This window comes from Leifsonia poae (assembly GCF_050632195.1).
GTDB lineage: Bacteria > Actinomycetota > Actinomycetes > Actinomycetales > Microbacteriaceae > Leifsonia > Leifsonia poae_C.
Map to the genome: position 1 here is coordinate 839,937 of NZ_CP192580.1, position 57,123 is coordinate 897,059.

General features: G+C 66.9%; 50 protein-coding genes and 4 pseudogenes (2 of these 54 running past the window's edge). 37 read left to right on the plus strand and 17 right to left on the minus strand.

Annotated elements, in window-relative coordinates:
- Nucleotides 1-43: the 5' end (the start) of a zinc-dependent alcohol dehydrogenase family protein gene (locus ACQ86A_RS04375; RefSeq protein WP_431280362.1), read on the minus strand. The gene continues 977 nt to the left of window position 1, outside the view; 43 of the gene's 1,020 nt are visible here — the first part of the coding sequence; its start codon is at nucleotides 41-43; its stop codon lies beyond the left edge, outside the window.
- A gap of 351 nt (nucleotides 44-394) precedes the next feature.
- Nucleotides 395-1,317 (minus strand): annotated as a pseudogene (locus ACQ86A_RS04380) (Bcr/CflA family efflux MFS transporter); the annotation flags it as partial.
- A 99-nt stretch (nucleotides 1,318-1,416) separates the two neighbouring features.
- Between ACQ86A_RS04380 and ACQ86A_RS04385 the strand changes: the two are divergent.
- On the plus strand, nucleotides 1,417-2,322 hold the full coding sequence (locus ACQ86A_RS04385) for a helix-turn-helix transcriptional regulator (RefSeq protein WP_431279398.1): 906 nt from the start codon (nucleotides 1,417-1,419) through the stop codon (nucleotides 2,320-2,322).
- Here ACQ86A_RS04385 and ACQ86A_RS04390 read toward each other — a convergent pair whose 3' ends face one another.
- The gene (locus ACQ86A_RS04390) at nucleotides 2,323-2,880 is read right to left on the minus strand and encodes a uridine kinase family protein (protein ID WP_431279399.1); all 558 of its coding nucleotides are present in this window, start codon (nucleotides 2,878-2,880) and stop codon (nucleotides 2,323-2,325) included.
- A 148-nt stretch (nucleotides 2,881-3,028) separates the two neighbouring features.
- On the opposite strand from ACQ86A_RS04390, the gene ACQ86A_RS04395 reads away from it, so the two are divergent.
- Nucleotides 3,029-3,922 carry a formylglycine-generating enzyme family protein gene (locus ACQ86A_RS04395; RefSeq protein ID WP_431280363.1) on the plus strand — a complete coding sequence of 298 codons (894 nt, stop codon included), beginning with the start codon at nucleotides 3,029-3,031 and terminating at the stop codon, nucleotides 3,920-3,922.
- An 8-nt stretch (nucleotides 3,923-3,930) separates the two neighbouring features.
- Here the strand turns inward: ACQ86A_RS04395 and ACQ86A_RS04400 are convergent, their stop codons facing one another.
- On the minus strand, nucleotides 3,931-4,863 hold the full coding sequence (locus ACQ86A_RS04400) for an HAD family hydrolase (protein WP_431279400.1): 933 nt from the start codon (nucleotides 4,861-4,863) through the stop codon (nucleotides 3,931-3,933).
- A 157-nt stretch (nucleotides 4,864-5,020) separates the two neighbouring features.
- Between ACQ86A_RS04400 and ACQ86A_RS04405 the strand changes: the two are divergent.
- Nucleotides 5,021-5,161, plus strand: a pseudogene (locus ACQ86A_RS04405) (sulfatase-like hydrolase/transferase); the annotation flags it as partial.
- A gap of 110 nt (nucleotides 5,162-5,271) precedes the next feature.
- Nucleotides 5,272-6,471, plus strand: a complete 1,200-nt coding sequence (locus ACQ86A_RS04410) for a sulfatase-like hydrolase/transferase (RefSeq protein ID WP_431279401.1) — start codon at nucleotides 5,272-5,274, stop codon at nucleotides 6,469-6,471.
- A 43-nt stretch (nucleotides 6,472-6,514) separates the two neighbouring features.
- Here the strand turns inward: ACQ86A_RS04410 and ACQ86A_RS04415 are convergent, their stop codons facing one another.
- Nucleotides 6,515-8,131 (minus strand): response regulator transcription factor, encoded by a 1,617-nt coding sequence (locus ACQ86A_RS04415; RefSeq protein ID WP_431279402.1) that lies wholly within the window; start codon nucleotides 8,129-8,131, stop codon nucleotides 6,515-6,517.
- Between the two features lie 307 nt (nucleotides 8,132-8,438).
- Between ACQ86A_RS04415 and ACQ86A_RS04420 the strand changes: the two genes are divergently transcribed.
- From ACQ86A_RS04420 to ACQ86A_RS04435, 4 genes are all read left to right on the plus strand, one after another.
- Complete coding sequence (locus ACQ86A_RS04420; protein WP_431279403.1) at nucleotides 8,439-9,275, plus strand: hypothetical protein; 837 nt, start codon at nucleotides 8,439-8,441, stop codon at nucleotides 9,273-9,275.
- A gap of 26 nt (nucleotides 9,276-9,301) precedes the next feature.
- Nucleotides 9,302-14,203 (plus strand): beta strand repeat-containing protein, encoded by a 4,902-nt coding sequence (locus ACQ86A_RS04425; RefSeq protein WP_431279404.1) that lies wholly within the window; start codon nucleotides 9,302-9,304, stop codon nucleotides 14,201-14,203.
- A gap of 145 nt (nucleotides 14,204-14,348) precedes the next feature.
- A complete protein-coding gene (locus tag ACQ86A_RS04430; RefSeq protein ID WP_431279405.1) occupies nucleotides 14,349-15,074 on the plus strand; it encodes an alpha/beta hydrolase in 726 nt (241 codons plus the stop codon).
- Entirely contained in the window at nucleotides 15,074-15,463 is a 390-nt protein-coding gene (locus ACQ86A_RS04435) for a cupin domain-containing protein (RefSeq protein WP_431279406.1), read from the plus strand. Before ACQ86A_RS04430 ends, ACQ86A_RS04435 begins: the two co-directional genes overlap by 1 nt.
- A 22-nt stretch (nucleotides 15,464-15,485) precedes the next feature.
- On the opposite strand, the gene ACQ86A_RS04440 is transcribed toward ACQ86A_RS04435, so the two are convergent.
- Nucleotides 15,486-16,514, minus strand: a complete 1,029-nt coding sequence (locus tag ACQ86A_RS04440) for a LacI family DNA-binding transcriptional regulator (RefSeq protein WP_431279407.1) — start codon at nucleotides 16,512-16,514, stop codon at nucleotides 15,486-15,488.
- 346 nt (nucleotides 16,515-16,860) lie between these two features.
- Here ACQ86A_RS04440 and chvE point away from each other — a divergent pair, with 346 nt between their 5' ends.
- The 5 genes from chvE to ACQ86A_RS04465 all read left to right on the plus strand — a co-directional run bounded on the left by chvE (nucleotide 16,861) and on the right by ACQ86A_RS04465 (nucleotide 23,344).
- Entirely contained in the window at nucleotides 16,861-17,988 is a 1,128-nt protein-coding gene (gene chvE, locus ACQ86A_RS04445; RefSeq protein WP_431279408.1) for a multiple monosaccharide ABC transporter substrate-binding protein, read from the plus strand.
- Nucleotides 17,989-18,063: 75 nt separating this feature from the next.
- Entirely contained in the window at nucleotides 18,064-19,608 is a 1,545-nt protein-coding gene (mmsA, locus tag ACQ86A_RS04450) for a multiple monosaccharide ABC transporter ATP-binding protein (protein ID WP_431279409.1), read from the plus strand.
- Nucleotides 19,605-20,780 carry a multiple monosaccharide ABC transporter permease gene (mmsB, locus tag ACQ86A_RS04455; protein WP_431279410.1) on the plus strand — a complete coding sequence of 392 codons (1,176 nt, stop codon included), beginning with the start codon at nucleotides 19,605-19,607 and terminating at the stop codon, nucleotides 20,778-20,780. Before mmsA ends, mmsB begins: the two co-directional genes overlap by 4 nt.
- Before the next feature lie 153 nt (nucleotides 20,781-20,933).
- Nucleotides 20,934-22,343, plus strand: coding sequence for a DUF1254 domain-containing protein (locus tag ACQ86A_RS04460; protein WP_431279411.1), 1,410 nt, complete (start codon nucleotides 20,934-20,936; stop codon nucleotides 22,341-22,343).
- 104 nt (nucleotides 22,344-22,447) lie between these two features.
- Nucleotides 22,448-23,344 (plus strand): hypothetical protein, encoded by an 897-nt coding sequence (locus ACQ86A_RS04465; protein ID WP_431279412.1) that lies wholly within the window; start codon nucleotides 22,448-22,450, stop codon nucleotides 23,342-23,344.
- Between the two features lie 17 nt (nucleotides 23,345-23,361).
- On the opposite strand, the gene ACQ86A_RS04470 is transcribed toward ACQ86A_RS04465, so the two are convergent.
- Complete coding sequence (locus tag ACQ86A_RS04470) at nucleotides 23,362-25,689, minus strand: arylsulfatase (RefSeq protein WP_431279413.1); 2,328 nt, start codon at nucleotides 25,687-25,689, stop codon at nucleotides 23,362-23,364.
- Nucleotides 25,690-25,853: 164 nt separating this feature from the next.
- Between ACQ86A_RS04470 and ACQ86A_RS04475 the strand changes: the two genes are divergently transcribed.
- The 5 genes and pseudogenes from ACQ86A_RS04475 to ACQ86A_RS04495 all read left to right on the plus strand — a co-directional run bounded on the left by ACQ86A_RS04475 (nucleotide 25,854) and on the right by ACQ86A_RS04495 (nucleotide 30,124).
- Nucleotides 25,854-26,216, plus strand: a complete 363-nt coding sequence (locus ACQ86A_RS04475) for a hypothetical protein (RefSeq protein WP_431279414.1) — start codon at nucleotides 25,854-25,856, stop codon at nucleotides 26,214-26,216.
- Nucleotides 26,213-26,569 carry a hypothetical protein gene (locus ACQ86A_RS04480; protein ID WP_431279415.1) on the plus strand — a complete coding sequence of 119 codons (357 nt, stop codon included), beginning with the start codon at nucleotides 26,213-26,215 and terminating at the stop codon, nucleotides 26,567-26,569. Before ACQ86A_RS04475 ends, ACQ86A_RS04480 begins: the two co-directional genes overlap by 4 nt.
- 245 nt (nucleotides 26,570-26,814) lie before the next feature.
- A pseudogene (locus ACQ86A_RS04485) lies at nucleotides 26,815-27,404 on the plus strand (DUF7507 domain-containing protein); the annotation flags it as partial.
- A gap of 132 nt (nucleotides 27,405-27,536) precedes the next feature.
- Nucleotides 27,537-29,423, plus strand: coding sequence for a DUF7507 domain-containing protein (locus tag ACQ86A_RS04490; protein ID WP_431280364.1), 1,887 nt, complete (start codon nucleotides 27,537-27,539; stop codon nucleotides 29,421-29,423).
- Nucleotides 29,420-30,124 (plus strand): VOC family protein, encoded by a 705-nt coding sequence (locus ACQ86A_RS04495; protein ID WP_431279416.1) that lies wholly within the window; start codon nucleotides 29,420-29,422, stop codon nucleotides 30,122-30,124. Before ACQ86A_RS04490 ends, ACQ86A_RS04495 begins: the two co-directional genes overlap by 4 nt.
- 17 nt (nucleotides 30,125-30,141) lie before the next feature.
- Here ACQ86A_RS04495 and ACQ86A_RS04500 read toward each other — a convergent pair whose 3' ends face one another.
- Complete coding sequence (locus tag ACQ86A_RS04500) at nucleotides 30,142-32,070, minus strand: potassium transporter Kup (RefSeq protein ID WP_431279417.1); 1,929 nt, start codon at nucleotides 32,068-32,070, stop codon at nucleotides 30,142-30,144.
- Between the two features lie 49 nt (nucleotides 32,071-32,119).
- Nucleotides 32,120-33,145 carry an aldo/keto reductase gene (locus ACQ86A_RS04505; protein ID WP_431279418.1) on the minus strand — a complete coding sequence of 342 codons (1,026 nt, stop codon included), beginning with the start codon at nucleotides 33,143-33,145 and terminating at the stop codon, nucleotides 32,120-32,122.
- Nucleotides 33,146-33,313: 168 nt separating this feature from the next.
- Here ACQ86A_RS04505 and ACQ86A_RS04510 point away from each other — a divergent pair, with 168 nt between their 5' ends.
- From ACQ86A_RS04510 to ACQ86A_RS04520, 3 genes are read left to right on the plus strand one after another with little or no spacing between them, the layout of a single operon-like run.
- The gene (locus ACQ86A_RS04510; protein WP_431279419.1) at nucleotides 33,314-33,925 is read left to right on the plus strand and encodes a TetR/AcrR family transcriptional regulator; all 612 of its coding nucleotides are present in this window, start codon (nucleotides 33,314-33,316) and stop codon (nucleotides 33,923-33,925) included.
- A gap of 1 nt (nucleotide 33,926) precedes the next feature.
- Nucleotides 33,927-34,508, plus strand: a complete 582-nt coding sequence (locus tag ACQ86A_RS04515) for a hypothetical protein (protein ID WP_431279420.1) — start codon at nucleotides 33,927-33,929, stop codon at nucleotides 34,506-34,508.
- Nucleotides 34,505-34,660: an ion channel gene (locus tag ACQ86A_RS04520; RefSeq protein ID WP_431279421.1), complete on the plus strand. Its 156-nt coding sequence runs from the start codon at nucleotides 34,505-34,507 to the stop codon at nucleotides 34,658-34,660. Before ACQ86A_RS04515 ends, ACQ86A_RS04520 begins: the two co-directional genes overlap by 4 nt.
- Before the next feature lie 14 nt (nucleotides 34,661-34,674).
- On the opposite strand, the gene ACQ86A_RS04525 is transcribed toward ACQ86A_RS04520, so the two are convergent.
- Nucleotides 34,675-36,030: a M20/M25/M40 family metallo-hydrolase gene (locus ACQ86A_RS04525; protein ID WP_431279422.1), complete on the minus strand. Its 1,356-nt coding sequence runs from the start codon at nucleotides 36,028-36,030 to the stop codon at nucleotides 34,675-34,677.
- A 28-nt stretch (nucleotides 36,031-36,058) separates the two neighbouring features.
- Entirely contained in the window at nucleotides 36,059-37,519 is a 1,461-nt protein-coding gene (locus ACQ86A_RS04530; RefSeq protein ID WP_431279423.1) for an anaerobic C4-dicarboxylate transporter family protein, read from the minus strand.
- Between the two features lie 143 nt (nucleotides 37,520-37,662).
- On the opposite strand from ACQ86A_RS04530, the gene ACQ86A_RS04535 reads away from it, so the two are divergent.
- Nucleotides 37,663-38,955 carry an APC family permease gene (locus ACQ86A_RS04535; RefSeq protein ID WP_431279424.1) on the plus strand — a complete coding sequence of 431 codons (1,293 nt, stop codon included), beginning with the start codon at nucleotides 37,663-37,665 and terminating at the stop codon, nucleotides 38,953-38,955.
- A 52-nt stretch (nucleotides 38,956-39,007) separates the two neighbouring features.
- Nucleotides 39,008-39,622: a hypothetical protein gene (locus ACQ86A_RS04540; RefSeq protein WP_431279425.1), complete on the plus strand. Its 615-nt coding sequence runs from the start codon at nucleotides 39,008-39,010 to the stop codon at nucleotides 39,620-39,622.
- 42 nt (nucleotides 39,623-39,664) lie between these two features.
- Here the strand turns inward: ACQ86A_RS04540 and ACQ86A_RS04545 are convergent, their stop codons facing one another.
- Nucleotides 39,665-40,060: an SHOCT domain-containing protein gene (locus ACQ86A_RS04545; protein WP_431279426.1), complete on the minus strand. Its 396-nt coding sequence runs from the start codon at nucleotides 40,058-40,060 to the stop codon at nucleotides 39,665-39,667.
- 139 nt (nucleotides 40,061-40,199) lie between these two features.
- On the opposite strand from ACQ86A_RS04545, the gene ACQ86A_RS04550 reads away from it, so the two are divergent.
- Nucleotides 40,200-41,561, plus strand: a complete 1,362-nt coding sequence (locus tag ACQ86A_RS04550) for a flavin monoamine oxidase family protein (RefSeq protein WP_431279427.1) — start codon at nucleotides 40,200-40,202, stop codon at nucleotides 41,559-41,561.
- A gap of 126 nt (nucleotides 41,562-41,687) precedes the next feature.
- Here the strand turns inward: ACQ86A_RS04550 and ACQ86A_RS04555 are convergent, their stop codons facing one another.
- Entirely contained in the window at nucleotides 41,688-42,713 is a 1,026-nt protein-coding gene (locus tag ACQ86A_RS04555; protein ID WP_431279428.1) for an agmatine deiminase family protein, read from the minus strand.
- Complete coding sequence (locus ACQ86A_RS04560) at nucleotides 42,710-43,675, minus strand: nitrilase-related carbon-nitrogen hydrolase (RefSeq protein WP_431279429.1); 966 nt, start codon at nucleotides 43,673-43,675, stop codon at nucleotides 42,710-42,712. Before ACQ86A_RS04560 ends, ACQ86A_RS04555 begins: the two co-directional genes overlap by 4 nt.
- Before the next feature lie 76 nt (nucleotides 43,676-43,751).
- On the opposite strand from ACQ86A_RS04560, the gene ACQ86A_RS04565 reads away from it, so the two are divergent.
- The gene (locus ACQ86A_RS04565; protein ID WP_431279430.1) at nucleotides 43,752-44,390 is read left to right on the plus strand and encodes a TetR/AcrR family transcriptional regulator C-terminal domain-containing protein; all 639 of its coding nucleotides are present in this window, start codon (nucleotides 43,752-43,754) and stop codon (nucleotides 44,388-44,390) included.
- A gap of 3 nt (nucleotides 44,391-44,393) precedes the next feature.
- Here the strand turns inward: ACQ86A_RS04565 and ACQ86A_RS04570 are convergent, their stop codons facing one another.
- Nucleotides 44,394-45,317, minus strand: coding sequence for an aldose 1-epimerase family protein (locus tag ACQ86A_RS04570; protein ID WP_431279431.1), 924 nt, complete (start codon nucleotides 45,315-45,317; stop codon nucleotides 44,394-44,396).
- Nucleotides 45,318-45,360: 43 nt separating this feature from the next.
- On the opposite strand from ACQ86A_RS04570, the gene ACQ86A_RS04575 reads away from it, so the two are divergent.
- The 5 genes from ACQ86A_RS04575 to ACQ86A_RS04595 all read left to right on the plus strand — a co-directional run bounded on the left by ACQ86A_RS04575 (nucleotide 45,361) and on the right by ACQ86A_RS04595 (nucleotide 49,535).
- Nucleotides 45,361-45,873: a pyridoxamine 5'-phosphate oxidase family protein gene (locus tag ACQ86A_RS04575; protein ID WP_431279432.1), complete on the plus strand. Its 513-nt coding sequence runs from the start codon at nucleotides 45,361-45,363 to the stop codon at nucleotides 45,871-45,873.
- Between the two features lie 71 nt (nucleotides 45,874-45,944).
- Complete coding sequence (locus ACQ86A_RS04580) at nucleotides 45,945-46,016, plus strand: hypothetical protein (protein ID WP_431280365.1); 72 nt, start codon at nucleotides 45,945-45,947, stop codon at nucleotides 46,014-46,016.
- Nucleotides 46,017-46,096: 80 nt separating this feature from the next.
- On the plus strand, nucleotides 46,097-47,770 hold the full coding sequence (locus ACQ86A_RS04585; protein ID WP_431279433.1) for a circularly permuted type 2 ATP-grasp protein: 1,674 nt from the start codon (nucleotides 46,097-46,099) through the stop codon (nucleotides 47,768-47,770).
- Nucleotides 47,764-48,690 (plus strand): alpha-E domain-containing protein, encoded by a 927-nt coding sequence (locus ACQ86A_RS04590; RefSeq protein WP_431279434.1) that lies wholly within the window; start codon nucleotides 47,764-47,766, stop codon nucleotides 48,688-48,690. The genes ACQ86A_RS04585 and ACQ86A_RS04590 overlap by 7 nt, the downstream gene beginning before the upstream one ends.
- Nucleotides 48,687-49,535 (plus strand): transglutaminase family protein, encoded by an 849-nt coding sequence (locus tag ACQ86A_RS04595; RefSeq protein ID WP_431279435.1) that lies wholly within the window; start codon nucleotides 48,687-48,689, stop codon nucleotides 49,533-49,535. The genes ACQ86A_RS04590 and ACQ86A_RS04595 overlap by 4 nt, the downstream gene beginning before the upstream one ends.
- 1 nt (nucleotide 49,536) lies before the next feature.
- Here the strand turns inward: ACQ86A_RS04595 and ACQ86A_RS04600 are convergent, their stop codons facing one another.
- Nucleotides 49,537-51,012 (minus strand): PucR family transcriptional regulator, encoded by a 1,476-nt coding sequence (locus ACQ86A_RS04600; RefSeq protein WP_431279436.1) that lies wholly within the window; start codon nucleotides 51,010-51,012, stop codon nucleotides 49,537-49,539.
- 90 nt (nucleotides 51,013-51,102) lie between these two features.
- Between ACQ86A_RS04600 and gabT the strand changes: the two genes are divergently transcribed.
- The 7 genes from gabT (at nucleotide 51,103) to ACQ86A_RS04635 (ending at nucleotide 56,926) form a co-directional block, all read left to right on the plus strand.
- A complete protein-coding gene (gabT, locus tag ACQ86A_RS04605) occupies nucleotides 51,103-52,467 on the plus strand; it encodes a 4-aminobutyrate--2-oxoglutarate transaminase (RefSeq protein WP_431279437.1) in 1,365 nt (454 codons plus the stop codon).
- Nucleotides 52,464-53,963: an NAD-dependent succinate-semialdehyde dehydrogenase gene (locus ACQ86A_RS04610; protein WP_431279438.1), complete on the plus strand. Its 1,500-nt coding sequence runs from the start codon at nucleotides 52,464-52,466 to the stop codon at nucleotides 53,961-53,963. Before gabT ends, ACQ86A_RS04610 begins: the two co-directional genes overlap by 4 nt.
- 169 nt (nucleotides 53,964-54,132) lie before the next feature.
- Complete coding sequence (locus ACQ86A_RS04615) at nucleotides 54,133-54,843, plus strand: PhzF family phenazine biosynthesis protein (protein ID WP_431279439.1); 711 nt, start codon at nucleotides 54,133-54,135, stop codon at nucleotides 54,841-54,843.
- Nucleotides 54,840-55,739, plus strand: coding sequence for a virginiamycin B lyase family protein (locus tag ACQ86A_RS04620; protein ID WP_431279440.1), 900 nt, complete (start codon nucleotides 54,840-54,842; stop codon nucleotides 55,737-55,739). The genes ACQ86A_RS04615 and ACQ86A_RS04620 overlap by 4 nt, the downstream gene beginning before the upstream one ends.
- 23 nt (nucleotides 55,740-55,762) lie before the next feature.
- On the plus strand, nucleotides 55,763-56,122 hold the full coding sequence (locus ACQ86A_RS04625; RefSeq protein ID WP_431279441.1) for a hypothetical protein: 360 nt from the start codon (nucleotides 55,763-55,765) through the stop codon (nucleotides 56,120-56,122).
- A 2-nt stretch (nucleotides 56,123-56,124) separates the two neighbouring features.
- Nucleotides 56,125-56,526: a VOC family protein gene (locus ACQ86A_RS04630; RefSeq protein ID WP_431279442.1), complete on the plus strand. Its 402-nt coding sequence runs from the start codon at nucleotides 56,125-56,127 to the stop codon at nucleotides 56,524-56,526.
- A 10-nt stretch (nucleotides 56,527-56,536) separates the two neighbouring features.
- Entirely contained in the window at nucleotides 56,537-56,926 is a 390-nt protein-coding gene (locus ACQ86A_RS04635; protein WP_431279443.1) for a PLDc N-terminal domain-containing protein, read from the plus strand.
- 69 nt (nucleotides 56,927-56,995) lie between these two features.
- On the opposite strand, the pseudogene ACQ86A_RS04640 reads toward ACQ86A_RS04635, so the two are convergent.
- A pseudogene (locus ACQ86A_RS04640) lies at nucleotides 56,996-57,123 on the minus strand (catalase); it runs 1,365 nt beyond the window's last position.

A 57,123-nucleotide genomic window follows, 5' to 3' on the forward strand; every position in this document is an offset into this window, starting at 1 on the left:
CGACGCGGACGTCGCCGGGGGCGTACATGATGACTCCACGCATGAGGTGGTTCTCCTTCAGTTGTTGACGGTCGAGCGGATGGCGGTCTCGGTTCGGTCGGTGTGATGGGTGGCAGGGGACGAGCGGCGGCGCAACACGATCAGCGCGCACGCTGCGAGAAGCACGGCGACCACAGTGACGATGCCGAGGGGAAGATGCTCGTCGCGCCGGCGACGCCGACCAAGGGCGCGGCGATGCCGCCGAACCCGAAGCGGACCATGCCGAGCAGGGATGACGCGGTTCCAGCGATGCGGGGATACTCAGCGAGCGCCAGCGTCGTGGCCGGGGAGAGGAGATCGCCACTCCGCTCGCCAATGCGAAGAGGGCGACGATCACCACCCACAGGGGCATCGCGGCCAGACCGGAGACGAGAAGTCCCGCCGCGCCGGCCCCCGCGACGCCGACGCCGACGATGAGCGTCCCGCGGATGCTCCACCTTTCGGCGCTGCGCCCCGCCAGGTAGCCGAACACCATGAAGCCCGCGGAGTTGAGGCCGAAGGCGAGCGCGTACGCCTGGGGAGAGAGGCCGTAGATGTCCTGGAGGACGAAAGTCGCTCCGGACAGGTAGGCGAACAGTGCCGCGTAGAGGAACCCCTGGTTGAGGACAGCGCCGAGGAAGATGCGATCGGCGATCAAGGTGCGGAAGTCGTGGAGGCTGTGCGACCATCCGCCCGTTATCCGATCCTGTGGGGCCAACGTCTCTCGGAACACCGACAACGTCGCGATCAGGATGGCGGCGCCGATCAGGGAGAGGAAGAGGAACAGCCCTCGCCAGTCGAACACGGTGTTGAGCAGCCCGCCGAGGAGGGGCCGACGACGGCGGCCAGCCCGCCGACGACCGTCAACCGCCCGTAGAACCGGATCAACTGGCGTCCCGAGTAGATGTCGCGGCCCGCTGCCTGCGCGACCACGATGCCGACACCGCCCGCGAGTCCTTGCACGAGCCGGGCGACGATCAGGATCCCCACGGTCGGGGCTGCCGCGCAGAGTGCGGAGACGACGATGTACGCGGCGATCCCGATCAACAGCACCCCGCGACGGCCGAACCGATCGGACAGCGGACCGGCGATGAGTTGACCGGCGGCGAGTCCGATCAGGCACGCCGTCACTGTCAGCTGTGCGACGGAGGTCGCCGCGCCGAGTTCCCCGGTGAGTGCGGGCAGCGCAGGCAAATAGAGGTCCATCGAGATCGGCCCGAAGACGGTCAGCAGCAGCAAGAGGGTCGGCAACAGGCGACTGGGCCTCGGGATGTTCGTGTGGGTGCTCGCATCGGACATACCAACAGCCTGATCGGCCCGTCACGCGAGAGGAGTCCCTGACGAGAGGTGTACCGTCAGGGCCTCCCTCCGGCCACGGCGTCGGCCTACCCTTCCTCTATGGACAATCGGGCCGAGATCCGGGACTTCCTCATGAGTCGCCGCGCACACGTGACGCCGGAGGCGGCTGGCATCAGCACGGTCGGCAATCGTCGAGTCGCCGGTCTGCGGCGCAGCGAGGTGGCCGATCTGGCCGGGGTCAGTGTCGAGTACTACGCGAAACTGGAGCGTGGTGCGATCGCCGGCGCATCCGCATCCGTGCTGCACTCCCTCGCGAACGCGCTGCAACTGGATGAGACCGAACGCGCGCACCTGCTCGATCTCGCGCGCGCAGCCGACGGCGTCCCCGCTGGCGGCCGCTCGCGGCGTCGTAGCACCAAGGTCGCTGTTCCGCGCCCGAGCCTGCAGTGGGCGCTCGACTCGATCATCGACGCCGTCGCGTTCGTGCGCGATCCGCGGCAGAACATGCTCGCTACGAACGAGCTCGGACGCGCCTTCTACTCGCCGGTGATCGGCGACGGGGGTCGCACGCCGAACCTGGCCCGATTCCAGTTCCTCGATCCTGTCTCCCGCGACTTCTATCCGGACTGGGACCGTATGGCGGAGATGTGCGTCAACATCATCCGCGCGGAGGCCGGGCGGGACCCGCACGACAAGGCGATCCAGGATCTCGTCGGCGAGCTCTCGACGCGCAGCGACACTTTCCGTCGACTCTGGGCGGCGCACAACGTCCGCACGCACGGGGCCGGAACGAAACGGTTCGTGCATCCGATCGTCGGCGAGCTCGTGCTGTCGTATGAGGAGTTCGCCGTCACCGCGGAAGCGGGCAACGTAATGCTGATCTACTCAGCGGAGCCCGGATCGGAGTCGGCAAAGCGACTGCGGCTGCTGGGCTCCTGGGCCGCGGAGCAGACCGCCGCCCCCGGAAGCAGTGAAGTGAGCCCAACGCGGTCAACGCCCTCTTAACTAGGCGGATCCGTCTATGTGCAAAGTGGCACGTTCGCGGGTTCGGTCAGCAGCGAAGAAGGCCTCTTCCTCGACCATCCACCGCTCCCACAGGGCACGGTGGGACTCACCATCGCGCTCGATCCCTCGCGCAAGACGTTGGCCGGGTGACGCTTCAATCCACACGCTGCACGCGAGCTCATCCGCGATCGCTCGTCGGCTACACGTCACTCCCTCGAGCACGATGACAGGATTCCACGGCACGGTACGCCATTCGCCCAACGCATCCCCGAACTCGTCTCCCTCCCAGTCGCGAGCCTGATACACCGCATCGCGCCCTTCGAGAAGCGGCCCGAGCACCTGCTCTTCGAACCGAGGCCACCACGCCCCGAAATGCTCCCAGGTCACGAAGTCGTCGATAGGAACCAGCGGAGCTTTCAGGCGCGCGGCGAGCAGGGAGGCGAAGGTGCTCTTGCCCGAGCCGGATGGGCCATCGACCGCAACCAGCCGGGTGCGAGCTGTCGAGACGGAAAGGCGCTTCTCGATTTCAGCGATTGCGGAAGGAAGATCAGGGCGCATGGTGGGCCTCCTCCCCGTCCGAGATAGAACCTACCCCGTGAAAGAGCCCGCATCCCGAACCCAGGGATGAGTGCGGTCGACGATGTCGGGCAGTCCGCAGATTGCGTCATGCGGTTAGGGTGGGGGCGTGCAGCCGGAATCACGAGACATGGTCTTCCTCAACGGTGGTTCGTTCACGATGGGATCGGACGACTTCTATCCCGATGAGCGACCGGTTCACGAGCGTGCGGTGAGCGCCTTCTGGATCGATCGCTACGAAGTCACCAACGCGCTCTTCGCAGAGTTCGTGGACGACACCGGTTACGTCACTGTTGCCGAGCGGGACCTCGATCCGGCCGAGTTCCCCGGTGCGGACCCCGCCGATCTCGTTCCCGGGGCCATGGTCTTCGCGCCGACCTCGGGCCCCGTTGATCTGCGCAACTGGCGCAACTGGTGGAGGTGGACGCCGGGAGCGTTCTGGCGCAAGCCGTTCGGACCAGGCTCGTCGATCGACGACCGCTTGGAGCATCCGGTCGTGCATGTCGCCTATGAGGACGCGACCGCTTATACGGAGTGGGCCGGTCTGCGGTTGCCGACCGAGGCCGAACACGAGTATGCGGCTCGCGGAGGTATCGAGGGTGCGAGATTCGCCTGGGGCGACGAGGTCTACCCGGGCGGGGTCGCGCAGGCGAACTCCTGGCTTGGCCGCTTCCCCTACGACAACCAGGGCGTCGGCGGCACCGCTCCTGTGGGTTCGTACCCCGCCAACGGATTCGATCTCTTCGACATGACCGGCAACGTCTGGGAGTGGACGAGCGACTACTACACGCCGCGCCACCTGCGCCTGTCGGACAAGCCGGTGGATGCCGGCAAACGATCGAATCTGCTCGCGACAGCGAGCGCCCAGCCCGAGTTTCCCGCCATACCGCGCCGTGTGCTCAAGGGTGGATCGCACCTGTGCTCGCCGGACTACTGCCTGCGTTTCCGACCGGCCGCGCGCTCACCTCAGGCCGAAGACACGGGCATGTCGCATATCGGGTTCCGCTGCGTTCGGGATGCGTGAACTGAGCTTCAGGATGCGCTCGGGAACACCTCTGACCAGTCGTCTTTCACACTGACAGCCGTGTAGCCCCGCGCATCCGCCTCTGCCAGCGCTCGCTCGGCACCCTTGTCGTACGGGACGTCCCCTCGGCCGGTGTCGTCGTCATGGTGCACGAGCAGCGCGAATCCGGCACCGTGGTTGCGGGTGAAGTCGAGCATGGGCATATCGCCGTTGGCGTTACCGGCTGCGAACAGGGGTCGTCGTCCGATGCGGCTCCAGATGCGGGCAGGCTTCTCCGGCCCGTCGTCGAAGAAGTCCAGTGACCCGCCGTACCGCACCTCACCGGATGCCTCGTCGTAGGTCAACCCGTATGCCGACCCCACGACGCGTTCGGGCGGGACGCCGTAGTAGTCCTCCGCGATGGGTCGCATGAAGTCGCGTTCTGCAGCGGAGACGATGTAGCAGGTGAATCCGTTCGCCTCCAAGTAGCGCAGGAGTTCGACCATCGGCCGGTAGACGGTCTGGGCGAACGGTCGATCGAGTAATGGGTGATGCCCTTTGCGATAGAACTCCGCCGCAGAGGCCGCGTAGCCGTCGACGCTGGTATTCTCGGTCACCCCGACGAGCGCACCGATGAGTGTCCGGAGATCACTGTCGTCTCCCGCGTAGTGCTTGTCGACGGATGCGGCGATCCAGGACATGTCACCGCTGGCAACTGCGGTGTACGGCTGTTCTTGCGCGAGTGACGGATCGGCGCGCAGACGCGCACGCCACTGCTCCACGACGTAGAGCAACTGCGTGGGCATCGGCTTCTCGATCCAGAGCGTGCCGTCGTTGTCGAAAACGGCGACGCGCTCCTCGACCGGCACGGGATGCGCACCCGTCGTGACGGACGCGACGAAGGACTCGATCGCCGAGCGGGTGTCGGTATCGCGCCACGAAGGCAGCAGGTCATCGGGCATCGGGAGTCTCCTCAGTGGCGGCGACGGCGACGGGCTTTCGGTCAGAGTCAACACCAGATGGGTCTATCCGCATAGCTTTTCGGTTGCTACGTTGACCGCATCGCTGCTCGATACGAGGGAGTTGGTTATGGCCGAGAAACCGAACATCATTCTCTTCATGTCCGATGATGTCGGATGGGGTGACCTGGGCTGCTACGGCGGCGGGGAGAACCGCGGAGCGCCGACTCCGAACCTTGATCGACTAGCTGCCGAGGGCCTTCAGTTCATGTCCTTCTATGGGCAGCCGAGCTGCACGCCGGGCCGCGCAGCGGCGCTGACGGGGCGGCTGCCGATCCGCAGCGGCATGACGACCGTGGCGTTCCCCGGCGACGGCGGGGTCTCCCCGCTGGCGAATGGACACTCGCCAGCGTGCTCAAGAAGGCGGATTACGACACGTGCCACATCGGCAAGTGGCACCTGGGGGAGTCGGACTACTCGATGCCCACGGCGCAGGGCTTCGACGAGATGTACAACACGTCGCTCTATCACCTGAACGCTTACACGTACACGTCAAAGGTCTACAACCCCGACTTCCCGTTCGACGACGAAGCAACCATGAAGATGTGGGGCAACGTGATCGGGGCGCTCGAGGGGAAAGTGGGCGAGGAGCCGCACGAGGTCGAGAAGATCGATCCATCGAACATCCCGTTCATCGACGAGAAGTCGACGAACATCGCCCTCGACTACCTCGATTCCCATGCGAACGGTGACAACCCGTTCTTCCTTTACTTGAACACTGCCAAGCTGCACCAGCCGAACCTGCCGCATCCCGACTTCGAGGGCGCATCCCTCGGCAAGTCCAAGTACCTCGACTCTCTCGTCGAGCTCGACCATCGGGTGGGACAGGTCATCGACAAGGTTCGCGAGCTCGGCATCGCCGAGAACACACTCATCGTCTGGACGACCGACAACGGCGCCTGGCAGGACGTCTATCCCGACTGCGGATATACGCCGTACCGAGGGACGAAGGGCACCGACTACGAGGGTGGCAGTCGCGTACCCGCGATCGCCTGGTGGCCGGGGACCATCGAAGCGGGACGTCGCAACTCCGACATCGTCGGATCCCTCGACTTCATGGCCACCTTCGCCAGCATCGCCGGCGTCGAGCTGCCCACCGAGGATCGCGACGGAGAGCCGACGATCTTCGACAGCTTCGACCAGACCGCCCTGTTGAAGGGCGAGGCTCCTTCGGCACGCGATCACTGGCTCTACATGACCGAGACGGAGATGATCCCCGGCGCGGTGCGGATCGGCAAATGGAAGGCGATCTGGAACGTTCGCGACCACTGGCGTGGGCCGTCCTCGTACACCGCCATCGTTCCGGAGCTGTTCGACCTGTGGCAGGACCCTCAGGAGCGCTACGACATCTTCATGACGAGTTTCGCCGAGAAGACCTGGCAGGCTCCCCAGATGGCGGCTCGACTGCTGAGCATCTTGCCCACATACAAGCAGTATCCGAACCGACCTCTGCAGACAGCCGGAATCAGTTATGCGATGTTCGAAGTGGACGACGCACAGGTGCAACAGCAGGTCAGCAGGATGGTGCACGGTCTGTCGTCGTCGAATTAGAGGGCATTCGCCGGGGCCACGTGCCACAAGGCTCGGCCTCAAGCTACTCGCGTTCGACCAGGAGGTGGCGTTCCAGGGCGACCGCGATCGCATCCTCCCGACCCGAGACGCCGAGCTTTCGATAGGTGCTGCGGAGCTGCGTCTTGACCGTATTGGTGGAGACGACGAGGGCGGCAGCGATCTCCGAGATGGAACCGGTTTCCATGAGTTGCTCCAGCACGGCGAGTTCGCGACCGCTGAGCAGGAGGTCTGGTTCCACATCCTGAAGCAGCGGCCGCACAGGGAGGTCGGCCGTCACGTGGCCGAAGCCGGCGGAGTCGAGCGCTTCGACGACACGGGCGAGGTCACGAGGCGGGAGAAGAGCGATGGCCAGTCGCTGCTCCGACTGATCGAGAAGAGCGCCGAGACGTTGCACCAAGCGCTCCCGGCGCGGCGTCGGTGAGATTCGCAGCAGAACGGCCGTCTCGATCGCCGCGGATTCCGCCGCCTGGCGGGTGGTCGGGTATTTGTCGGCGAGCGACCGGAGCTCGTTGAGGGCGGTTCCCGTCTGCCCGAGAGCGAGCGCGACGCGGGCAGCCTCGACGCTCGCGGTGACCCCGACAGGAAGGTCGCGTTTGATGATCGCGGCTGCAGCGGCCGGATTGCCCAGGGCGAGTTGGAGGATTGCGCGGAACCGCGCGAGCTCAGTGCGTGTGGGGTTGGTGCGCCCGTGCGGGCCGCGGAGCGCGGCGAACGCGTCGAGCCCCGCGAGTCCTGCCCCGGGCGTTCCATTCACCAGTTCGGTCAGCGCCTCCATCTGGGCGATGGTCGCCCACCGCTCGTTGCCATTACGACCGGTGGGCGTGTCCAGGAGGAGTCGTGCGAGTTGTGTGCGTGCCGTGTCGGCATCGAACCGCTCGAGCGCCAAAATCGCCTCGGCGACGCGGTAGAAGGTGCCGGAATACCCGTCCCGCTGCTGATCGGTCCACGGTCCGGTGCGCGCGTAGTCGATGTGTTCACGGGCCTGCGGGAGGTCGCCGCGGATCGCGTTGATGCCGGCGAGCAGCGAGAGGGCGCCCATCCCGTTCGACGGTGGCGTCGTCGGTGCCTCAGCCAGCCCACGCTCGGCCGCATCCAACGCTTCCGCGAGCAGACCGCTGTAGTACAGGGCTGTGCCGATCACCGAATACACCCGGGGAAGGTCCGTGACCGTCGCTCGATCATCCTCGCTGAGATCCTCGAGTATCCGAAGCGCTGCACGCGCCGCGGCGACGGAGCTGTCGGTGCGTCCGAGCAGTCGGAGCGCTCCGGCCTCAGCGGTCCGGATGTACAGCCGATCCACCGGGTTCAAATCAGAGTTACGGCTGGAGCGGGCGGCACGGATCGCCATCACGAAATACCGCAGGGCGCGAATCCGATGAAAGCGGAGGTTGTTGTAGACGATGCCGAGTTCCATCGCGAGCACCGGCTGGGTGCGCAGGATGTTCGCCGGAACACGCTCGAGCAGCTGACTGGTGCGCTCGCTGCCCTCGGCGGCAAGTACGAACCAGCCCGCGCGCACCGCGACGCACGCGGCGACCCAGTCTCCCCTGTCGACTGCGCTCTCCAAGGCCGCGAAATGATGCGCGCCGCTTCCGGTCGAACTGCCGGTCGTTACCGCCGGATCCGTGCCATCGTTCACTGGGGCCTCCACTTGCCATTATCGGGGAATCGTCAGCGGACTTGCACACACTGTGCAGGTTCGGGGTTCGATATGCGCACGCCGACCGCCGGTCCGCGATCAACTCCACAGCCTCCAGCGCTCGCCTCCGGCCCATCCCGGCCTCATCCGGCTTCATCCGCCCCGAATAAAGCTGTCCCCCGAAATGGGGTCGACAAGCCCGGGGTGAACGCGGGGTGAAAACCGGCGAACGGACACCGTCGCGCCGATAGCTTTTCGCTGGCAGGGGAGAAGTCTGACTACTCGCCCCATCACCAGAGAGAAGGGCGTGGCAGTGGCCGAAGGCGTGGACGGAACGAAGAGACGGCATCGTGGCGAGCGGAGCGGGTTCTCCCTGCGCACGCTGGGACGGCGTCTCGGAGCGGTCGGTTTCGTCGCTGCGCTGGCGGTCGCGCTGGTCGCAGTCGCGTCGCCGACGCCTGCGCTCGCCGCGGACATGACGCTTTCGATCAGCCCCGCGGCCACGACCGTTGCGAGCAACACGGCCACCACATATACCCTCACCTACTCGTGCAGCAACGGCGCGGGCAGCTGTCTGAACTCCGTCGTCACGATTCCGACCGGGACGGTCACCGGCAACGGTGGCAACACGGACTTCGCAGCCTGGGTCACCTCAGGCACCTGCCCGGCCGTGAACAAGACTGTCGCGGGCCAGGTGTCGTTCAACCTCGGCACGCTCGGCACCAGCACGAACACCTGCACGTTCACGGTGCGGCCCCCGGAGTACACGACCCTGAACAACGCGACGGCGACGATCACGCCGACGCTGTCGAGCAGCAACTCCACCTCGGCCGCCGCGGCCGCGGCTACGCTCACGGTGACGGCGGGGCACAACAACAGCCTGGGCAATTCGATCCCGGCCAAGTCGATCTCCGGCAACACAGTCAACTACGTGATCACGTACAACTGCGGGCTGAACGTCAAGAGTTACACCGGCGACATCGGCATCTCCGGCATCACGATCACGAGCACGCTACCGGCGAACTTCGACTACCAGTCGGCCAGCCTCAGTGCCGGGATCCCAGGAACTGTCTCTTACAACGCGGCGACCCGCGTGCTCACATACTCGGACCCGACCGGCAAGTCCTGCGGCAACCCCCGCTGAACGTCTCCAACTACTTCGCCATCACCGTGACGGGCAAGGCGTCCACGGGCGGGGTCCCGGATGCGGTCGGCACGCAGATCTGCGGGTCGGCTTCGGCGACCTGGACCTACATCGACGGCGTGGCGGGTTCGGGATCCACGGCGACGGTCTGCTCGACCGTGATCACTCTGGCGACAACGGTCTCCAAGACCACCACATCAACCTCGACCCTCAGCAACATCGGTCAGTTCACCGCGGCGGACGGCGGAGCGAACGCCCCGTACACCTACCCGGGCGACTGGGATACCTCGGCCGCGACGGCCTACTACGACATCACGACGGCGACCGTGCCGCCCGCCGTCAACGCGGGCGTTGCCTACGACCTCAAGGACGCGATGCCGTGTCTGACGAACGTCTCGAACAACAACTACTCGTCGAACGCGCCCGGCACTGTCTGCGCGAGCCCTGCGTTCGTCCCCACGCTCGTTCAAGCGTTCGGATACACGGCCTCCGCCGCGGACACGATCACCCTCGTCTACACGGACGGGACCACGGGAACCGTCGCGTACTCGGCGGCCAAGACGGGCTGGGTCATCCCGGCGTCGCCCGCGGTCGCCGAGGTCGACATCCCGGCCTTCGCAGCCGAGGGCACGAACACGGCAGCCACGATGCGGTTCCGGATGTTCGGCTACGCGGCGAGCACTGTGCCGACCCCGGCCGTCCTGACCAACAAGGTCGTCTCGACCCCGTACGCGGCAGGTGACACGACCTCTCCGCTGCTCTCCGCTCAGACCGCGTCGTCGCGCCTGCTCGTGGTCGCCCCGCCGGCAAACAGTGCCGCGTTCGTGTACCCCGGTATCACCACTGCCCAGGTGGGCACGACGTGCGCCGCGAACGCAGTCTTGAACAGCAGCAACAATGGCGCGTACAGCAACCGGATCGAGATCCCGACCGCGCCGTCGGCCGCTATCTACATCGACTACCTCGCTCCCGCCGGCGCGACGGCGGTGAACCCGGTTGCGACGCCGTTCCAGCTCGCCACTTTCAACAACAACGGCGCCGGTGCCAAGTCGTTCACCACGGCAGCCGTTACGCCCACTGTCACGCCGAACTACAACGGCACCGGACGCATCCTGGTGCGTTACGTCATCCCCGCCGGCGCCGCGACGACGCCGGGCTACTACAAGATCCAGTCCACGACGTTCGTGCCCATGACCCTCGAGGCAGGCTGCGCCGGGACGTACACGAGCGACATCACCGTTGGCTACGGCGCACCGATCCAACAGTGCTACTTCAACAACTACTCGAGCGCGCACATCGAGCCGGCACCGATGTACCCTACCGGCACCACGGATCTCCGCGCCAACGCCACACCGCTTACGAACAATTACTGCGGATTCTCGTCGAGCTTCGTGGTCGCCCCGATCAAGCCCGGCTTCAGCGTCGACAAGACGGTGCAAGGCAATCTCGATCCATCACCCATCGGGAGCGGTGGAACCGGACATGTGAGCGTCGACGGTGGCACCGCGACCTACACCGTCACCTTCACGAACAGCGGATCGTCGAACCTGACGAACCCGGTCATGTACGACGTGCTGCCGCGCGTCGGGGACACCCGGGCCTCGTCGACCGCAGCACGAAACTCGCAGTTCCCGGTCTCCCTCACCGGCATCGGGACACTGCAGGCGGGTCTGGCCGTGGCGTATTCGCAGGCGACCAATCCGTGCCGCACCGAGGTTCTCGCGACCAATCCGGGCTGCATCGACGACTGGTCGACCACTCCGCCGTCGCCGCTGTCGAAGACCACGGCGCTGCGCTTCACATACACCGGCAAGGTGCTTGTGACCACCGGCTTCTCGGCGACATACACGGTCACGACCCCGCCGGCTGCCGCGGGCAATACGGCGTGGAACAGCGTCGGCACGAATGTCTACGCGGGCGACGCGCTCGTCGGTGCGGCGGAGTCGTCGCTGACGGGCCTGCAGGCGCAGAGCGCTCAGCCGGCGATCACGAAGACGGCGGACCGGACCACGGTCGACGCCGTCGGGCAGCCCGTGACCTACACGTTCACCGTGACCAACAACACCGCGGTGACGCTCGGCAACGTCCGTGTGACCGATGCGCTGGTGGCATCGGCGGCCTCGAGCATCGCGCCCAGCGCGACCTGCACCACGCTGACGAGCCCGACCGCCCCCTGCTCCGGCGCGGTCACATCATTGGCCTCAGGACAGTCCGCCACCTTCACGGCGACGTACATCACCACTCAAGCAGACCTGGACCACGGACTGATCTCCGACCAGGCGACCGCGACCGCCGACCCGCCCACGGGTCCGGGCCTGAGCAACAGCAGCGACGTCGTCACCGTGACAGCGGTGCAGAACGGCGCACTGTCGCTGACCAAGGCGGCCTCACCGGGCAGCGTGAGTGCCGTCGGCGACACCGTGGCATACACGTTCGCGGTCACCAATACGGGCAATGTCACGCTGAACACAGTCGGAATCACTGAGAAGTCGTTCTCAGGATCCGGCAGTCTCTCGGCCATCGCCTGCCCACCGAGCGCACTGGCTCCCGGGGCGTCGGTGGACTGCACCGCCAGCTATCCGGTGACCCAGACGGATCTGACGGCCGGCTCGGTGGTGAACACCGCGGCGGCAACCGCCAAGACACCCAGTGGCACCATCGCGACGTCCGCCGACTCCACCGCCGCCGTCACGGTCGACCAGGTCGCGAACCTCGTGACCGTGAAGTCGGCGACCCCTTCGGCGGCCGCGGCGTACAACGCCGGACAGCTGATCACCTACACCTACGTCGTATCGAACACCGGGAACATCCCTGTTACCGGCATCACGGTGAACGAGCAGCTCTTCACCGGCTCCGACGTCCTCTCGGCGATCAGCTGCCCGGCTACGACCCTCGATCCGGCCACCCAGTTCAGCTGCACGGCGACATACACGCTGACCCAGGCCGACGTGGATGCGGGCTCGCTGACCAACACGGCGAACGCGACCGGCACCTCGGCCACCGGTCCGGTCACCGCGGGCGACTCGACCGTCACCACCCCGCAGGAGCAGGTCTCGAAGCTCACGCTGACGAAGACCGCCGACACGGCCTACGTGAATGCGACCGGTGACACGATCACCTACACGTTCCACATCCGGAACACGGGCAACGTGTCGCTGCACGACGTGACGGCGACGGAGACCGCGTTCTCCGGCACGGGCGGCACTCCGGTGGTCGACTGCCCGACGACGGATCTCGTCCCCGGTCAGCAGGTCGATTGCACCGCGACACACGCGGTGACGCAGGCAGACATGAACGCGGGATCCATCGTCAACACGGCGAAGGCGACCGGCGTCGACCCGGGCGATGATGACGTCGCGTCCGCCCTCTCTACCGCGACCGTCGCTGTGAACGCCGCCCCGGCGATCTCCTTGGTGAAGTCGGCCGATGTCGCCTCGTACGCCTCCGTCGGCACGGCGATCACGTTCTCGTTCTTGATCACGAACACCGGCAACGTGGCGCTCACGGGCGTAGACGTGTCGGAGGACACGTTCACGGGTAGCGGGACCCTCGCCGACGTCGACTGCCCGGCAACCGAGCTAGCGCCGGGGGAGAGCGTGACGTGCGACGCCGGGTATGAGACGACCCAGGCCGACCTCGACCGCGGCAGCGTCGACAACACGGCCACGGCGTTCGCCGCCACAGGATCAGGGGTTCCGGTCGTCTCCGATCCGTCGACGGTGAGCGTGGCTGCAGTGCAGTCGCCGAGTCTGCTGCTCGAGAAGACGGTGAATCCGGATGCGGTGCACACCGCGGGCGACTCGGTGACGTACACGTTCCATGTGACGAACACCGGCAATGTGACGCTGACCGGCCTCGCGATCGCGGAGTCCGCGTTCTCCGGCACTGGTGCGATCGCCGTCCCGGACTGCGGGGCGACGGCTCTGGCCCCCGGCGGGGACCGGTCGTGCGAGGTGAGCTATCAGGTGACTCAGCCAGACGTGGACGCGGGGACCGTGACGAACACGGCAGTCGCGACGGCAGCGCTGGGCACGTCAGCGGTGTCCTCCGACCCCTCCACCGCGACGGTGTCGATCGATCGCAAGCCCGCCCTCTCGCTGGTGAAGTCGGCGTCGCCGGCTGCTCCGGCGGACTTCAAGGCGGGTGAGCAGATCACGTATTCGTTCGTGGTCACCAACACCGGCAACGTGACGATCACCGATCCCGGTGTGCAGGAGGGTGCCTTCACCGGCACCGGAACCCTGGATGCTCCGACGTGTCCCTCGGCCGATCCGCTGGCCCCCGGTGCCCAGCTGATCTGCACCACCGTCTACACAGTGACTCAGGAGGACATCGACAATGCGTCGGTGACGAACACGGCCACCGCGGTCGGCAACGGCCCGGCCGGCGCCGCCCCGCTGACACCGGCCAGCTCGTCCGTGACCGTGCCGGAGCCGTCGAAGCCGAGTCTGGCGCTGCTGAAGACGACCGACGCGAAGAAGGTCGCTGCGGCCGGCCAGATCGTGACATACACATTCACGGTGACCAACACGGGTAACACCACGGCGACGAAGGTCGGCATCAAGGAAGGCACCTTCTCCGGTCACGGCACCGCCCCAGCGGTCGACTGCCCGGCGGGCACCCTGTTGCCGGGACAGAAGGCATCCTGCACGGCCGCCTATACGGTGGTCGCGGCCGACCTCAACGGCAAGCCGCTCACCAACACCGCCAGGGCGTTCAGTGGATCCCCGTCGGGTACGGACGTGATCTCGGACCCGTCGACGGCGACCATCGCCAACGTCGTGACCGCCGACCCCGTCGATCCGGCCGGTGACCTCGCCCGCACCGGCTCCACCATCGCCTGGGGCGTCGGGATGCTCGGCCTGGCGCTGTTGGCGGCCGGAACCATCCTGTTGGGCCTGCGTCGACGCCGCCGGACACAGCACTGATCGCGCGCGCCCGGCCGCATCCCCGCGGGGACCGCGGCCGGGCGGGGGCGACCGGCTGGTGGTGATCGGCGAATCGAGACTGCGCGAAAATGAGCGACGCTCTACTATTGGCGCATGTGCTGATCTGACCCGAGAGGAATCCGCCATGACCGATCAAACCTCCACCCCCACCGTTGTGCTCGTTCATGGAGCGTTCGCCGATGCCGGAAGCTGGAACGGGGTGACCGAGAGACTGCTCGCAGCAGGTGTGAAGGTCCTTGCCCCGGCCAACCCCCTGCGCGGCCTGATCAGCGACTCCGACTACATCACCAGCGTCCTGTCGCAGGTCGAAGGTCCCGTTCTCGCGGTCGGTCACTCCTACGGAGGCGCCGTGATTACGAACGCAGCGCTCGAGGCTGGCAACGTGGTCGGGCTCGTCTATGTGGCGGCTTTCGCGCCCGATGAGGGCGAGACCCTGGGGGAGCGCGAGGGCGACTCGCGTGACAGCGTGCTGTCCGCGGCCCTGCTGCCGCGCATGTATCCCACAGGCGGTGGTGAGTCGGCGGCGGAACTGTATGTCGATCCGGCCAAATTCCACGAGGTGTTCGCGGCCGATGTTCCCGAGGTGCAGTCTGGGGTGCTCGCGGCGGCTCAGCGTCCGGTGGCAGCGGCCGCCTTCGATGAGAAGACGCGTTCTGCCGCGTGGAAGACGTTGCCGTCCTGGGCGGTCGTCGCAACGGGTGACAAAGCGGCCGGAGCGGACGTCATCCTGTCGATGGCGCAACGAGCCAAGGCCGACATCCTGGAGCTCGAGGGGTCGCACGTCATCATGATCTCCCAGCCGCACGCCGTCACCGAGGTCGTGCTGAAAGCGCTGAAAGCCGTCTCCTGATGTCCGACAACGACGGCGACAACGAGACCGGCACTGCGGGCCCGGTCGACGATCTCGCGCGAACCCTCAAACGAACCGAGTTGCAGCGAAAGCCCTCCTCGATTCCGGATCGCATCATCGTCCAGGTGCTCACCGAGATCCCGGTGGGTGTCGAATCCGGATGGCACACGCATCCGGGCGAAGAGGTCGGCTACATCCTGACCGGAACGGTGGAGATGCGGATCCAGGATCAGCCCACGCTCACTCTCAACACGGGCGACCCGTTCCTCATCCCGCCTGGCACACCGCACAATGCGCTGGACCTCGGACCGGACGTCGGCCACATGCTCTCGACCTACATCGTCGACCCCGGCCAGCAGCTCGCCACGTTCGTCGAACCCGCTCCGTAGCGGCTGTCTACGTCATGCCCGCCTAGTCCTTCGCGCGCGCCGTGCTCGACCGCACGATGAGCTCCGGAACGGCGAACTCCGGCGTCTCCGGCGACGGCGATCCCTCGATCTCCGCCAGGAGCAGCCCGATGGCGCTCGCGCCGAGTTGCGCGAAATCCTGCCGAACGGTGGTGAGCGGTGGCGCTAGATGCTTGGCCTCGGGGATGTCATCGAAGCCGACGACACTGAGGTCTCCCGGCACCGACAGCCCGAGGTCGGCGGCGGCGTGCATCGCGCCCAAGGCCATCTGGTCATTGGATGCGAACACCGCCGTGAACTCCTTGTGGGGCAGCAGTCTGAGCCCGATCTCGTAGCCGCGGTCGACCGTCCAGTCGCCCAGAGCCGGAGCAGTCGGGGCGATGTCCCATTCCGACATCTCCTCGAGGAACCCGCGCATCCTCTCCTCGGCCTCGTTCCAATCCTGAGGGCCGGCGATGTGCAGGATGCGCGTGTGCCCGAGCTTGAGCAGGTGCCGCGTCGCGAGGCGCGCACCACCGCGCTGGTCGAACGCGACGGAGCGGTCGCCCGGCGTATCCGGCCACTGGAGGCTCACGAACGGCACGCCGATCGAGACGCGGTGCAGCGCCTCGTGTGCGCGCTGTTGCGGAGCGATGATCACGACGCCGTCGATGCCCTGGGCGAGGAACGCATCGAGGGCGTCGATGAGGCTCGCTTCGTCCTCGCGCGCCAATGTCGCCGACACGATCGTGTAGCCACGGGCACGAGCGGCACTGTCAACGGCCGCTGCTGCGCTGAACGGTCCGTAGTGAGAGCGTGCGCTCACGAGCAGACCGATCGCTTTGAACCGCGAGCTCGCGAGTGCGCGGGCGGCGCTGTTCGGCCGCCAGCCCAGCTCGTCGATGACCTTGCGCACCTGCGCCTCGGTCGACGGCTTGATGTAGCGCTCGCCGTTCAGCACGCGGGACACCGTCTGTCGAGAGACACCGGCGATGCGGGCGACATCGCGGATCGACGGCCGGCGCGGCGGCGTGTCTCCGATCTTGTCCGTCATGTGCTCTCCGAGTGGGCTTCGTGCGGGTTCGGCGCCGGCGCTCGCCGTCTTCTGCCGATCATAGGGGTCGCGAGCGGTGGGATGTTTCGAGCGATTTTCGCTCGGCGGCTTGACGTGCCGCGTTGTTGAGGCATAGCGTTCTACCGTTCTGGGACCGGTCTCATATTCGGGATACAACCTAGCGGATGACGAGGGAGTCGCACATGAAGGACGACGAATCGCGAGGATGCGTTTCGCTCCACGACTCCGCTGTTGCCACTCCCGAGCACCGAGCGACCGTTCCCGGCCGGCTGGAAACCACGCGCATTCGCCGCGCGGACCACCCCACCTCTCGAAAGGAATCACAGTGAAGTTGAAGAGAATCGCGATCGGGGCCGTCGCCATCGGAGTGGCCGTTCTGCTTGCGGCATGCTCCGGGGGACGACCGGGCACGGATTCGTCCGCAGGCTCGTCCGACAACAAGGGCGCCCTCGTCGGCGTCGCGATGCCCACCAAGGTGTCGGAGCGCTGGATCGCCGACGGCAACGCGGTCAAGGCCGACCTGGAGAAGAACGGCTACAAGGTCGACCTCGAGTACGCCAACAACGACATCCCGACCCAGGTGCAGCAGATCAACACGATGATCACCAAGGGCGCCAAGGTGCTGATCATCGCCTCGATCGACGGCGGCTCGCTGACCGACCAGCTCGACGCCGCCGCGAAGGCGGGCATCAAGGTCGTCTCGTACGACCGCCTGCTCACGGGCGACAAGAACGTCGACTACTACGTGTCGTTCGACAACTACAAGGTCGGCGTATTCCAGGCGAACTCGCTGCTGACCGGTCTGGGTGTTCTGGATGCGGACGGCAAGAAGACCGGAACGAAGGGCCCGTTCAACATCGAGCTGTTCGCCGGTAGCCCCGACGACAACAACGCGACGTTCTTCTTCAACGGTGCGATGGACACCCTGAAGCCGTACATCGCCGACGGAACCGTCGTGGTGAAGAGCGGCCAGACGGCGTTCAACCAGGTCGCGATCCTCCGCTGGGACCCGGCGACCGCCAAGGCCCGCATGCAGGACCTCGTGGCCAAGTCGTACTCGGGCGGTGAGGCCGTTCAGGGTGTGCTCTCGCCGTACGACGGACTGTCCGACGGCATCCTGAGCGCGCTCGAGGGTGCGGGCTACGGCTCGGGCGGCAAGCAGCTGCCGATCATCACGGGTCAGGATGCCGAGGTCGCGAGCGTCAAGCAGATCATCGCGGGAACCCAGTACTCGACGATCTACAAGGACACGCGCCAGCTCGCCAACGAGGCGGCCAAGATGGCCAACGACATCCTCACCGGCAAGAAGCCCGAGGTGAACGACACGAAGAGCTACGACAACAAGACGAAGGTCGTTCCGAGCTTCCTCTTCCAGCCCGTCGTCGTCACCAAGGACAACTACCAAGAGGTGCTCGTCGACAGCGGTTACTACAAGGAATCGGACCTGAAGTAGCCCCACCGGCAATCAGAGGGGATGGGCGCGGTCGCCCGACCGCGCCCATCCCCTCGCCACGAAACAAGGAAGAGCATGGCCAAAACGATTCTCGAGATGCGAAACATCTCGAAGGAGTTCCCCGGCGTGAAAGCCCTGCAGGACGTCTCCATCGCGATCGAGGAAGGCTCCGTCCACGCGATCTGCGGTGAGAACGGGGCCGGCAAGTCGACGCTGATGAAGGTTCTCTCCGGCGTCTACCCGCACGGCACCTTCGAAGGCGAGATCAGGCTGGAGGGCGAGCCCGTCGAGTTCCGGTCGATCAACGACTCGGAGTCCGCCGGCATCGTGATCATCCACCAGGAGCTCGCCCTCTCGCCCTATCTGTCGATCGCCGAGAACATCTACCTCGGCAACGAGCGGCAGCGCGGCGGGTTCATCGACTGGAACGAGACCAACCTCGAAGCGGCGAAGCTGCTGAAGCGCGTCGGCCTCAAAGACAACCCGATCACCAAGATCAAGGACATCGGGGTCGGAAAGCAGCAGCTCGTCGAGATCGCGAAGGCGCTCTCGAAGGAGGTGCGCATCCTGATCCTGGATGAGCCGACCGCTGCGCTGAACGACGACGACTCCGCACACCTGCTCGAGCTCATCCGTCAGCTGCAGAAGCACGGGATCACCTCGATCATCATCAGCCACAAGCTCAACGAGATCAAAGCGATCGCCGACCGGGTCACGATCATCCGTGACGGCAAGACGATCGAAACCATCGAGATGAGCGGCGAGGGCGCAAGCGAGGACCGCATCATCAAGGGCATGGTCGGCCGGGATGTGGCGAGCCGCTTCCCCGACCATGTCCCGCACATCGGCGAGGAGCTTCTGCGCGTCGAGGACTGGACGGTGCACCACCCGCTCGACCGCAGCCGCAAGGTGGTCGACGGCGCCAACCTCTCGGTGAGGGCCGGCGAGATCGTCGGCATCGCGGGCCTGATGGGCGCCGGTCGCACAGAGCTCGCAATGAGCATCTTCGGCCGCAGCTACGGCGTCAACATCAGCGGTCAGGTGTACAAGCGGGGCGAGCCGATCTCGGTCAATACGGTGTCGAAGGCGATCGCCCATGGCATTGCGTACTCGACCGAGGACCGCAAGCGCTACGGGCTGAACCTGATCGACAACATCCAGCGGAACATCTCGATCGCCGCGCTCGACAAGCTCACCGACTGGTTCAAGATGGTCAACGCCTTCAAAGAGCGCGCCGTCGCCGAGGACTACCGCAAGAGCATGAACATCAAGACGCCGAGCGTCCTGGCCGTCGCGGGCAAGCTCTCGGGCGGCAACCAGCAGAAGGTCGTGCTCTCCAAATGGATGTACGCCGACCCGGAGGTGCTCATCCTCGATGAGCCGACCCGCGGCATCGACGTGGGCGCGAAGTACGAGATCTACACGATCATCCAGCGCCTCGCCGACGCGGGTAAGGGCATCATCGTGATCTCCTCCGAGCTGCCGGAACTGCTCGGCATCTGCGATCGCATCTACACCCTGAGCGAGGGCCGCATCACTGCGGATGTGCCCCGCGAGAAGGCAACCGCCGAATACCTCATGCAATTCATGACCCAGGAACGTGAGAAGACCACAGCATGAAAGCCCTGTCCAACGCCCTTGCCTATCTGACCGGTCAGCTTCGGCAGATCGGCCTGTTCATCGCGCTCATCGTGATCGTGGTCTTCTTCCAGATCACGACGAACGGCATCACGCTGGCGCCGATCAACGTCTCCAACTTGATCGTGCAGAACAGCTACATCCTGATCCTCGCGGTCGGCATGGTCATGGTGATCATCGCCGGGCACATCGACCTCTCGGTCGGCAGTGTCGTCGCGTTCATCGGCGCGATGGCCGGCGTCATGATCTCGTCGTGGCACATCCCGTGGCCGCTCGCCGTGATCCTGTGTCTCGTGCTCGGCGCTCTCGTCGGGGCCTGGCAGGGATTCTGGATCGCGTACTTCGGCATCCCCGCGTTCATCGTGACGCTCGCCGGCATGCTCGTCTTCCGCGGTGCCGCGCAGATCGCGCTCGGCAACCAGCAGATCTCGTTCTTCCCGAAGGAGTTCCGCGCGATCGGTTCTGGCTTCCTTCCCACGTTCGGGACGTCGGGTTATGAGCCGCTCACGATGATCCTCGGTCTCCTGGCCGCGATCGCGATCATCGCGTCGTCTGTGCGGCAGCGCCTGGTTCGGCGACGTTACGAGCTGGAGGACGAGCCGTTCTGGTGGTTCCTGGTGAAGGTGATCTTCCTCGTCCTGCTCGTGCTGATCGTGACCGTGCTGCTCGCCAGCTACAACGGCACGCCGATCGTGCTGCTCATCCTGGGCGTTCTCGTCGTCGGCTACACGGCGGTGATGAACCGGTCGGTGTTCGGACGGCACATCTACGCCATCGGCGGCAACCTCGCGGCGGCGCAGCTCTCCGGTGTGAAGACCAAGCGCGTCACGTTCCTGCTGTTCGTCAACATGGGTGTGATCTCGGCGATCGCAGGTCTCGTGTTCACCGCCGGGCTTAACCTGGCGAGCCCGAGCGCGGGCAACGGGTTCGAGCTGGATGCGATCTCGGCCGTGTTCATCGGTGGTGCGGCGGTGACCGGCGGTATCGGAACGGTTCCGGGTGCGATCATCGGTGGTCTGATCATCGGCGTGCTGAACAACGGCATGTCCATCCTCGGTGTCGACAGCGACTATCAGCTGCTCATCAAGGGCCTGGTGCTGCTCGCAGCCGTCGCGTTCGACGTCTACAACAAGCGCCGTTCGGTCTCGGCCTGACGCCAGCGGGCCCGCACACGGCAGACGTTGTGTGGGCCCGAGGCCCGGAGGGGTCCCACCCGACCGATCTACCCCCTTGCGGGCGGCGACAGGATGCGGCGAAGCTGACCCTGACGTCTGCCACCGACGGCGGGCCCGACGGGAAGGCACGCGATGAGCGACGAGCACGCATCCCCACTGCTTCGGCAGATCAACGACGGCAACTGGCTGCCTCAGGATGAGGCCGAGTCTCTGCGCTCGGAGTTGTTCTACCAGCGAGCGATCCACGCGTACTTCACGATGCAGCCGGCCTTGAATGTGATCGGGATGCGCGACGGCTCCGAGGCCGCGTTCGGTCGCGGGTACAACGTGCTGCCGATCTGGAAAGACCGGATGGACAGCCGCACCTGGGTGCCGACGCCGAACGCCGATGTCATCTACTCGATGAACTACCTCGACCTCAAAGAGACCGGGCCGCTGGTGGTCAACGCGCCGGCAAATGTGATCGGGATGTTCACCGACTTCTTCCAGCGCACCCTCACCGACGTCGGCGCAATCGGCCCCGACCGTGCTCGAGGCGGCCTCTACCTCTTGCTGCCGCCGGACTACGACGGCCACGTCCCGGGCGGGTATTTCACCTTCCGCTCGCCGACATACAACGTGTTCCTGTTCTTCCGCACGATCATGGGGAAGGGCGACGGCGTGCCTGACCCTTCGGTTGGAGTGGCGGTCGCCGAGCGCACCAGGATCTTCCCGCTGTGGACCGAAGAGAAGAACGCTCCTGCGATGGAGTTCCCGAACGCCAGCGGGATCCGCTTGAACATGATGTACCCGACCGACGCGTCGTACTGGACCAAGCTCAAGGACTTCATCGACTACGAACCCGTTAGCGCGATCGACCCCGAGCTGCGCGGTGTGCTCGCCTCGATCGGAATCATCAAAGGGCAGCCCTTCGATCCGTCCGACTGGCAGCAGGAGCAACTGCAACGTGCGGTCGAGACCGCGCCGAAGATGATCCTCGCCCTCGCGCAGCTTGGCCGTGACGATCAGCGAAACCGTTACTACGACGACCGCCAATGGGAGCAGGCGTGGGCGGGTGGCACGGCGGAGTGGATGCAGGAGAGCTATCTTGACGTGAACACGCGCGCGCGGTTCTTCCAGTACGCGTACTCGTCGGCTCCGGCGATGAACATCCACAGCACGGGCGCCGGGTCGAAGTACCCCTTCACCTACCGCGATGCCGACGGCGACTTCTTGAACGGCTCGTCGACGTATCGTCTGCACCTTCCGCCCGACATTCCAGCCGGGCTGTTCTGGGCGGCGACAGCGTACAACGTCACCGACGGGACGATGCCCGAGACCGAGCAGTTGCTGCCGTCGACCAACGGGTACTACGAGATCCCGAAGAACGACGACGGCTCCATCGACTTGTGGTTCGGGCCGTCGCAACCTGATGGAGTCGCTGACCCCGCGTTCGTCCAGACCGTTCCGGGGCGGGACTTCATCGTCGCGTTCCGGCTGTACGGCTCCGAGACCGAGTTCTACGACCAGACGTGGAAGCCGGACGATCTCGTCAAGGCCTGAGACGGAGTCGCCACTCGTCCCTTGCCGCGGTGCGCGGCCCGGGCATACGATGTCGCGCAAACGAGCCTGAACGTGCAACCCACGCAGCGCTCCGGGAGGTTCCCGTGGCCGTTTCGCCGCAGAACAAGCCTTCAGCGGAAGAGAAGCCGAACGAGCCCGATGCGGCCCTGGCCCTCGACCGAGTGTTCGACTACGAGTTGAGGAAGTCGCGGAACGCCTATCTGCGGGCATCCCGACGCGCCGAGCAGGTCGGCGAGGTCTTGACGCACGTCGACAAACGCTTCGTCGAGCTGACCTCTGCGATCGGTCGGCTCGAGGCGCCGCTCGTCATACCGCGTGAGAGCAATCCCTCACCCGGCGAGCTGCACACTCTGAGTCTCGTCACGACCAACACCAGCGACAAGCTGTCTTTCGCGGGCCCGCCGTACGACGCGACCTGGACGACCTTCCAGCCGGCCGGCGCATCCGGAACCGCTGCTCGCGGGCCGAGCGTCTACAAGCAGCAGGGAAGCATGTTCATCGATCTGACCGAGACCTACGTCGATCGACCGGTGGCCGAAGGCGGCTGGATGTACGCGGGAGCGGGGCTCGGGCTATGGTTCAAGCCGAAGGCGCCCTCGACCTACGTGCGTGTGTCCGGGCTCGTGGACTACGAATACGACTGGGCCGACAGCTCCAGCCTGCAGGTCGCCCACAACCGTGCGCAGCTCTGCGTGATGGTGCAGCACCGCCGCGGGCCGGGCGACATGGAGACGATCCTCGACACCCGCGACCAGCTGTGGGCAGACGGCACCTCCTGGTACGAGGACCACAGCGACAGCGGTGGCGGCTACTGGCCCAACCAGAACTTCTTCTGGGGCTCCAGCAATGACTGGTACCTCGTGTGGTTCTGGATGAACGGCGGCATCGACTTCTCCACCAAGGACACCTTCGGGTCGAGCAAGGCGTTTCAGACGTGGCACGCGCGCGTGCCGTTCATGGTCTTCGAGCAGTGGGCCTGAACGGTTAGCAGCCCTCGTCAGTCACGCGAAAGCCCCGCCCGGAAGTCGCGTTCCAGATCGATGTAGGCGTCGTCGCCGACCGCGATGCGAACTTCGGTGATGGTGCCGCCGCGGAAGGGGTATCCGGAGTCGTACTCCTTCGACACCGGGTCTGCGGTGTCGCGGCCGATCGCCAGCCCTTCGCCGTCGAGGGAGAAGTGGCCGGGCTGTGTCTTCCAAGGCGTTTCGGCGACGGGTTGGTCGTCGATGTGCAGAACGGCCTTTCCGATCGCTTCGTGCTTGTCGCCCATTCTGTCCTTCACGAACTCGGCTCCCAGTACGTGGACGCCGGGTGTGACGTCGTCGGGGGAGACGAGCTGCTGCTCGGGCGGTATGCCGATGAAGTTGTTCACGTACCAGAGCTTCTTGTTCTTGAGGAACAGGCTGTGGCCGCCGTGGCGTGAGCCGACGGCGAGAATGACGCCCTCGGCATCCGGATCGGTGATGGTCACGTCGGCGAGGATCTTGAACGAGCGACCCCGGATCTCTGCCGCGTTGAACTCCGGGAGCTCGCCGGTTCCCGGGTAGTAGCGGTAGATCCCATCTTTGGGGATGTCGGCGACGGGTACGACGGCCACGAGTTCGGCGACGGTGCGGTCGTCCAGCGGGAGCACGTTGTACTTGCCCGCCTCGACGTACCAGAGGTTGACCAGCTCCTTGACGAGTTCAGGATGCTCGGCCGCGAGATCGTGCATCTCCGACCGGTCGACATCGGTGTGATACAGCTCCCAGGTATCGGATTCGAAGTGGCCCTTGCCGAGGAAGGGTGCCCGCTGCGCGACGACTTTCCAGCCATCGCGCCAGAGGCCGCGCGTGGCGAGCATCTCGTAGTACTGGATCTTCTTCTCGGTGGGCGCATCCGGCTTCGTCCCGAACGTGTACTTCATCGAGACGCCGGGCAGTGGGGACTGCTCGTACCCCTGTACGAAGTCAGGGAACTCGAGACCGATGCATTCGAGGATGGTCGGAACGACGTCGACGGCGTGATGGTACTGGTGCCGCACCTCGCCGTGCGCGTCGATACCTCGAGGCCAGGAGATGACCATCGGGTCGGCCACGCCGCCCTGGTAGGTGTACCGCTTGAACATCTTGAACGGCGCGGAGAACGCGGTGGCCCATCCCGTGGGGTAGTGGTTATAGGTCTCCGGGCTGCCCAGCTGGTCGATCATGGACAGGTTCTGCTCGAGGTCTTCGGGATACGCGTTGAAGAACTTGTTCTCGTTCACCGTGCCGTCGGGGCTGCCCTCGCCGGAAGCGCCGTTGTCGGCGCAGTACAGGATGATCGTGTTCTCGAGTTGCCCGGTCTGCTCCAGGAAGTCGACGACGCGCCCGACCTGTGCGTCGGTGTACTCGCTGAAGCCGGCGTAGACCTCGGCCATCCGCGAGAAGAGGCGCTTCTCGTCGTCGTTCAGGCTGTCCCACGGCCGCACGAAGTCCGAGTCGGCGGAGACGTCGTCGGGCAGGGGGTTGATGGGGGAGAGGGTCGTGTCCGCGGGCAGGATGTCCCGCTCCACCATCCGGGCGAGCGCCCACTCCCGGTATGCCTCGTAGCCGTCGTCGAACACGCCCTTGTACTTGTCGATGTACTCCTGCGGCGCGTGATGGGGCGCGTGGTTCGCACCAGGGCAGAACCACAGGAACCACGGCTTGTCCGGGTCGGCCTGGCGCACATCCCCGAGATAGGAGATCGCATGGTCGGCGAGATCCTTCGACAGGTGATACCCGTCTTCGGGCAGGTACGGCTGCTCGATGTAGTGGTTGTCCTCGACGAGATTCGGGTACCAGTTGTTGGTCTCGCCGCCGATGAACCCGTAGAACCTGTCGAACCCGCGCGCGAGCGGCCAGTTGCGCTTCGAACCGCCCGGCGACCATTCGTCGATCGGCACATTGTGGTTCTTGCCGACCCACAGAGTGCTGTAGCCGTTCTCGCGAAGCACCTCGGCCAGGGTGGCGTTCTCCATCGGGATGATGCCGGTGTGGCCCGGGAAGCCCTGGGTTCCTTCGGCGATCTGCGCGAAGCCGTTCTCGTGATGGTTGCGCCCGGTGAGCAGGCAGGATCGGGTCGGCGAGCAGAGCGCGGTCGTGTGCCACTGCGTGTAGGTGAGGCCGTTGGCCGCGATGCGGTCCATCGTGGGCATGTTGATACGGCCGCCGTACGGCGACCATGCTGCCAGGCCGGTGTCGTCGTACAACACAAGGAGAACGTTCGGCGCCCCTTCGGGTGCGGGTGGCTGCCGGAACGCCGACCAATCCGGAACCGAGTCCCTCACATCGACGTTGACCACACCGTTGAACCGACGCGCCATGACGCGACCCCTTCCCCGCTCCAGTTGCGGCTCACTTTACGGCGCGCTCTCAGCGGTGGGAAGGGCTGATCGGGGATGCGGACCCTTGCCTCCAGTTGACAGACGGGTCTATCGTCTACCCCGACGGGGGTTCATCGTGAGGGATACAGCTAGCTGAGTTCAGCATGGGTCACGACTACGGAAGCGACCAGCTGGACGCCACGGACCGCAAGGCCGGTTCGCGCACTCGGCTGCGCTCGTTTCTCGCCATTCCCACCGTTCTTGCGCTCACGGTCGCGGCCTTCCTCTCCGCGGGGGTCGCGGCGGCGCTGCCGGGGAGTCCGGGCGTTCCGCAGGCTCCGGCCACACTCGTGTACCACGAGGACTTCCAGAATCAGCCGGCGACCAACGGCGTGCGGATCGGTCAGTACGTCGGCGGTCCGGCCGCGCTCGGAGAGACCTACCTGACGAGCCCGAACTGGGCGCCGGCCGGCGATCAGTGCAACGGCTGGGTGCTGCGCTCGAACACCCCCGCAACACGACCGTGACCAACCTCGACTCCGGCTGCGACGCCACCGCGTGGAGCTTCCTCCAGGGCATGGCGACCGCGATCGGACTCTCCCGCGGGGAGGCCCTGGCGACGGCGCAGCAGAATCAGATCCTCTCGGAGTACACGAACGGCGGGAGCGCGCCCGGCCCGGGGGTGGAGTTCCAGACCGCGCAGCCGATCGTCACCGGGATCACGCCCGGCCACTTCTACCTCATCAGCGCGATCTACGGTGCTGCGAACTGCGTCTCTGAAGGTCCTGGGCTGAACCGCGTCGACCCATCGCTCACGTTCAACCTGATCCAGAACCAGACGGGAAACGGCCCGGCACCGGGCACCGGGGCGGCACGGTGACGACGCTGGCCAGCGGTCTGAACCCGTGCACAGCATCCGGAGCCCAGGTCATCACGACGGGCGGCCACACGTACCACGTCGCCAAGCTGAACTCCGCGGGGTTCCGGGTGCCCACCGGGGTGACCTCGTTGGGCGTGCAGCTCTTCAACGCCGCAGGCGGTTTCCGCGGCAACGACTCGGGCTTCGACGACCCCTCGATCGTGGATGCGACCCCGCAGCTCGACAAGGCGTTCAGCCCCACGACGGTGAACGTCGGCCAGACCTCGACGCTCACGTTCACGATCACGAACACCGACGACCTCCAGGCGAAGGCAGGATGGTCGTTCACCGACAACCTGCCCGCCGGTCTCGTCTTCGCGGGAGCGCCGGTCACCGACTGCCCCGCCGGTGTCGCGAGTCTCGCGGGCACCTCGATCAGCGGATCCGGGAACCTGGCCGCCGGTGACGTGTCTTGCACGTTCACGGTTCCGATCACCTCAGCGGACGCGGGCACCTTCACCAACGGCCCGTCGAACGTTTCGCCGATCAACGGGCTCCTCACCCCCGGCAGCAGCACGGTGGTCTTCACGCAACCTGATGTTCCGGCGATCAGCCTGGTTAAGTCGGCGAGCCTGACCGATCCGTCACAGTATGTTCTCAACGCGCCGGTCACCTACTCGTTCCGGGTCAGCAATACCGGCAACGTTCCGCTCACCGGCGTTGTCGTGTCCGACACGGCCTTCAGCGGTACGGGAACGCCCCCGTCGTCACGTGTCCTCAGACGACCCTGGCCGTGAACGAATCGATCACGTGCACGGGCCCGTACACGATCACCCAGGCCGACATCGATGCGGGCTCGGTGACCAACACCGCCGTCGCCACGGGCACGCCTCCGACCGGCGCGAACGTCACAGACACGAGCAACGCGGTCATCTCGGGGAGCGCCGTTCCCGCGTTGGAGCTGATCAAGTCGGCTGACGCATCCGGAGTGCAGGATCCTGCTCAGCTGAACGACCCGATCGTCTACACGCTCACGGCGACCAACACCGGAAACGTCACGCTCTCGGGCGTGGCGATCACCGACTCGCTGCTCGGTGCAGGGATCACATACACCTGGCCGGGAACCGCGGGGATTCTGCTGCCGGGGCAATCGGTCACCGCCACCGGATCGCATCCTGTCACCCAGGCGGAGATCGATGCGGGCGTCGCGACGAACACGGCCACAGCGTCGGGTCAGGATCCCGGCGGGAACCCCGTGCCCAGCGGCCCCGCCTCGACGACCACACCTCTCGCACCCGGGCCTCACCTGACGCTCGACAAAACCGCGAGCCCCGCTTTCGGAACTCCGGCGGCAGTGGGCGACCTGATCACCTTCGGCTTCACCATCACGAACGACGGCAACCTCACGTTGAACACCGTCGCCATCACTGACCGGCTCCCGGGACTGTCGGCCATCGCATATACCTGGCCCGGCATATCCGGAGTCCTCGCGCCCGGTCAATCGGCGACGGCGACGGCGACCTACCCGATCACGCAGGACGACATCGACGCGGGAGGCGTCGCCAACACCGCGATCTCGAACGGCACGACGCCGGGTGGAGCCGACACGCCCTCGAACGAGGACGGAACGAACACGCCGATTCCCCAGGCACCCGGTATCGGCCTGACGAAGACCGCGGACGCATCCGGAGTCCAGAACCCCACTGTCGTCGGCGACCCCATCGTGTACCACTTCACGGTCACGAACACGGGCAACACGAGTCTGACGGGTGTCACCATCACCGATCAACTCGCCGGGCTGTCGGCGCTTACCTACAGCTGGCCGGGGGCCGACGGTGAGCTCTCACCGCAGCAGTCCGCGACGGCGACCGCGACATACGCGGTGACGCAGGCTGACATCGACAACGGTCAGGTGGTCAATTCGGCCACCGCCACGGGGGATGCGCCTGGTGGAGGAACCCCGCAATCGCCACCCGTCTCGACGGTGACCCCGACAGGCGCAGCCGCCGCGCTGTCACTGGTCAAGTCGGCGAGCCCGATCCTCGCGAGCAGCTACACAGCCGGTCAACTGATCACTTACACCTTCGTCGTGACGAACACGGGCAACGTGCTGGTCAGCGGGATCGCCATCACGGAGACCGCATTCTCTGGAACCGGCGTGCTCGGTGCCGCGACCTGCGACGTCACAGCGTTGGCGCCGACGGAGCAGGCCACCTGCACCGCCGCATACACGCTGACGCAGGCAGACGTCGACTCCGGGCAGCTGAGCAACACCGCGACTGCCTCCGGTACTGATCCGAATCAGGATCCGGTCGACTCGAACCCGTCGAGCGTCGTCATCCCGTCCGACCCGAGCCCCGCTCTGACCCTTCTGAAGACCGCGAACCTGACGAGTGTCACAACGGCGGGCCAGGTGATCACCTACACGTTCACCGTCACGAACACGGGCAACGTGACCATCGCTGGCATCACCATTTCTGAAACCGTGTTCACCGGCGCCGGCAGTGCTCCAGCACCGACGTGCCCGGCAGAGGCGGCCAGTCTTGCGCCCGGCCAATCGGTGGACTGCACCGCGACCTATACGGATGTCGATGCAGATCTCACCGGGAGCCCCATCCTGAACACCGCGACGGCGACCGGTGTACCTGCGGGAAGCGACCCGCTGACGACGCCGCCGTCGACAGCGTTGGTCGACACCGTGGTACCGGAACCGCCCACGCCGCCCGAGCCGCCGGCGCCTCCGGTACCGGATGTCAGCCCGCTCGCCAAGACAGGCTCGACGCTGCCCGTGCTGCAGTTCGCGTTGGGCGCCATGCTCATCCTGATCGGCACGGTGTTCACGACGCGCAACCGCCGTCGCCGCGGAACGCGATGAGTCTCGAGTTCCACTCGGTCACGTTCCGATCTCCGGATGCGCGGCGGGACGCGGAGTTCTGGGCCGCTGTTCTGGGGCGGTCGCTGCACACTGACGACGGCGGGATCCTGCTCCCCGGAGGGCTCGGACAGGTCGGCATCCGTTTCGAGGATGGACCCGCGCACGGCGTCGAGATGAACCGCCTCCACCTGCACCTCAGCCGAGCGAACCGCAACCAGCGGGACACCATCGCCGCATGCGTGGAGTCCGGGGGACGCCTCCGGGGAAACGGGCATGTTCCGGAGAACAGCTATGCGGCCATGGCCGACCCTGTCGGAGACGAGTTCTGCGTGATCGAAGACGAGAACGGCTACTTGGCCGGATGCGGTCCACTGGGCGAGGTCACCTGCGACGGCACGAAAGCCGCCGGCCTCTTCTGGGGTGCTGCCCTCGGCTGGCCGGTGGTCTGGGATGTCGGGGAGGAAGTGGCCATCCAGTCTCCGATCGGCGGTACGAAGCTGGCGTGGGGCGGGGAGGACATCGATCCGGCGAAGGATAGGGAACGCCAGGTCTTCGTGCTCACCGCGTCGGCTGACGAACTCGCCGAAGAGGTCGATCGCCTGGTCGACCTCGGGGCGTCAGACCGCGGCGAAAAACGTACGGGCATCACGACGCTCCGGGATCCCGACGGCATCGAGTTCGAGGTTCGCACCCGGCGCTGAGCAAGGGGGCTCGCGCGTCAGATCTCGACGTCGCTCCCCATCGTGACCGTCCGAAGTGCCGGCAGCCCGAAGCGGGCGGCGGGGTCGGCGGCGTTGTGCGCAAGCGCGATGAACAGCGAGCGGCGCCAGGGCACCATCCCATGGGTCCTGGTGATGCGGATCGCGCCGCGAGAGATGAAGTATGAGGCGTTCTTGAAGTCCGCGGCAGCGAGGGGCAGTGCGCCGACGCGGCAGGCGGCACGAAGCGCGCGGGGGATGTCGGGCTTGTCCGAGAAACCGAAGCGGATGCTCAGGTGCTCGATGCCGTCGTCCGCGTAACCGAGGTCGTCGTACTCGAACGCGTCCACTGTCGGCACATGCGGTACGGATGCCGTGGTCACCGACACGATGATGACGTGCTCGTGCAGAACGTGGTTGTGCTTCACATTCGCCCGCAGCGCCAACGGCGTGCTGTCCTTGTTTGGATGCGGGAAGATGGCGACACCCGGCACCCGTGGCAGGTTCAGCTTGCGCACGCTCTCGATGAAGGCGGAAAGCGAGCCTTCCTTCTTCTTCCGGTCCATTTGAACGAGCTGACGACCTCGGCGCCACGTCGTCATGATCAGGATGAGCACGGCCGCGATGAGCAGGGGCACCCATCCGCCGTTGATCACCTTGGTGAGGTTGCCCGCAAGGAACGCGATCTCGAGCCCGCCGAAGACGACCGCGGCGGCGACGATCTTCCACGGCGCCCAGTGCCAGAGCGGGCGTGCCACCAGGAGGAGCAGCAGCGTGTCGACGACCAGAGCACCGGTGACCGAGATGCCGTACGCGGTCGAGAGCCGGTCGGATGAGCCGAACGCGAGCATCACAGCCATGACCGCGACGAACAACAGGATGTTGACCGCCGGCAGGTAGATCTGGCCGCCTTCGCGCTCCGAGGTCTGTTTGATGGTGAGCGGCGGGAGCACGCCGAGGTGCACGGCTTGCCGAGTGAGCGAGAAGGCGCCGGAGATCACGGCCTGGCTGGCGATCACGGTCGCGGCCGTGGCCAGGATCACCACGGGAAGCCGTCCCCAGTCGGGGATCAGCAGGAAGAACGGGTTGGCCTTCGCTGCGGGATCGTGCAGCACCAGCGCGGCCTGGCCCAGGTAGTTGATCGTCAGAGCGGGGAAGACCAGGAAGAACCAGGCCCGCCGGATCGGGGAGCGCCCGAAGTGACCCATGTCGGCGTAGAGCGCCTCCGCTCCGGTGATGACCAGCACGACCGCCCCGAGGGCGATGAACGAGATGGCGGGATGCGCGACGATGAAGACCACCGCATACGTCGGCGACAGGCCGAGCAGCACCGACGGATGCTGGATCACCATGCCCAGCCCGGCCGCGGCCAGCACGACGAACCACAGCACCATCACCGGGCCGAACAGCACGCCGACCCGTCCCGTCCCGTAACGCTGCACCGCGAACAGACCGACCAGGATGACCGCCGCGATGGGGATGACCAGCTGACCGATCTCCGGGATGGTGACGTGGAGGCCCTCGACCGCAGACAGCACACTGATCGCCGGTGTGATGATCGAATCCCCATAGAAGAGTGCCAGTCCGACGATCCCGATGACCAGAAGGGTCCCTGCGCGGCCTGCCCGGCTGGCGTAGAGCCGCTGTGCCAGGGCCGCCAGCGCCATCACGCCACCCTCGCCGTCGTTGTCCGCCCGCATCAGGATGCCGAGGTACTTGATCGAGACGATGATCGTGATGCTCCAGAAGATCAACGAGATCACGCCGAACACGTCGTCCTGGTTCGGACGGACGGCGCCGCCGTCCAGCAGGAAGACCGTCTTCAGGGCATACAGCGGGCTGGTTCCGATGTCGCCGAAGACGACACCTAACGCGGCGATGGCGACCACCGCGGCCGGACGCGTTCGCGAGCGGGAGGTGTGGGCCGTGCGAGGCCGCGTGTGCTGCATTGGCGCAACGTTACCCCTCCGCGACCCCGCCGGGACCGCCCCGCGCGGGTCAGGAAGCGGAGCGCTGCGCGGTCGGCCTCCGACGCAGAGTCGGGTCGCCGACTTCGGGGCCGCGGTAGACCATATCCATCGCGCCGATGCTCTCGCCAGGAGGCACGATGGCGTCGATCCGGTCGAGGATCTCGTCCGACAGCGACACGTCGACGCCGGCCAGCGTGTCCTCCAGCTGCTCCATCGTGCGCGGCCCCGCGATCGCTGACGTGACTCCCGGATGCGCGATCACGAACGCCATGGCGAGGTGGGTCAGCTTCACCCCGACCTCGTCCGAGAGGGCGACGAGTTCCTCGACGGCGGCGAGCCGACGCTCATCCCGGAAGTGGTGCATCCCCGTTCTGGTGGACCGGAAGTTGTCGTTCTCCTGGCCCGCCCGGTACCGACCCGTCAGCGTTCCGCCGGCCAGCGGGCTGTACACGAGCGTTCCCATCCCGTAGCGCTCGGTCACCGGAAGGATCTCGCGCTCGATCTCGCGGTCGAGGATCGAGTAGTTGGGCTGCTCGGTACGGAACCGTTCGAAGCCGCGTCGTTCGGACATCCACTGGGCTTCGACGATCTCCGACCCGCGCATCGATGACGTGCCGATCGCGCGCACCTTGCCTTGTCGGACGAGGTCGGTCAGGGCGGAGAGCGTCTCGTCAATGTCGGTGTCCGGGTCGGGCCGGTGCAACTGGTAGAGGTCGATGTGGTCCGTCTGCAGCCGGCGGAGCGAACGTTCGACCGCCTCCATGATCCAGCGGCGGGATGCACCGCGATGGTTGATGTCGTCGTCGACCGGTCCCCAGAACTTCGTGGCGAGCACGACCTCGTCGCGGCGACCCTTGAGCGCCTCACCGACGACATCCTCGGAGTCGCCGTAGCGGTCGGCTGTGTCGATGAAGTTGATGCCGGCGTCGAGTGCTCGGTGGATGATGGCGACGCCCTGTTCCCTGTCGGGGTTTCCCAACGACCCGAGCATCATCGCGCCGAGCGCGTATGGGGTCACCTTGATGCCGGTGCGGCCGAGTGTGCGGTACTGCATGGTCTCTGCTCCTGGAATTCTCGTGGTGGCATCGGAACCTGCCCGTGCCATATGATCGGGCTAATCGGAACACCTTTCCGGATGGGTGCGCAGCAGCCCTTATCGGAACGTTGTTCCGCTTAGGATCACTATATGCGGAGCTATGTTCCGTTAGCAAGGGGTATCGGCATGTCCACGACCGCGAGCATCGCCCGCAGCGACAGGGGCACTGCACCTCGCAAGATGCGATCCGACGCACGTCACAACGTCGACGCGCTGCTGGGGGCCGCGAAAGCGGTGTTCGCGGAGTCCGGGGTGGATGCGCCCGTCCGCTCGATCGCCGAGCGCGCCGGCGTCGGGGTCGGCACGCTTTACCGTCACTTTCCGCTCCGCTCCGACCTGATCTCCGCGGTATTCCGGCGGGAGATCGACGCGTGCGTCGACGCTGCGCCGGGAATCGAAGCAGCGTACCCTCCCGGCGAGGCGCTCGATCGGTGGATCATGCGCTACACCGAGTTCGTCGCAACGAAGCGCGGTCTGGCCGCGGCGTTGCACTCCGGCGACTCCGCCTACGAGCCGCTCGCGGAGTACTTCTCGACGCGCCTCGCGCCGACGCTCGACCGACTGCTCGCCGCGGCCACGGCATCCGGAGACATCGTTCAAACGGTCGACGCGTCCGAATTCCTCGGAGCTGTGGCAAACCTCTCCCATCAGAGCGGCCCGGTCTCAGGCGATGCTTCCGGGCAGCCGGAGCGCATGGTGCGATTGCTCCTCGCAGGGCTTCGAGCCGAAGAAGCCTGAGATGACAGTCCCGTCTGAGATGCCGGCGCCTGACGGGGATAGCGACGCGGCGCCGGGGACGGAACGAACGGGTCGCGTTCCGTGGGCCAGGCGGTGGGGATACTCCGGGTACCCACTGATCTTGGTGCTCATCGTCGTGTCGTATGCGTTCACCGCCGCTCAGACCTCCGGCGAACCGAGCGAGATCGCCCTCCTCGCCCAGCTCGTGACGGTCGGGGCGGTGCTCGCTGTCGCCCGGACTCCTCGGCGCGTTCAGCAGGTGGCAGACGTCATCCTCGGTGCAGCGTTCATCGCGGTCCTCATCGTGTTGATCAGCGGGCTGACCGGCGACGGGCTCTCCCTCATCCTGGCCATCGGCGCGATGGTCGCGTATTTCTTCGCACCCCTCGTGATCGTGTTCTCCGAGACGAGACGACGAAGCATCGACGGGGAGACCCTCTTCGCGGCGATCTGCGCGTACCTCCTGATCGGCATGTTCTTCACGTTCTTGTACAACGTCTTCGCGCTGACCCAGGGGTCGATCTTCGGACCGGGAATCCCGACAGCCTCCCGCAACTGCTCTTCTTCTCTTTCACGACCTTGACCACGACGGGCTACGGCAATCTCGTGCCGGTGACCTCAGGGGTGCAGAGCGTTGCGATCGCGGAGGCGATCACCGGTCAGCTCTTCCTGGTCACCGCCATTGCCCGTGTGGTCACGGGATGGACGGGCAGGCTCCGCAGACCCTCCCGCTGACTACTACGACGGGCTCAGGATGCGCCGGCGCTCGCGAACTTGCGGAGGAACAGCGTCTGGGCGACGATCATCCGCTGGATCTCCTCCGGATCGACGGACTCGTCGGATGCGTGGATGCGCGACTGCTTCGTGTCCTCGACCCCCCACAGGACGATGGCGGCCTTCGGCGCGATCTTCTGCAGCGAGGCCACGAGGGGGATCGATGCTCCGCTGCCGATGGACTCGACCGAGGAGCCGTACGCCTCACCCAGTGCGTCGATGGCCGCGGCTATGGCCGGGTGCGATTCGTCGACGGCGAAGGGATGCCCGGCCTTCACTTTCTCGACCGTCACCTCGCAGTTCCAAGGCCGTTGCGACCGGAGGTGGTCCATGAGCGCGTCGAGCTGGGCGTCCGCGTCGGCGCCGGGCACGATCCTCATCGAGAGGCGTGCGGTCACCTCGGGGAGCAGGACGTTCGACGCCTCGGCGGTGCTCGGCAGGTCCATCCCGAGAACGGTGACCGACGGCTTCATCCAGATCCGATCGGACAGCGATCCGGTGCCGAGGTAGTCGACGCCGGGGAGGATCGAGGATCCGCTGCGATAGACGGGCTCATCCATATCGGCACCCGACCAGTGTCCCGAGTCGACCCCCGGGATGACGGTGTCACCGTTCTCGTCGTGCAGGGTGTCGAGGATGCGGATCATCGCGGTCATCGCATCCGGAGCCGCACCGCCGAACATGCCGGAGTGGACCGGATTCGCCAGGGTGCGCACGGTCAGCGTGCAAGCCACGTCGCCGCGGAGCGCAGTAGTGAGGCCAGGGCGTCCGACTTCTTGAGGGCCGATGTCGGCGATCACCGCGACATCGCAGGCGAAGCGTTCCGGGTTGTCCTCGACGAACTGCTCCAGGTGCGAGATCGTCTCCTCCTCGCCCTCGGAGAGGAGCTTGATGTGGCACGGCAGCTGCTCACCGAGCAGCTTGAGGGTGGCGTAGTTGATGACCAGCCCGGATTTGTCGTCGGCGGCGCCTCGGCCGTAGATGCGGCCGTCCGCCTTGGTCGTCGGCTCGAACGGCTCGCTCGACCACCCCTGGCTCGCCGGCGCCGGCTGCACGTCGTAGTGCGCGTAAAGCAGCACGGTCGGCGATCCTTCCGGCCCCTCCATCTCGGCGTAGACGCAGGGGTAGCCGTCGGGCACGTCGAGCAGTTCTGCGTTCGAAGCTCCGGCCGCCTTGAACAGGTCGACGACGGCCTGGCCCATCTGGGCGACCGGCTGGGGATCGAATCCCGGGAACGCGACCGACGGGATGCGCACGAGCGTCTCCAGACGTTCGAGAACGTCCGGCATCAGCGCGGCGGCCGCCGCGGTCAGGTCTTCGGACTCCGACATGGTTTCCTCCTCGAGAGCGGGGTGATGGTCAGGCTGGGACGACGAGCTGGATCAGCAGGCCGGCAACGACGACGGAGACCCAGGACACGAGCATCGGTATCGTGAACGAGTGCCAGATCGGCACCTGCGTGAGTTTGGTCGAACCCGTCAGGTCGGTTTCAACCGACGCGATCTGACCTCCGTTCGCCGGGAACAGCCACACACCGATCAGGGATGGCCACATCGCCGTGATCACGCCAGGGGCAAGACCCGCTGTTATCGCGATCGGGATGAGCGTGTTGGTGGTCGCCGACTGGCTCGTCGTGAGGCCACAGACGAGGAAGAGTGCGACGGCCAGGAGCAGCGGGTAGCTCTTGATCAGCTCACCCAGGGGCTTGATGATGGTTTCCTCATTGGCCGAGATGAAGGTGTCAGCCATCCAAGCGATACCGAACAGGGCGACCGCGGCGACATAGCCGGCACGCAGCAAGGGCTGCTCCACGACCAGGGTCGGCTTCACCCGGCGCACCAGGATGATGACCAGAGCAGCCGTGAACATCACCATCTCGATCACGGTCGACATCCCGAGCGGAACGAGGTTGCCCTCCTCATCGGGGAAAGCCGGTCGCAGCGAGGGGAACAGGCCGAGGACGACGACGAGCAGGGTGCCGACGATGAAGATCATGGCTGCCGTGCGACCGCCCGGGGGCACCGTGTGCTCCACGACAGGGACCGGTTCGCGCCTCCGGCCGGAGCGTCCGCGGGTGGGCGGCTCGTCGACCGTGACGGCCGTCGTCGTGCCATCCGCTGTGGTCGCTTTGGCTCCCGCGCTGGTTGCTGCCATCTTCGATTCGAGCACGGCCGGAACCTGAACCCGGCCCTCGGCGACGCGCTCCTGGAACACCGGGTCGTCGGCGAGCTCCTTGCCGATTCGCTGCTGAACGAACGAGGTGGCGATGCAGGCGACGATGGCGGCGGGGATCGTGATGAGCAGCACCTGCGGGAGGCCGTATCCCGAGGGCTCGATCAGCACCAGGTAGGCCGCCATCGCGGCGGAGACCGGGCTGGCCGTGATGCCGAGGCCCGACGTGACAGTCGAAGCGGCGAGTGCCTTCTCGGGACGCTGACCGTTGCGGTACGAGGTCTCGTAGATGACCGGGATCAGCGCGATGAAGATGTTGGACGTTCCCGACAGAACCGTGAAGACGAACGCGACGAGCGGTGCCACGTAGGTCAGCCGTTTCGGATTGCGCTGGATGATCTTCGACGCGATCGACACGAGGTAGTCGATGCCGCCGGCTGCCTGCATCGCGCTGGATGCCGTGATCACCGCGATGATGATGAAGAACGCGTCGATCGGTGGGGAGCCGGGCGGCAGCCGGAAGACGAACACGAGGATCGCGGTGCCGACGACTCCCCACAGTCCGAGACCGATTCCACCCGTTCTGACACCCAGGACGATCGCCCCGATGACGACGACCGCTTCCAGAATGACGATGAAGATGTTCATGACGAGCCTCTCGTTCAGCCGATCATTCAGGACAGAGTTTCCCGGATGATCGACCCGACCAAATCATCCTGTGCGGGTGATTGTGGGGTGAGACGGGCGGAATAGCCTCAGCGCATACTCGCCCGTACGCGCAAGGAGCCACCGTGAGCACAGGCAGCACCGAGAAGCGGATGACCGTCATGCAGGCGACCTTCATCGGGGTCGGCTCGATGGTGGGAGCGGGCATCTTCGCCCTGCTCGGAGCGGCAGGTGCGGTTGCCGGCTCAGCCGTCTGGCTGTCGTTCCTGATCGCCGGGATCATCGCGGCTCTGCAGGGATACTCGTTCGCGAAGCTCGGGGCGAAGTACCCGTCGGGTGGAGGCATCCTGGCCTACCTCGAGCGTGGTTTCGGCGCCGGACACACCGCCGGGATCGGAGCGTGGCTGTTCTTCACGGCGGGTTCGATCGTCGTGGCGATGATCGCTTCGTCGTTCGGCGGATACGCGAGCGCCGTCGTCGCGCACGACGATCCTTTCTGGGCCACGGTTTGCGCGGTGTTGCTGATCCTGGTGATGACCGCCCTCAACGCCATCGGGTCGGCTGCCGTCGCCCGGGTGCAGTCGGTCATCGTGACCGTGGTTCTCGTGATCCTGGTCGTGTTCGCGATCGTAACCATCGCCAATTGGAACCCCGCGCTGCTCGCCCCCTCCGGATACCCGGGTGTGCAGGAGATCATCGCGAGCGTCGCCCTCACGTTCTTCGCCTTCCTCGGCTTCGGCGTGATCACGTTCACCGCGAAGGATCTGCCGAACCCGGCGCGGCAGCTTCCTCGGGCCATCTATCTTGCGCTGGCGATCGCGACAACGGTCTACGTCGCGGTATCGCTCGGAGTCTTCGGAACCCTCACCGCCGACGAGGTCGTCCGTTATGGGACGACCGCGCTCGCCGAGGCGGCCAAGCCGACGCTCGGACAGGCCGGCTACGTGCTCATGGTCATCACGGCCCTGTTCTCCACCACCGGCGCAGTCAACGCGGGACTCTATCCGTCGATCGGGATGACGCGACACCTGGCCTCGGTCGGCCAGTTCCCGCCGGTCTTCTCCCGTGGAGTCGGTCGATTCCCGACGGGTCTGCTGGTGATGGCGGCGCTCGCCATCCTGTTGGTGATCGGCTTCAACCTGAACGCGATCGCCTCCATCGGCAGCGCTGTCGCACTGCTCGTCTTCTCAGCGGTCAGCGTCGCGCACTTCCGGCTGTTCCGGAAGACGGGCGCGAATATCGTCGTTCTCGTCATCGGGTTGATCGCGACGCTCGGCACGTTCATCGTCTTCTGCACCACGACGTTGGTGAACGAGCCGACGACAGCGATCGCGCTCGTGGTCATCATCGCCCTGGCGGTCGTGGTGGACTTCGGCTGGAAAGCCGCCGCGCGCAGGCGCGCACCCGCTCCTCAATAGCGTTCGGAGGGCACGACTCCGGATGTATACCCGCGCCCGATAGGGTCGGCGCATGGCCACCTCGACCGCTCCGTCGACCGGACACGTCGTCCGTCTCCTCGACGTCTGGAGCGAGCCCTCGCCACCGACAGCGCTCCCTCTCCGCGGCCGGATGCGTCCCGCGACCGTCATGACGCTGCTCGTACTGCTGCTCATCGCGTCCATCGGCGGGGCGGCAGGAGTCGTCCTCCTCTGGTCGCAGCCGACGCCTGGCTGGTGGTTTTCGCTGATCTTCACCGTGATGATCGGCGGGCTGCTTTTCACGCTCTGGTTCGCCTACGTCGGCTCCATCGCCGACGGTCGTCTGCGCGCGGTCGCCCGACAACGCTGGGCCGACGGCGCCGGGCGCATTCACCTCGAGTCTGGAACCATCCGTCAGCGCACGGTCTCGACGCTCGAGGACGGCCGCGTCGACACCTTCACCCTCGCCGTGACCATCTCGGACGGCGGAACGGTCAACGCCGTGTGGCACCGGCCGACAGCCCGGGCGGCCGGACTGCTTCAACCGCAGGTGCCGAGCGCGGGCGCGATGGTCAGGGTCTGGCGCGTCGCGGGCGCCCCCGCCGAATGGCCGCTCCTCATCGAGGCCGTCGATCCGTCGATTGTCTCCGAAGTCCCAGACATGTGAAAAGGGCCCCTTCTCGCGAAGGGGCCCCATCTCACTCCGTGCTCAGCCGAGGGCGCGCGCCTTGATGGTGTCGTACTCGGCCTGGGTGATCGCGCCAGAGTCGAGAAGCGCCTTGGCGCGGGTGATCTCTTCCGACGGCGAGACCCCGGGCGACGCGGCCGCGGCGGGTGGAGCGTATGCGGGCGCCCCGGCTCCGGCCGACCGCACCATCATCCGTCCCTCGCGACGTTCCGCCATCCCGCGGCCACGCGTGACCAGGTAGATCAGCGCCCCGAGGAAGGGAAGGAACACGAGGAAGATGACCCAGAGCGCCTTGAACCAGCCGTTCAGGGTCTTGTCGCTGAACAGGTCGACGAAGATCTGAATCAGGATGATGATGACCGACACGAAGATGTAGGTCCAGAAGAGGAACCAGAGGAAATCCCAGAAGCTGGTCATGACGTTGCCCTTTCAGTCGCAAATGAGCCGGTGGTTGGCTGAATGTAGCGCGGCCGATGTAGCGTGGGCATCACCCCTTCCGGATGATGTCCGTCGGGCGAGGATCAGCGCTTTGCGAGCAGAAAGCGACAGACAACGAGTGACCAGCATCGAGCGTGACGTCGTCATCGTGGGCGCAGGAGCGTCGGGATTGACGGCGGCTACAGAACTCAAGAAGGCCGGCCTCAGCGTCGCGGTCTTGGAAGCACGCGACCGTGTTGGCGGCCGGCTGTGGACGAACGACATCGACGGCGCGACTCTTGAGATCGGCGGCCAGTGGGTGTCGCCCGATCAGGATGCGCTCATCGAGACACTGCACGAGCTCGGCCTCGACACCTACGAGCGTTACCGCGAAGGACTCAACATCTACATCAGCCCGAGTGGCGAACGGCGCACGTTCGCGGGCGAGATCTTTCCTGTGCCGGCACAGACCGAGCACGAGATCCTCACGCTGATCGAGAAGCTGGATGCGCTGGTCGCGGAGATCGATCCGGATCGGCCGTGGCAGCATCCTGTCGCCAAGGAACTCGACGAGATCTCGTTCAGCCGCTGGCTGGAGACGCAGACCGATGACGAGGAGGCGCGGCTCAATATCGGGATGTTCATCGCCGGTGCGATGCTCACCAAGCCCGCGCACGCGTTCTCCGCGCTGCAGGCGCTGCTGATGGCCGCCTCCGCCGGGAGCTTCTCGAACCTCGTCGACGCCGACTTCATCCTGGACAAGCGGGTGAAGGGCGGCCTGCAGCAGGTTCCGCTGCTGCTCGCCGAGCGACTCGGTGAGGATGTCCACCTCGGGCAGCCAGTGCGCACGCTGCGCTGGGACGCGGATGGCGTCACCGCGGTCGCGGACGGGGTCGAGGTGCACGCACGGTCCGCGATCCTGGCCCTGCCGCCCATCCTGATCAGCCGCATCTCGTATGAACCCCCGCTGCCCCGGCGGCAGCAGCAGATGCACCAGCACCTGTCGATGGGCTTCGTCATCAAGGTGCATGCGGTCTACGAGACGCCGTTCTGGCGGGAGGACGGATACTCGGGCACGGCATTCAGCCCGTACGAGGTCGTGCACGAGGCGTACGACAACTGCTACGACGGCGACCCACGCGGCACGCTCGTCGGATTCGTCTCGGACGAGGAGGCGGACGGGGTCTTCAAGCTCCCGGCCGAGGAGCGTCGGGCGCGCATCCTGGAGTCACTGTCGCACTACTACGGCGAGGCTGCGCTCCACCCGGTGGTCTACTACGAGAGCGACTGGGGAAGCGAGGAGTGGACGCGGGGAGCGTACGCGGCGAGCTTCGACATGGGCGGGCTGGCGCGCTACGGCAGCGACCTGCGGGAGCCGGTCGGACCCATCCACTTCTCGTGCAGCGACATGGCGGGCAAGGGCTACCAGCACGTCGACGGTGCGATCCGCGTCGGCCGCGAGACCGCCGCGGCGATCGTGACCGCTCTCGCCCCCTGCTGACCCCGCCGCGCCCTCCTAACCCGCTGCGCCCTCCCGACCCCGCCTACGCACATCGAGTCCGGGAGAAATCCCCATTTGAATCGCTGGGAAAGGGGATTCCTCCCGGACTCGATGGCGTTAGGAGGGCTAGGCCGGCTGCTGCTGCGTGATGCAGTGGATGCCGCCGCCGCGGGCGAAGAGCGGACGCGCGTCGACCGTGACGACACGGCGGCCAGGGTAGGCGTCCGCGAGGATTGCCGCGGCCTCGGCATCGTGCGGGTCGCCGAACGAGCAGGCGATCACTCCGCCGTTGACCAGCAGGTGGTTGATGTAGCTGTAATCGGTCCAGCCGTCTTCGTCCCGCAACGTTGCGGGCGCGGGGACCTCGACGATCTCCAGGGCGCGGCCGGCTGCATCCGTCGCCCCTTCGAGAACATCGCGCAGTTGACGCGACACCTCGAAGTCAGGATGCTCGGGGTCGCGCTGCGTGTGCAGCAGCACGGCGCCGGGGCGCGCGAAAGCGGCGACGATGTCCACGTGCCCCCGGGTACCGAACCGTTCGGAATCGCGGGTGAGCCCGCGCGGCAGCCAGATCGTCTTGGTCGCGCCGACCGTTCGCGCGAACTCGGCTTCGACGTCTTCGCGGGTGAGGCCGGGGTTGCGTCCGGGGTCGAGCTGCACGGTCTCGGTGGCGAGCACGGTCCCCTCGCCGTCGACGTGAATGCCGCCGCCCTCGTTCACCAGCGGGCTCGGGATGTGCGTGGCCCCGGCCCACGACGCCACGCGCGCGCCGACCTTGCTGTCGTGCTCCCACGTGGCCCAGTCCTGCGCGCCCCAGCCGTTGAAGATCCAGTCGACGGCGCCCAGCTCGCCCGTCGAGGTGGAGCGCACGAAGGTGGGACCCATATCGCGCATCCACGCGTCGTCGAGGGCTGCTTCGTGCAGCGCGATCGAGGCGGACAGGTAGCGCGGGGCCAGATCCCGGTCACGCGGGTCGACAACTACGGACACGGGCTCGAACTCGGCGACGGCGTTGGCGACCGCCGCCCACGTGGTGCGGGCGTCCTCGGCGTCCTCCGCCGTGTCACCGAGCGTGTAGCCGCTGCTGGGCCAGGCGAGCCAGGTGCGCTCGTGCGGGTCGCCCTCGTGCGGCATCAGCCACGCGGCGCTCATCGGGTCGGGCCGAGCAGGTCGTAGGTGTCGGGCCGGCGCGTTGCGAGGAAGGGGAACAGCGCCAGCCAATCGTCGCGCTGCGGCAGATCGAGGTCGACGACCAGTACCGCCTGCGAGTCCCGCGGCGCCTCGGCCAGGATCCGTCCGTACGGGTCGCTCACGAACGACGAGCCGTAGAAGGTGTTGCCGGGGGTGCCGTCGGGCTTCGTCTCCGAACCGGTGCGGTTGGGCACGACCATGAACGTTCCGTTGGCGATCCCGTTGCCGACGATCACCTGACGCCAGAGCGGCTGCGTGTCGAACTCGGGATGGTCGGGCTCGGAACCGATCGCCGTCGGATAGACGACGACGTTCGCGTTCTGCAGGCCGTAAGCCCGCGCGACCTCGGGGAACCACTCGTCCCAGCAGGTCGGCATCCCGAGCCGCACGCCGGGAAGCTCTGCGAGCTCGTGAACGGGGTAGGGCTCGTCGGCAGGCCCGGCGCGGAAGTACTTGTCCTCGTAGTATCCGGCGGTCACCGGGATGTGCAGCTTGTGCGTCTTCGCGACGATCTCTCCCGACGGGGAGACGACGATGGCCGTGTTGAGCCCGCGGCCGTCTTCGTCGCCGGTGCGCTGGTAGAGCGACGCGTGCACGAAGACGCTGTTTGCCGCGGCTGCCTCGGCCGCCCAGCGGCGGGTCGGTCCGGTCTCGAGGTCTTCGGCGAGCTCATCTGCGCGACCGCTCGGGATCGTGTCGGCCGGATAGCGCGAGAGCGTCAGCTCGGGCAGGAACACGATCTCCGCGCCCTCGGATGCGGCTAGAGCGACCGCTTCGCTGAGCTCGGCTTCGAGCGCGGCGCGGTCGGGCTGCCAGGCGTGCTGCACGACGCCGATGCGCACCGGTGCGGCATCGTCGCGGCTTCCGGCAACGCGGGCGAGGGATGCGGGGGCGCCGGTCGAGCGCACGAGTTCGAAGGTCATGGGGTCCATCCGGGTGCTAAAACGAATAGTGTTCGTTTATTATGCACAGAGAAGGCCGCGAGCGAAAGGGGAGAGGATGCCGAGACCGTCGTCGCCCATCCTGAGCACAGACCTGATCGCCGACTCGGCGATCGCGCTGGTCGACGCCGGCAAGCCGTTCGGAGTGAACGCGCTGGCCCGGCAACTGGGCGTCACCCCGTCTTCGCTGTACAACCACGTCGAGGGCAGGGATGCGATCGTCGAGCTGATGCGCGGACGCCTCGCGGTGCAGTCCGAGATCGCAGTGCCCGAAGGGCTCGAATGGGATGCGGTGGTCGAGTACGTCGTGCGGTCGCAGCGGGCGATGTTCGCCGCGCATCCGTTGGTCCTGCCGCTGCTCGTCGGCAAGCCCGTGACCGACGTGACCGTACTCGGGTACTACGAGGCGCTCGCCGAGGCCCTGCTCTCGGCGGGATTTCCCGACGATGACGTGCTCGTGATCGTGGCCGTTCTGGATGCGTTCGCGCTCGGTTCGGGGCTCGACCTCTCCGCCCCGCCCGAGGTCTGGCACGCCGACCCCGCCTCCGCCCTCGGGCGACTGGTGAGCCGCGGAGAGCCGGGACGGGAGCGGGCGGATCGTGCCTTCGACCTGGGAGTCGAGCTGCTGCTGGCCTCGTTGCGTGCGCGACTGGCCACGGAGGAAGCAGCCCTTTCAAACGGGGCCGCGACCGCCTAGCTGTCAGACGGCGCGGATGGTCCAGCCTGCCGATGTCGACTCGTTCGGCTGCAGCACGACGACGTCGACACCCGAGTTGAAGGCGTCGGGCGGGCACGTCATCGGCTCGACGGCCAGACCGAGCCGGCTCTGCGCCGGGTCGTCGTTGTCGGCGGTGTGGATCTGCACCCACGGGCATGCCTCATCCCAGACCATCTCGACGCCCGTGCCGTCTGCGGTCAGGACCGACACGGTGGCCATGCCCTGCGCATCCCGAACCAGGTCGGTGTACGCGTGATCGATGAACGTGTCGCCGATGAGGCGGGGCTCGACGAAATCGAGGCCGGCGGCGGCCTCGGCGTCGACCGGCTCGGCGGCGATCGGGACCAGGCGGTCCTCGGTGACCGTCACCACGGTCGTGGCGGGCAGCGTCAGAGTCCAGTCGTCGACGTGGCCTTCGCCGGCGACGAGGTACGGATGCGGGGCGGTGCCCCAGGGGGCGACGTCGGTGCCCGTGTTGGTCGCGGTGACCGTGGTGTGCAGGCCGTCCTCGTCGAGGCTGAAGGTGACGGCGACATCCACTCGGTGCGGGTATCCGGCTTGCGCCTCGATCGTGGCCGACAGGGTGACGTTGTCGGCGGCGCGGTCCACGACCGTGAAGTCGAGCCAGCTGGCGAGTCCGTGAAGGGCGTGCCCGCGGGACGGCTCGGTGAGCGCGAGCTGCTGCGCGACCCCGTTGAACGTGTAGCGCCCGTCGACGACCCGATTCGGCCACGGAGCGAGGGTCGCACCGCGGAAGGCCGGCCGCACCTCGTCGGCGTCGAAGGGGACGACGAGCGGACGGCCGCGGAACTCGAGCGTGCGAAGCGTGGCCCCGACGGAGGCGATCGTGGCGTGGTAGTCGCCGGAGGTCAGGCCGAAGTGAGTTCCGGAAATGGGTGTGGTCATTCAGCCATTCTGCCGAATAAGCGGGATCGGTACAGTCGGTGACATGGCCGACACGAACGACACCCTCAGCGGAGACGAAAGTCTGCACCTCCCCGAGTTCGATTCGCCGCCCGCCGATCCGATGCCGCTGCTCAAGGGATGGCTGGTGCGCGCCCAGGCCGACGGGGTGCGCGAACCGTTGGCCGCATCCCTGGCGACGGCCGGGCCTCAGGATGCGGACGGGCCCGCCATCCCGTCGACCCGCGTCGTTCTCGTGAAGGCGTTCGACGAACGCGGGCTGATCTTCGGAACGTACACATCGAGCCGCAAAGGCCGGGATCTCGCGGCCAATCCGTATGCGGCACTCGGCTTCTACTGGCGCGAGACGATGCAGCAGCTGCGGGTCGAAGGCACAGTCGAGCTACTCGCGGCCGACGAGTCGGCGGCCCTGTTCGCGGATCGGCCGAGAGCCGCGCAAGCGACGACGGCGGCGTCCCGGCAGGGGCAGCCGCTGCCGGATGAGGGCGCGCTCGTCGCCGAGGCGACCGCTCTTGCGGAGGGGAGCAGAGCATCCTGAAGCCCGATGATTGGGCCGGATACCGTCTGACGCCAGCGTCCATCGAGTTCTGGCAGGGCCGCTCGAACCGGCTGCATCGGCGGCTGGCGTACCGGCGCGCTGCCGACGGCGCCGATTGGACCCACGCGCGGCTGCAGCCATAGTCGGCGCCGATATCCGGAGGCGTAGCGCGATGGAAACCTGCGGAAACGTGGGGGAAACGCGCGCTGGGTAGCGTCTGCACATGGGCGATCTGTTCGGCGGTTACGGTGTGCTGGCAGGCAAGAGCCGGCGCGGGGGCGGTGACGCGTGGGACGAGATGTTCGCCCGCTTCGGACGGTCGGCTTCGGCCGAGCACGCGCGTGCTCCCTACCGCGAGCTCTACGGCGCTCTCGCCGCACTCACCCAAGAGGAGTTGCGCGGTCGCACGGATGCGTTGGCCAGCTCCTACCTGGCGCAGGGCGTCACGTTCGACTTCGCCGGCGAGGAGCGGCCGTTCCCGTTGGATGCGGTTCCCCGGGTCATCGAGCAGGCCGAGTGGCGGCGCGTCGAGGCGGGCATCAAGCAGCGGGTTCGGGCGCTTGAAGCCTTCCTGAGCGATGTCTACGGCGCCCAGAATGCGGTGCGCGACGGCGTCATCCCTGCCGGGCTCATCACGTCCTCGGCGCACTTTCATCGTGCGGCAGCGGGGATCGAGAGTGCGAACGGTGTGCGCATCCAGGTCTCGGGCATCGATCTGATCCGGGATGAGCGTGGCGAGTGGCGCGTGCTCGAAGACAACGTGCGCGTGCCGAGCGGTGTGAGCTATGTGATCTCGAATCGCAGGGTAATGGCGCAGACGCTGCCTGAACTCTTCACATCGATGCGGGTCCGGCCGGTCGGGGACTACCCCCACCGCTTGTTGCAGGCGTTGAAGGCGAGCGCGCCCGACGGGATGGAGTCGCCGAACGTCGTCGTGCTGACGCCGGGCGTCTACAACTCCGCATACTTCGAGCACACTCTGCTCGCCCGGTTGATGGGCGTCGAGCTGGTCGAGGGCAGGGACCTGTTCTGCTCGGGCGGCAAGGTCTGGATGCGCACGACCTCGGGGCCGCAGCGCGTGGACGTGATCTACCGGCGCATCGACGACGAGTTCATCGACCCGCTGCAGTTTCGAGTCGACTCGGTGCTCGGGACGCCCGGCCTCATGCTCGCGGCGAGGCTCGGTACGGTCACGATCGCGAACGCGGTCGGCAACGGTGTCGCCGACGACAAGCTCGTCTACACCTACCTGCCCGACCTCATCCGGTACTACCTCGCGGAGGAACCGCTGCTCCCGAACGTCGACACGTGGCGTCTCGAAGATCCGGATGCGCTCGCCGAGGTGCTCGACCGGCTCGACGAGCTGGTGGTCAAGCCGGTCGACGGTTCCGGGGGCAAGGGGCTGGTGATCGGACCGGCGGCGTCGAAGAAGGAGCTCGCAGCACTGCGCGCGCGTCTGATCGCCGACCCGCGCGGCTGGATCGCGCAGCCTGTGGTGCAGTTGTCGACCATCCCGACACTGGTGGAAGCAGGGATGCGCCCGCGGCACGTCGACCTTCGACCGTTCGCCGTGAACGACGGCCGCGACGTCTGGGTGCTGCCGGGTGGACTGACCCGGGTGGCGCTGGGCGAGGGACAGCTCGTCGTGAACAGCAGTCAGGGCGGTGGTTCCAAAGACACCTGGGTGGTCGGGACGACCGGTTCGGCCCGGGATCCGGAAGGCGAGGGTCGCGGGGTGTCCGGCCTTGTGGCCGAGCAAGCCGCGGGTTCGCTGGCGGCATACGGCACGCAGCATGCTCCCGACCATTCGGAGCAGGATGCGCCGCGCACCGACCAGCAACAGCAACAACAGCAACAGCAGCAGCAGCAACAGCAGCAGCGGGCGGCGTCGTGCTGAGCCGCATCGCGTCGAGCCTGTTCTGGATCGGGCGCTACATCGAACGAAGCGACGGCACGGCACGCATCCTGGACGTGCACCTGCAGTTGCTTCTCGAGGACCCGTGGATCGACGAGGACACCGCGTGCCGCTCGCTGCTCGGCGTGATGGGAAGCGAAGCACCGGCGGGCGAACTGGTTCGCGAGGATGTGCTGCGCATCCTGGCCGTCGATCGCAGTGCCCCGGCCTCGATCGTTTACTCGCTCAGCGCGGCGCGGGAGAACGCGCGGAGGGCTCGAGAGATCGTCTCCACCGAGTTGTGGGAGTGCCTCAACACGACGACCGCGCGGATGCCGCGACGCGTCACCAGCGACAAAGTGCACGAATTCTTCAACTGGGTACGCGACCGCACGGCGCTCGCCGTCGGGCTCATGGACTCAGGGGCCAGTCGCGACGAGGCGTGGCAGTTCTTCACCCTCGGCCGCAGCCTGGAACGCGCCGATATGACCGCTCGACTGTTGGCGACCCGATCGCTGACGGAGGCCAGCGGGCCGAGTTGGACGACCATCCTGCGATCCTGCGGCGCATACGAGGCCTATCTGCGCACGTATCGGGGCGTGCCGTCGGCGCGCAACGCAGCCGAGTTCCTCTTGCACGACCGACTGTTTCCGCGGTCGATCCTGTTCTCCGTGACACGGGCAGTCGAATCGCTGCGCGAGATCGAGCCACGACTGGAGCGTGCGGGAGTGTCCGACCGGGCGCAACGACTGCTCGGGAAGATCCAGAGCGACCTGGAGTTCCGACCCGTCGCCGAGGTGCTCGATGATCTGCCGGCCCACATGTCGGCGATCCAGGAGGCGACCAGCACCGCGACCGAGGCGATCCGACGCCGCTACTTTCCCGAGAACGTCGCGCCGAGCTGGGTGGGGGATGCACGATGAAGCGATTGAGGATCGTGCACTCCACCGGGTTCCACTACGGCGGCGAGGTGACGGCGTCGTACAACGAGGCCCGGATGCTGCCCGTGTCGGGCGACCGGCAGCTCGTGCTGCACGCGAACCTCGACGTGCATCCGGTGTCGTCGCACCACCAGTACACGGACTACTGGGGCACGCGCGTGCTCGCATTCGATGTGCTCGCTCCGCATGAGGAGCTGACCATCACGGCGAGCAGTCTGGTCGAGGTGTTGGAGGCCGCGCATCCGTCGACCGGTCTTGATTGGACGAGCCTGGACGCGGTGGTGCAGCGCTCGGGAGAGTGCGTGCAGCAGCTGTCGCAGACTCCGCCGACGGCGCCGCCTCCCTCGGTGGTGGCGCTCGCCGAGTCGGCGCGAACGCAGGATGCTGACGATCCTTGCGCGGTTGGCCTGCGGATCTGCGAGCAAGTCGGCGACGCGATGGAGTACGTGAGCGGAGTGACGGGGGTGAGTTCGACAGCCGCTGAGGCGTGGGAATCGCGGAAAGGGGTGTGTCAGGACATCGCTCACGTCGCGGTGGGGGCGTTGCGTGCTGCGGGACTGCCCGCGCGGTACGTCTCCGGGTATCTGCATCCGGTGGCGGACGCACAGATCGGTGAGACCGTCGTGGGGGAGTCGCACGCCTGGGTGGAGTGGTTCTGCGGAACGTGGCATGGCTACGACCCGACCAACGGTCTCGCGATCGGCGACCGGCATGTGCGGGTCGGACACGGCCGGGACTACACCGACGTGGCGCCCCTCCGTGGTGTCTACGCGGGAACCGCTGGGTCGGAACTTTTCGTGTCGGTGTCGATCACCCGGGAGTCCTAGGTCACGGGATGAGCTGCAGCGCCGCGTACAGGTCCGCGCGGGCGGCGAACGGGGTGAGGTCGCGGCCGAGCAGGCGTTCGGCGTCGGCGACGCGGGCGCGGAGCGTGTGGCGGTGGATACCGAGTTCGCGGGCGGCCGCGTCGTAAACACCGTTGTGGTCGAGCCAGGTTCGCAGGGTCGCGAGCAGGGTCGGGTCGTCGGTGAGCGCGGAGAGGGATGCGGCCGCGACTGTACGGGCGTCGTCTGTTTGCAACAGGGCGAGCATCCCACCGCCGGCGAGGTCGTCGAACGTACTGACGGGTGCCTCGGCGGTTGCGCGGTCTCGGGATGCGGTGGCCTGGTCGAAAGCGCGCGGGAGCGCGTCGAGGGCGGCCGGCGCAGACACTCCGGCGCGCAGGTCGAACCGTGATGCAAGGTTGGTTGCGAGCTCTACGGCTGAGCCGCGAGCACCCGGTGCCGCAGCGGCCAGCACGATCAGGTCGTCGCCGTCGCGGGCGTAGAAGGTCGACGGATGCAGGTCCAGCCATTCCGCGGCCGCCTCGACGCCAGCGCCTCGCGCCAGCACCACCCGCGCGGGTCCTCCGGGCAGGTCTCCGATCACCGGCTCGGCGATCGCGGCAGCGGCCACGTGGTCTCCGGCGAGGAGCGCGCGCCAGCAGGCCGTCCTCAGTCGCGCTCGCGCCGCATCCGTCGCCCGGGTCTGTTCGAGGGCGAGACCGGCCAGTGCGACGACGCTCGTGACGACCTGCTGTGCGGCCTGATCGAGAGTGTCGCCTCCGACGGCGAGCACGCCGCGCAAGCGTCCCGCGGCGCCGATGGTCTGCAGGGCGAACTGCTCGTCGGCGAGTTGGACCGTGCTTCCCGCCCGGCGACGGGGGTGAAGCAGAGCCTCCGCCGCTGTCGAGAGGGCTGCGCGCGCGTCTGCGCCGAGGGCGTGCGCCGGATGGACCCGGTCGACGGCGCTGGTGGCACCCAGGAGGACGACGGGCCGACCGAGCTGGCGGGCGAGTTCGGCGAGAGCCGAGCCGAGCGCATCCGGTCGCAGGGCAGCAAGCGAGATGGCCCGGGATGCGCGGAGCGCCCACGTGCTGCGGGCGTACGCGTCGGCGGCGACCCGGTCGGCGATGAACCGCGCGATCGCGATGAAGGGTGTGCGGTACGGCACCTCGAAGAGCGGCAGCCCCCGACGGATGCATGCCTCGACCAGGGCATCGGGGGTTCCGTCGCGCACGACCTCGGTGCCGAATCCGAGGCCGGCTATGCCGTGCTCGACGAGGCGTGTCACGTAGGGGTCGACGTCGTCGGGCGTTCCCGTGACGAGCAGCACCTGGCCCTCGCCGAGGAAGGGGGTGGGGTCGGCGAGCTCGGAGCTGTGCGCCCAGAGGATCGGCCGGTCGAGCGCATCCCTGGCGGACGGAGTGAGCAAGCGCAGCCCGAGCTCGGGGCGGGCCAGCAGTTGGGCCAGGGTGGCGGGCACGTTTCCTCCTTGCCAATGTGTCCAACGTGTTGGACATGATTGTACAAGCTGTCGATGAGAGCCACCGCCGACGCTCCATACGATTTCCCCATGACCATCGTCGACCTTCCCGTCACCGCCCCCGTCACCGGTGGGCCCTCGCTCCCGCAGGAGCGCCGGCTCGTTACACCTATCCCCGGCCCCGAGTCGCGCAGACGGATGGAGCGCAAGGCGCAGGCAGTCGCTGCGGGCGTCGGCACGACCATTCCCGTGTTCACGGTTGCTGCGGGCGGCGGCGTGCTCGTCGACGTCGACGGCAACTCGCTCATCGACCTCGGCTCGGGCATCGCGGTGACCGGCGTCGGCAACTCGGCTCCGCGAGTGGTGGATGCGGTCGTCGCCCAGGTCGCGCAGTTCACCCACACCTGCTTCACGATCGCCCCGTACGACTCCTACGTCGACGTCGCGGAGGCGCTCAACCGCCTCACGCCGGGCGACCACGCCAAGCGCAGCGCTCTCTTCAACTCGGGGGCGGAGGCCGTCGAGAACGCGGTGAAGATCGCCCGCCATTACACGGGCAAGCAGGCTGTCGTCGCCTTCGATCACGCCTACCACGGGCGCACCAACCTCACGATGGGGCTGACCGCCAAGAACCAGCCGTACAAGAACGGCTTCGGACCCTTCGCACCCGAGATCTACCGTGCCCCACTCAGCTATCCGCTTCGGGATGGCGGGCTCAGTGGCGCCGAGGCCGCCGCCCGCGCCATCCTGCAGATTGAGAAGCAGATCGGTGCCGCCAACCTGGCCGCCATCATCATCGAGCCCATCCAGGGCGAAGGCGGCTTCATCGTGCCCGCCGACGGATTCCTGCCTGCCCTCGCCGAGTGGGCCGCCGCGAACGGAGTCGTGTTCATCGCCGACGAGGTGCAGACCGGATTCGCGCGCACCGGCACGATGTTCGCCTCCGAGCAGTTCGGCATCGTCCCCGACCTCATCGTCACGGCCAAGGGCATCGCGGGCGGCCTCCCGCTCTCCGCGGTCACCGGTCGCGCCGAGATCATGGATGCGCCGCAGGTCGGCGGCCTGGGCGGCACGTACGGCGGCAACCCGCTCGCCTGTGTGGCGGCTCTCGCGACGATCGAGACGTACGAGGCCGAGAACCTGGCCGAGCGCGCCGGCGAGATCGGCGCGATCCTCTTCGAGAAGCTCGAGATGCTGCGAGACGCGGATCCCCGCGTCGCCGAGGTGCGCGGCCGAGGCGCGATGGTCGCGATTGAACTCGTCGACCCCGCCACGGGCGATCCGGATGCAGCACTCGCGAACAAGGTCGCCGCGGCCGCACACGCGGCCGGCGTCATCCTGCTGACCTGCGGCACCTACGGGAACGTGATCCGCTTCCTGCCGCCGCTGAGCATCCCCGACCACCTGCTGATCGAGGGTCTCGACGTGGTCGCCGAGGCGGTGGCCCAGGCATGAGCGTCGTCGACACCACTCCAGCATCGACCGCGCCCGCGCTGACCGCGCGCGAGGAAGAGCTGCTCGCCAGAGTTCCCGACGGCCTGTTCATCGGCGGGCGGTGGGAGGCCGGCTCCGCCGACCCGATCGAGGTCAGCGATCCGGCGACCGGCCGCGTGATCAAGCGCATCGCCAATGCGCGGCCCGAGGACGGTATCCGGGCACTGGATGCCGCCGCCGAGGCAGCGGAGGCGTGGGCCGCGACCCCGCCCCGCACCCGCGCCGAGATCCTGCGCAGGGCGTTCGATCTGCTGCAGGAGCGTCGCGACGACTTCGCGTTGCTGATGACGCTCGAGATGGGCAAGCCGCTCGCAGAGGCCAACGGCGAGGTCACCTATGGTGGCGAATTCCTGCGCTGGTTCAGCGAGGAGGCCGTGCGCATCGGCGGTCGATTCGGCCAGAACCCCGAAGGCACGGGAACGATGGTCGTCTCGCAGCGCCCGGTCGGGCCGTGCTACCTGATCACGCCGTGGAACTTCCCGCTGGCGATGGCGACCCGCAAGATCGCACCGGCTCTGGCTGCGGGATGCACCGTCGTCGTCAAGCCGGCGGAGCTCACCCCACTCACGACCCTCCTCTTCGTGCAGTTGCTGACGGATGCGGGGGTGCCCGCCGGCGTCGTGAACGTCGTGCCGACAAGCAACGCGGGCGCGCTCTCCGAGCCGATCATCGCCGACCCGCGCTTGCGCAAGCTGAGCTTCACGGGTTCGACCCCGGTCGGACGTCGGCTGCTCGCACAGGCCGGCCAGAACGTGCTGCGGACGTCGATGGAGTTGGGCGGAAACGCGCCCTTCGTCGTCTTCGAGGACGCCGATCTGGAAAAGGCGGTCGAGGGCGCGATGCTCGCCAAGTTCCGCAACATCGGTCAGGCCTGCACGGCGGCCAACCGCTTCCTGGTGCACGAATCGATCGCCGAGGACTTCGCGGCGCGGGTCACGGCCAAGGTCAAAGCGCTGAAGCTCGGTCGCGGAACCGGCGACGGCGTCACGATCGGTCCGCTGATCGACGACCGTGCGGTGGCCTCGATGGGTGCACTGATCGGGGATGCGGTGGCCCGCGGGGCGCGCATCCTGAGCGGCGGCAACGCCCCTGATGGCGACGGCTACTTCTTCGAGCCGACCGTGCTGGTCGACGTGCAGCCGGGCAGCGACATCCTGCGCGAGGAGATCTTCGGGCCGGTGCTCGCCATCTCGACCTTCGCCACAGAGGAAGAGGCCCTCGCCCGTGCGAACGAGACCGAATTCGGCCTTGTCGGGTACGTCTTTACGAGCGATCTCGCCCGAGGTCACCGGATGATCGACCGACTCGACACAGGAATGATGGGCCTCAACACGGGTCTCGTCTCCAACGCGGCGGCGCCGTTCGGGGGCGTTAAGCAGTCGGGGCTCGGGCGCGAGGGCGGAGCCGAGGGCATCCACGAGTACCTCACGACGAAGTACACGCTGATCCCGGCGTGATCCGCTCTTCCACGGCGGCCCGCTGCGCTCCTGTGGAGAAACGGGCCTGTGGAGAAACGGCCTGTGGAGAAACGGGCCTGTGGAGTCGTGCCAAAAGTGTGGTTGTGCTGGGGGGAACCGCACTTTTGGCACGATCGCAGCCGCCGCTTGGGCCGCATAGGGTGGAGGGATGGCAGAGACGGTCGAGGTTGTGGTCGTGCGGGTGTTCGCCGACGAAGACGGCGGGCACGGCAACGAGTTGGGGATCATCCGGAGCTCGGCACTGACCGAGGGCCGCGAGCAGACGATCGCGACCGGCCTCGGGTTCAGTGAGACCGTGTTCGTGGATGCGGTAGAGCCGGTCGCGGCTGACGCTTCAGACGGTCGCGTCGGGCGCATCCGGATCTTCACGCCGGCGGTCGAGCTGCCGTTCGCCGGTCACCCGAGCGTCGGAACGGCGTGGTGGCTAGCGCACGAGGGCACTCCCGTGACCACCCTGCGTGAAGCCGCGGGTGATGTGGCCGTCGGGAACGACGAAGAAACCACCTGGATCACCGCCCGCGCCGAGTGGGCGCCCGAGTTCGAGTGGATCCCCCTCGACTCGCCCGCCGACGTCGACGCGGTCGACCCGGCCCGTTTCACCGACGGCCATCACTATGCGTACGCCTGGATCGATCAGGATGCGGGACACATCCGTTCCCGCATGTTCGCCCCGCAGATGGGCATCGTCGAGGACGAGGCCACCGGCGCCGCCGCCGTGCGCGTCACAGCGCTCTTGGGGCGCGACCTGCGCATCTCGCAGGGCGCAGGATCGGAGCTCGTCACGGCCCTGGCCGGCGACGGGCTCATCCGGGTCGGCGGTCGCACCGTGTTCGACCGCACGCTCTCGGTGGCTCTGTGAGCGTCACAATCGTGGAGCATCCGGTCGGCGAGCCGGGCGAGGGCCCGTATGGCGTCGCCGTGACACGCGATGGCGCGGTGTGGTTCACGCTCGTGCACGGCGGCCGGGTCGGTCGCCGCACCCCCGACGGCGAAGTCGCTTACCTCTCGCTCGGCGAGGGGGCGCAGCCGTCGCTGCTCGCCGCCGCGACAGAATCCACCGTCTGGGTGACGGACACCACCGGCAATCGACTTCTGCACCTCGGGCTCGAGTCGGACGGGACGGGTATCGCGGTGCTCGGCACGACCGCTGTACCCACACCCGACGCGCAACCGTTCGGGGTCGTCGCGCTCGACGACGGAACCGCCTGGTTCACCGAGCTCGGGGCCGATGCGCTCGGACGTATCGACATCCTCGGTCGGGTCGAGGAGTTTCCGGTGGGGCGCGAGGGTTCTTTCGTCTCGATGATCGCCGCATCCGGTGACAGCCTCTGGTTCACCCTCAACGCCGCAGGCGCGGTCGGACACGTACGGGGCGGGGATGCGGCAATCGCGTTCACCGAGCTGCCGCGCATCCCGTCGGGGCCGGTCGGTATCGCGGTCGCCGAGAACGGTGCGGTGTGGGTTGCCCAGATTCTGACGGATGCGCTCGCTCGAATCGCACGCGACGGAACCCTCGCCGAGTTCCCATTCGAACCCGGCTCGAAACCGCACGCGGTCGCGGCCGATCCGGTCGGCGGCGTCTGGGTGACGCTCTGGGGCACCGACCAGCTCGCGAACGTGGCAGACGACGGCACGATCACCCTGCACGATCTCCCGACCACCGAAAGCGAGCCGCACGGTGTGGCCGTCGCTTCCGACGGCACGGTCTGGGTCGCGCTGGAATCGGGTGCGCTCGCAGAGGTCGCGCGGGCCTGAAACCGGGGTCTACAGTGTCGCGCATGATCGATGACACTCCCATCGCCTACACCGCCCTCGAGAAGGGCGCCGCCGTTCTCACCGCCCACGGAACCCGGATCGGCACCGTCGAACATGTGCTGCAGGATCCGTCGCTCGACCTCTTCGATGGATTAGCGATCTCCACCGACCACGGCCTCCGGTTCGTGGATGCGGCCCAGGTCGACCGGATCACCGCTGACGTGGTCCGCACCACGCTCACCGACGAAGACGCATCGACACTGCCCGAGCCCGAGGGCGACGAGGTGTTCGACGCCGACCCGGACCAGTACGACGGGCCCGGGCTCAGCGCATGGTTCGGCCGCATGTTCAAGCGAGAGCACTGGAACCGACGGGAGGAGTGACCGTGGTCGACCCGGTCGTGCACTTCGAGGTGATCGGCAAGGATCCCGAACGCCTGCGCCGCTTCTACGGCGATCTGTTCGGCTGGGAGTACGCGCTTCCCGCGCCGGTCGCGCCCGCGATCTCAGACACTGCCGACTACGGATTCGTCACCAACGTCGCCGACGCGGGCACGGGCATCCCCGGCGGAATCGGCGGCGGTCCCGGATTCGAGAGCCACCTGATCTTCTACGTGGGTGTCGCCGACGTGGAGGATGCGCTGCAGCGGGCCGAGAGTCTCGGCGGGCACCGCATCCTGGGACCCGAGCTCAATGCTGCCGGCGGAGTCGTCGTCGGGCACTTCGCGGACCCCGAAGGGAACGTGATGGGTGTCGCAGGTGCTGCGCCGACGGAGCCGGACCAATAGACTCCCGCTCATGGTGCTGCTGCCGTTGCTCTCGTTCGCGCTGTTCGTCGGCGCGCTGATCGACATCATCCTTCGCCAGGAAGGTCAGGTGAAGCACCTGCCCAAGTTGGTCTGGATCCTGATCGTCATCCTGCTGCCGTTGATCGGGAGCATCCTCTGGTTCACCCTCGGCCGCGTCTACAACTCCACGGGAAGTGGCCGCAGTGTGCTCTCGATGCCGTTGGTGGCCACACGGATGCCCGAGCCGGCCCACACGGAAGCGCCGCGTCGCAACGGCGAACTGACCACCGAGGAGCAGCTCGCGCAGATCGACCGCGAGATCGAATACTACGAGCGGCAGGCGCATCTCGAACGACTCGAGGCGGAAGTCGAGCGCAAGCGCAAGAGCCTCGAGCCGTGACGTTTCTCTGACAACCAAAGGGCGGCGCACCGATGATCGGTGCGCCGCCCTTTCTGTCTGGCGGGCTGCCTAGCCGGCGACGCCGACGTACTCCGCGGCCTCGTCGGGGGTCTCGGTGCCCCGGGCGAGTTCGGCCCGTAGTGCCTGGCCGAGCGACGCATCCACGTTCGTCCAATACTGGATGGCGCGTTCGCGGA

Excerpts from the sequence above, each read along its gene's own strand:
- ACQ86A_RS04385 (WP_431279398.1), top strand. The coding sequence starts at position 1,417 with ATGGACAATCGGGCCGAGATCCGGGACTTCCTCATGAGTCGCCGCGCA.
- ACQ86A_RS04595 (WP_431279435.1), top strand. The coding sequence starts at position 48,687 with ATGAAGCGATTGAGGATCGTGCACTCCACCGGGTTCCACTACGGCGGC.
- ACQ86A_RS04610 (WP_431279438.1), top strand. The coding sequence starts at position 52,464 with ATGAGCGTCGTCGACACCACTCCAGCATCGACCGCGCCCGCGCTGACC.
- ACQ86A_RS04540 (WP_431279425.1), top strand. The coding sequence starts at position 39,008 with ATGGCCACCTCGACCGCTCCGTCGACCGGACACGTCGTCCGTCTCCTC.
- ACQ86A_RS04570 (WP_431279431.1), bottom strand. The coding sequence starts at position 45,317 with ATGACCACACCCATTTCCGGAACTCACTTCGGCCTGACCTCCGGCGAC.
- ACQ86A_RS04395 (WP_431280363.1), top strand. The coding sequence starts at position 3,029 with ATGGTCTTCCTCAACGGTGGTTCGTTCACGATGGGATCGGACGACTTC.
- ACQ86A_RS04470 (WP_431279413.1), bottom strand. The coding sequence starts at position 25,689 with ATGGCGCGTCGGTTCAACGGTGTGGTCAACGTCGATGTGAGGGACTCG.
- ACQ86A_RS04400 (WP_431279400.1), bottom strand. The coding sequence starts at position 4,863 with ATGCCCGATGACCTGCTGCCTTCGTGGCGCGATACCGACACCCGCTCG.
- ACQ86A_RS04460 (WP_431279411.1), top strand. The coding sequence starts at position 20,934 with ATGAGCGACGAGCACGCATCCCCACTGCTTCGGCAGATCAACGACGGC.
- ACQ86A_RS04475 (WP_431279414.1), top strand. The coding sequence starts at position 25,854 with ATGGGTCACGACTACGGAAGCGACCAGCTGGACGCCACGGACCGCAAG.
- ACQ86A_RS04435 (WP_431279406.1), top strand. The coding sequence starts at position 15,074 with ATGTCCGACAACGACGGCGACAACGAGACCGGCACTGCGGGCCCGGTC.
- ACQ86A_RS04635 (WP_431279443.1), top strand. The coding sequence starts at position 56,537 with ATGGTGCTGCTGCCGTTGCTCTCGTTCGCGCTGTTCGTCGGCGCGCTG.
- ACQ86A_RS04615 (WP_431279439.1), top strand. The coding sequence starts at position 54,133 with ATGGCAGAGACGGTCGAGGTTGTGGTCGTGCGGGTGTTCGCCGACGAA.
- ACQ86A_RS04525 (WP_431279422.1), bottom strand. The coding sequence starts at position 36,030 with ATGTCGGAGTCCGAAGACCTGACCGCGGCGGCCGCCGCGCTGATGCCG.
- ACQ86A_RS04565 (WP_431279430.1), top strand. The coding sequence starts at position 43,752 with ATGCCGAGACCGTCGTCGCCCATCCTGAGCACAGACCTGATCGCCGAC.
- ACQ86A_RS04500 (WP_431279417.1), bottom strand. The coding sequence starts at position 32,070 with ATGCAGCACACGCGGCCTCGCACGGCCCACACCTCCCGCTCGCGAACG.
- ACQ86A_RS04625 (WP_431279441.1), top strand. The coding sequence starts at position 55,763 with ATGATCGATGACACTCCCATCGCCTACACCGCCCTCGAGAAGGGCGCC.
- ACQ86A_RS04575 (WP_431279432.1), top strand. The coding sequence starts at position 45,361 with ATGGCCGACACGAACGACACCCTCAGCGGAGACGAAAGTCTGCACCTC.
- ACQ86A_RS04530 (WP_431279423.1), bottom strand. The coding sequence starts at position 37,519 with ATGAACATCTTCATCGTCATTCTGGAAGCGGTCGTCGTCATCGGGGCG.
- ACQ86A_RS04585 (WP_431279433.1), top strand. The coding sequence starts at position 46,097 with ATGGGCGATCTGTTCGGCGGTTACGGTGTGCTGGCAGGCAAGAGCCGG.
- ACQ86A_RS04440 (WP_431279407.1), bottom strand. The coding sequence starts at position 16,514 with ATGACGGACAAGATCGGAGACACGCCGCCGCGCCGGCCGTCGATCCGC.
- ACQ86A_RS04560 (WP_431279429.1), bottom strand. The coding sequence starts at position 43,675 with ATGACCTTCGAACTCGTGCGCTCGACCGGCGCCCCCGCATCCCTCGCC.
- mmsA (WP_431279409.1), top strand. The coding sequence starts at position 18,064 with ATGGCCAAAACGATTCTCGAGATGCGAAACATCTCGAAGGAGTTCCCC.
- ACQ86A_RS04390 (WP_431279399.1), bottom strand. The coding sequence starts at position 2,880 with ATGCGCCCTGATCTTCCTTCCGCAATCGCTGAAATCGAGAAGCGCCTT.
- ACQ86A_RS04505 (WP_431279418.1), bottom strand. The coding sequence starts at position 33,145 with ATGCAGTACCGCACACTCGGCCGCACCGGCATCAAGGTGACCCCATAC.
- ACQ86A_RS04430 (WP_431279405.1), top strand. The coding sequence starts at position 14,349 with ATGACCGATCAAACCTCCACCCCCACCGTTGTGCTCGTTCATGGAGCG.
- ACQ86A_RS04510 (WP_431279419.1), top strand. The coding sequence starts at position 33,314 with ATGTCCACGACCGCGAGCATCGCCCGCAGCGACAGGGGCACTGCACCT.
- ACQ86A_RS04495 (WP_431279416.1), top strand. The coding sequence starts at position 29,420 with ATGAGTCTCGAGTTCCACTCGGTCACGTTCCGATCTCCGGATGCGCGG.
- ACQ86A_RS04545 (WP_431279426.1), bottom strand. The coding sequence starts at position 40,060 with ATGACCAGCTTCTGGGATTTCCTCTGGTTCCTCTTCTGGACCTACATC.
- ACQ86A_RS04555 (WP_431279428.1), bottom strand. The coding sequence starts at position 42,713 with ATGAGCGCCGCGTGGCTGATGCCGCACGAGGGCGACCCGCACGAGCGC.
- mmsB (WP_431279410.1), top strand. The coding sequence starts at position 19,605 with ATGAAAGCCCTGTCCAACGCCCTTGCCTATCTGACCGGTCAGCTTCGG.
- ACQ86A_RS04515 (WP_431279420.1), top strand. The coding sequence starts at position 33,927 with ATGACAGTCCCGTCTGAGATGCCGGCGCCTGACGGGGATAGCGACGCG.
- gabT (WP_431279437.1), top strand. The coding sequence starts at position 51,103 with ATGACCATCGTCGACCTTCCCGTCACCGCCCCCGTCACCGGTGGGCCC.